Source organism: Streptomyces sp. NPDC029151 (assembly GCF_055564315.1).
The window spans coordinates 343,465-401,135 of sequence record NZ_JBVHWQ010000002.1 but is presented as its reverse complement, the minus strand read 5'-3'; the positions used below and the strand labels follow the sequence as shown (position 1 = coordinate 401,135).

Here is a 57,671-nt window from a genome sequence, read left to right as displayed (position 1 = left end):
CTCCTACGACCCCGCGTACGGCCAGCAGTACGGGCAGCAGCAGGGCTACGCCCAGGACCCGTACGCCACGGGCGGTTACGGCGAGACCCCGGCCGGCGGGGTGTGGGTGCCGCAGCAGCGCACCGACGAGACCTACGGCGGCGAACTCCCGCAGGAGCAGCCGTACCCGCACCAGCCGGACGGCCGGCAGCCGCAGCCCGGGGCCGGGTACGACGAGCAGTACCGCTTCTGAGTCACCGGGAGCCGCGGAACTCCGGGCCCTCCACGATCAGCCCGGCCACCAGCGCGCCCGACATCCCGGCGTGCGGGAGGCCGCCGCCGGGGTGGGACCAGCCGCCGGCCGTGAACAGGCCCGGAACCGCCGTGGTGTTGGCCGGATGCAGCACGCCCTCCGGCCCCGCCAGCGCGGGCGGCGGAACCGCGCCGCCCGTGGCGCCCGTCTCCCGCTCGGTGTCCAGCGGGGTGCGGACCTCGCGCCACAGCACCCGCTCGCGCAGCCCCGGCACGGCGCGCTCGGCGGCGGCGACCATCCGGTCGGCGAAGGCGTCGGCGGCCCCCGGCGCCGCCCAGTCGAACTCCGCGGCCGACGGCACGGTGGCCGTCAGCACCAGGGACTCGTGGTTCGCGTCGGGCCGCAGCGAAGGGTCGTCCGGGCGGTCCACGACGACCTGCGGGACGTCCGGCAGCTCCCCGTGCCGGAACAGGTCCAGATCCCCGTCGGCGTCGGCCGTGTGCACCACCGTGCGGTGCACGGCACCGGGCTCCCGCGCCCCGCGCAGCGCCAGGCACACGACCGCACGGCCCGGGTAGCGGTCCTCCGGGTCCAGGGGGACGTCCCGCGCGCCGTACACCTCGCTGCCCGGGACCATGCCGCGCAGCCGCCACGGCCCCGCGCCGACGACGAAGTCCGCCTCCGCCACCGTGCCCCCGGCCAGCTCCACCCCGGCCGCCCGGCCGTCCTCCACCAGGATCCGGGTGACGTCGGCGCCGAAGACGAACTCGACCCGGCGCTTCAGGCACCGCTCGTACACCGCGCGCGCCAGCTCCCGGACGCCGCCGCGCACGTACCAGGTGCCGAAGGCGTGCTCCATGTAGGGCAGCACGGCCGCGCTCGCCGGAGCGGTCCCGGGGTCGGCGCCGTACGCGAGCGCGTACCCGTCGAGCAGCTGGGCCAGCCGGTCGTCGCGCAGCTCCCGCCTGCCGATCTCGAACAGCGTGACCACGCGGCGGGTGCGCAGCAGCCGCTTGTACGAGGTGCCCGGATACGGCTCCTTCCCGGCCAGCACCTCCCAGTTGGGCCACAGCGGCTCCTCCAGCAGCGGCCGGCGGGTGCGGTCCCATGCCTCCCGGGCCCGCACCAGGAAGTCGCCCCAGCGCTCGCCCGCCCCCGCGCCCAGCGCCTCGTCCAGGGCCGCGACCACCCCCGCGCGGGAGGCGTTGGGCAGGGACACCTCGGTGCCGTCCGCGAAGACGTGCCGCGCGGACGGGTCGACCTGGACCAGCTCGACGCAGTCCTCCAGCGGCTCCTTGCCGGTCTTGACGAACAGATCGCGGTACACGGCGGGCAGCGTCAGCAGTCCCGGACCCGTGTCGAAACGGAAGCCCTCCCGCTCGAACCGGCGCACCGCACCGCCGTACGTCTCCGTACGCTCGTACACCACCACCCGGTGGCCCGCGACGGCCAGCCGGGCGGCAGCCGCCATCGCGCCCATCCCGGCGCCGATCACCGCAATCCGTGCCATGACCGCGACTTTATCGACCGCCACGGACACTCCGGCCGCCGGGCGGCCGCGGCGCAGGTCAGGCACCTCGTGAGGCCAGGCGTCGCTCCTCCCGGCGCTGGGCCCGGCGGCGCAGGAAGCGCCGGATGCGCGAGGCCAGGAACAGCAGCACCAGCAGCCCGCCGGCCAGCAGCACGGCCGCGACGACCGCCGCCGCCAGCGGATGGAACATCGCGAACGCGACGACACCGCCGGCCCCGAGATCCTCGGCGACGCTGAGCACGAGGTTGCTGAACGGCTCCGGCGAGGTGTTGACGGCCATCCGCGTCCCGGCCTTGACGGTGTGGCTGGCCAGCGCGGTGGACCCGCCGACCAGGGCGGCCGCCACATCGGAGAGCGAGCCGCTCTGCCCGGCGAGCAGCGCCCCCACCCACGCCCCGGCGAGCGGACGGACCACCGTGTGCACGGAGTCCCACAGCGAGTCGACGTACGGGATCTTGTCGGCGACCGCCTCGCACGCGAACAGCACCCCCGCCACGATCAGCACCTCGGGGCGCTGGAGGGTCTGCGGGATGTCGTCGCCGACTCCCGTCACGCCGAAGAGGCCGAGCAGCAGCACCACCGCGTAGGCGTTGACGCCGCTGGCCCAGCCGCTGGTGAAGACCAGGGGGAGTACGGACACGGACGCGATCGTAGCCAGCCGGCGGGCCGCCGTCGTGGGCACGCGCGCGTACGGCTGAGTACGCGTACTCAGACGGCGAGATGAGTAGGTACGCGGATGGGGCGGCGGGCGCCGGGACGAGAGAGTGGAGCCACGGCAAGGGGGCGTGGCCCGGCACCGCCGACACGGGGCGGCGGAACGGGGCCCGCCCGCGGGCCGCTCCTTCCGCCGATCCGTCGGCGGAAGCGAGACACGGGGGCCTCGGGGGAAGACCACCACGGGGGTCCGCACGGGGGAACCCGTACGGGGGAGTGCGGGGAGGAAGTACGGGGGAACCACGGGGGACACACCGGGAGGGACGGGGTTCACGGGGGATCACGGGGAAGCCCGGGACGTCCCGGTGTACGGGGGAAAGGGAAGGCGCCGGTCCGGCAGTGGACCGGCGCCTTCCGCGTGCGTCCCGCGGTCCCGTCTCAGACGGTGCCGCTGACCCGCCCCTGGAGCAGCCGCGACAGGGCCGCGTGGACGTCGTCCAGGGAGCGCTCGGGCTGGAAGGACTTCCAGTCCAGCGCGGCCACCAGGACCATGCCGACCAGCGCCGCCGCCGTCAGCTGGATGTCGATCTCGCCGCTGAACTCGCCGGCCGCCACGCCGTCCCGCAGCACCCCCTCGACCACCGCGACCGCCTCCTGCCGCACCACCATCAGCGTGGACTGCCAGGCCCGGTTGGTGCGCCACAGCTCGGCGACGTACAGCTGGGTGAAGGCCGGGTAGCGGTCGATGAAGACCAGGCCCGCGCGGATCATCGCGTCCAGTGCGTCGACCTTGCCGCGGCCCTCGCGTGCCGTCTCCTCGGCCGCCTCCCTCAGGGAGGCGGTGAGCAGGCCGACGCCGTGCCTCAGCAGCTCCTCGAAGAGAACGGACTTGCTCGCGAAGTTGTAGTAGACCGTGCCCTTCGCGACCCCGGCCCGCTCGGCGATCTCGTCCACCGTGGTCGCGGAGAAGCCCTGCTCGGCGATGAGCGTGACGGCCGCCTCGTAGAGCTTCTGCCGGGTGGCCTCGCGGCGCGTGCTGCCGCCGGCCTTGGCGCTGCTGCTTTCCATGGCCCCGATTCTCACAGGTACGCGCGCCTGCGGACGCGGCCCGGGGATCACAGGCTCAGCTCCGGGTGCAGCCGGTCCAATGTCCACACCTGGCGGCGGCGGGCCGCGAGGGCGGTCAGCGCGAGGGCGCCGGCGGTGAACGCGGCGAGCACCCCGCAGGCCTGCCACACGGGGCCGAGCCCACCGCCCGTGATCAGCCGGCGCAGCGCCTCCACGATGTAGCTCATCGGCAGGTACGGGTGGATCGCGTTGAAGAAGCCGGGGCTGGTCTGCACCGGATAGGTGCCGCCCGCCGAGGTCAGCTGGAGCATCAGCAGGGCGAGCACCAGGATCCGGCCGGCCGCGCCGAAGCGGGCGTTCAGCCACTGCACGATCGCCGCGAAACACGCCGTGACCAGGAACAGGAAGCCCACCGTGCCGGCCGCCCGCACCATCTGCAGCCCGATCGCCCAGTGCAGGACGGCCATCAGCGCGGTCACCTGGAGCACGCCCACGGCCACCACCGGCAGCCAGCCGGCGAACGCGATCCGCCAGGCCGGGGAGCCGGCCGCGAGGGCGCGCCGGTTGAGCGGCGGGATCAGCATGTAGGCCACCATCGCGCCCACCCAGAGCGACAGCGGGATGAAGTAGGGGGCGAACCCGGTGCCGTAGTTCGGCGCCTTGTGCAGGTCGTGGGAGGCCAGCTTGACCGGGTCGGCCATCACGCCGGTGCGCCGGTCGCGGTCCTGCTTGTCGTAGTCCGGGATCCTCTTCGCGCCGGAGTGCAGCCCGCCGGCCAGCTTCCCGGAGCCGTCGGAGAGCTTGTACAGGCCGCCGTTCAGGGTCTCGGCGCCCGACTTGGCGGTGCCGATGCCCTTGTCGAGCGTGACCGCGCCGGTGTGCGCGGTGCCGATCCCGGTGTGCAGCTTCTCGGCGCCGGCGGCGACCTCGTGCGCGCCGGTGTTCAGCTTGTTGATCTTCCTGACGGCGTCGTCGACGTCCTCGGAGAGGTGCGGTGCGCGCTCCGCCAGGGCGTCGGCCTGCTCCTGGAGCGTGCCGAGGTTGTCCCGCATCGTCTTCAGGTCGCCGTCCTGGTCGGCGATGAGCGTGTCGAGGTCGTCGGCGACCGCGGCGACCTCCCTGGCGGCGGTCCTGGCCCGCTTCAGGTCCGGGCAGACCGGGTCGGGGAGGGCCGCGGGCTCGCACCGCTTGCGGTACACCTCGTCCAGGACGGCGGCGGACGCGTGGGCGGTCCTGGCGGCGCCCGGCGCCACCTTCACCAGCACGTCGAGGTTGTCCTTGACCGCCTTGGCCGAGTCGGAGACCAGCCTGGCGGTGTCGCCGATGGTCTTCTCGTTGGTCCGGACGAACGGGCCGGCCTTGGCGTAGACGCCGTTGACCTTGTCGGCGAGCGCCTGGGTGCCGTCGGCGACCTGCCGCGAGCCGTCCTGGAGGTCACCGGAGCCGGTGTCGAGCTTCTTCAGGCCCTTGGCCAGCTTGCCGCTGCCGCCCTTGGCCTCCTTCAGCCCGTCCGCGAGGTCCTTGGACCCCTTCTCCGCCTTTCCGATGCCGCTGTTCAGCTTGTCGGCGCCCTGCGCGGCCGTGACGGTCTTGTCGTGGATGTCGGAGAAGGACACGAAGATCTTGTCCAGGAAGGTCCGGGAGGCCTTCGTGGACGCGGCCGTGCGCACCTCGCTGAAGACGGTGCGGGAGATCTGGCCGACGATGTAGTTGTTCGCGTCGTTGGTGCGCACGCGGAGGGCGCCGGTCTCGGGGGAGCCGCCCGAGCTGGACGCGACACGGCGGCTGAAGTCGGCCGGCATGGTCAGCGACAGGTAGTAGGTGCCGTCCTCGACACCCGCGCGGGCCTCCTCGTCGCTCACCTCGTGCCAGGCGAAGGTCCGGCTGTCGCGCAGCCCGTCCACGATGTCGTCCCCGGCGGTGATCTTCTTTCCGCCCGCCGTGGCGCCCTTGTCGTCGTTCACCAGGGCCACCGGGATCCGGTCCAGACGGCCGTACGGGTCCCAGAAGGACCACAGGTACAGGGCGCCGTACAGCAGGGGCAGCACGAGCAGGGCGACCAGAGCGGCGCGCGGCAGCCTGCCGCGCCCGAAGCGCCTCAGCTCAAGCGCGGCCAGCCTCGGTGAGCGCATCGCCGGTCTCCTCCTCCGTCTCTTCCCGCTTCGCTTCCTGCTTGTCCTGCCGCTTGTCCTGCTGTTTGTCCTGCTGCTTCGCGTGCCGCTCCTCCGGGTCCTGCTCCGGCTCGGTCGTCTGCGACGTCGTCGCCACGGCGACGCAGTCCCGGGGCGCGGTGCGGCAGACGGCCACGACCGTCGTCCCCGCGCGCGTGAGGGAGCGCAACACGTCCCACATCGCGGCGCGTTCGTCGTCCGAGAGCTTCATGTCGACGTCGTCGACACCGAGCAGCCGGGGCCGGCCGAGCAGGGCCAGCGCCAGGGACAGCCGCAGCTCCTGCGGCCGCTCCAGATCGCGCACCGCGGTCCGGGAGCCCTTCGGGAGGGTCTCCGGGTCCAGCCCCGCGGCGGCCAGCGCCGCGTCGACCCGCAGCCGTGCCTCGTGCACACGCTGGGCGCGGGGCCGCAGCAGCTCGCGCAGGGAGTCGCCGAACCGGCGCTGCAGCAGGGCCCGTTCGCGCAGGTGCTCGCCGACGGTCAGGGCCGGCTCCAGGTCGGTCACGCCGGCCACGTTGGCCACCGCGCTGACGCGGCGCAGGGCCGCCATGTGCCGGGGGAGTTTGAACCCGCCGATCGCGGCCACTCCTTCGGTGGGCTTCATCCGTCCCGTGAGCGCGAGCAGCAGACACGTGCGGCCGGAGCCGGACGGTCCCTCGATCGCGATCAGTGAGCCGGGCTCCGCGTCCACGGTCACCCCCCGGAAGGCCCACCCCCGTGGCCCCCGGAGCCCGAAGCCCTCGGCCCTGACGCCCGCGCCGACCGCGGCGTCCGCCCCGCCCGTGCCGTCCACTGAGCCCCCTGCGCACTATTTGAACTGACTGGTCAGTGCAAAAATACGCCCGAACCCCTGATCGAGGCAAAGGCCCAGGTCAGAACGGATTGTCAGTGGCATACCGCACGATGGGCACATACGGCATTCATGCCGTCACCCAGACGACAGGAGGTTCGTCATGGCCCACTCGTCCGCAGCCGCCGCCCGCCGGCGCCGCGCCACCGGCCCTGCCCCCTCACTGACCGGCCCGGCGAGCGACGTGCACCCCGTGCTCCGCCGGGCCACGGCCCCGCCCGCCGCCCTCGACCTGCTCGCCCAGGCGCGCACCGGACTGGAGGAGGCCACTGTCCTGGACACACCCAACGAGCGCTATGCGACGGCCCACCTGGCCGCCCTGCGCACCGCCGCCGCCGTCCTCGCCGCCCGCGGCCGGCCCGAGACCACCCCGCGTCGCAGGGCGCGGATCCGCAGCGCCTGGGAGGTGCTGCCCGAGATCGCCCCGGAGCTGACCGAGTGGAGTGCGCTGTTCGCCTCCGGCGCCGCCCGCCGCGCCCGCGCCGAGGCGGGCATCCAGGGCGCGGCCGGACAGCGGGACGCCGACGACCTGATACGGGACGCGGCGATGTTCCTGCGCATCGTGGAGCGGATGCTCGTCCTCCAGCCGGTCCTGCCCCAGCCCCGCCAGGACGGCGCCGCCGGCACCGGCACGGGCTCCGGCCCCGACACGGACGGTGCTCCTCCGGGGACGGGAGGCGACCTGCCGGACGCGGGCTGACCGGGCGGGGCACGCCGGCCGGCCGCGGAATCTCCCCGGTGCGCCGTCGCAGTGACCGGGCGGGGCACGGAGGCAATAGGGTGGGCTTCGCCTGACGTTCCACCCTGCCGAGGAGTCAACTACCGTGTCGGACCCGACGCGCCCACCCGTCTCCCCTCACCAGCCCCGACCGACGTCGCTGCGCTCCGACGCCCCTCGATCCCGCGCCTCCCTCCGCAACGCCGTGGTCTGGGAGGTCCTGCAGGACGCCCTCGACCGCCGGGTCAAGGCCACGGGCCGGGAATCGCTGGACGTCCTGGACACCGGAGGCGGCAGCGGCAACTTCGCCGTGCCCGTCGCCCGCCTCGGCCACCGGGTCACCGTGGTCGACCCCAGCCCCAACGCCCTGTTCGCGCTGGAGCGCCGCGCCGCCGAAGCCGGCGTCGCCGACCGGGTCAAGGGCGTCCAGGGCGACGCGCACGGCCTGTTCGACGTGGTCGAGCGCGGTGGCTACGACGCCGTGCTGTGCCACGGCGTCCTGGAGTACGTCGACGACCCGGCCGAGGGCATCCGCAACGCGGTCGCCGCACTGCGCTCCGAAGGCGTCCTGAGCCTGCTCGCCGCCGGCCTCGGCGGTGCCGTGCTCGCCCGCGCGCTCGCCGGCCACTTCACGGAGGCCCGGCAGGCGCTCCAGCACCCCGACGGCCGCTGGGGTGCCGGCGACCCGATGCCCCGCCGCTTCACCGCCGAGCAGCTCACCGCGCTCGTCGAGGGCGCCGGTCTGCGGGTCGGCGCGGTCCACGGCGTGCGGGTCTTCGCCGACCTGGTGCCCGGCGTCCTGGTGGACACCGAGCCCGGTGCCCTCGACGCCCTGCTGAGGCTGGAGGCCGCGGCGGCCGAGCTCCCCGCGTTCCACTCCGTCGCCACTCAGCTGCACGTGCTCGGTGAGACGGCCGGTGCCGCCGGGGCCTGAGCGCCTCACCGGCTCCCGGTGCACCACCGGGACAAGCCGCTGATCAGCGCCTCGGCCGCGGATGGAGTACGCCACAAGCCCCCCGATCGAGGGGTTTGCGCCGTATGATCGAGGTACACCACCCGGCATGACGGGTCGGCTGCCGGGGAATGGAAGCCTCAGCGAGCCGGGACGGCCATGACGGATTCCGGTTGGCCGATTGGCGTAGAGGGGCGGGTTTCACGGGGGCGATTCCCTGCCTATCCTGAAGGGACCCCCCGGGTCGCCCCCGGCGACTGCACGATGAGGAGGACTCCGTGCCGCTCTCTGAGCACGAGCAGCGAATGCTTGAGCAGATGGAGCGAGCGCTGTACGCCGAAGACCCCAAGTTCGCGTCGGCGCTTGAGGGAAACGGGCTGCGGACGTACACCCGGCGGCGGGTCTACCAGGCGGTCGCAGGCTTCCTCGCGGGTATCGCGCTCCTCATGGCCGGAATGGTCGCGCAGCTGATCTGGGTCAGCGTGGTCGGTTTCCTCGTCATGCTCGGCTGTGCCGTGCTCGCCGTCACCGGCTGGCGCAAGGCCCCGAAGCCGGGGGAGCAGGCCCCGGGCGCGCTGCGCCACCAGCCGCGTCCCAAGCGCTCCGTGATGGACCGCATCGAGCAGCGCTGGCAGCGCCGCCGGGACGAACAGGGACACTGAACAAGGGCACCGGCCAGGGGCGCCGCCCGCACGGCGTCTTCCCGGGCCGGGCCACGGCGGCGGATCTCCGCCGCGGCGGACATGCGTGAGGGGCGGCCACCGGATGGTGGCCGCCCCTCACGCATGTGCTCGGCCCGGTCGCCCCTACGCTCAGCCCTGCTGCCTCGACGGCCGGCGCAGCGTCGGGCGGGCCGCCGCGACCCGGGCCCGTAGAGCCGACCAGCGGGCCGACACCGCCCACAGCACCCGGACCGAGGAGCGGGGCAGGAACAGCGCCCGCAGCCGTGTCCCGGTGCCCACCGTGGCCCGCAGCCCCTCGGTCACCCGGCGCACGTCCTCGGCCGCTCCCGCCGCCGGGCGCGGCCGGGGCGCGTAGAGCACCTGCTCCACCGCGTCCGCCACCCGGTGCACGGCGCCGCCGGCGGCCGGATCGAGCCGGCCGAGCCGGACGATCCGGTCGGCGGCCTTGCGCGGGGTCAGCGACTCGTCCGGGGTGATGCCGTGGTCCCAGGCGCTGTCCGTCAGCTCCTGCCAGGCCGCCAGGGTGTGCGCCGCCACGCCCTCCGCCGTCCGGGCGTGCCCGCCCAGCCGCAGTGCGCGCACCCGCTGCCGCCACAGCAGCGGCGACAGGGGCACGGCCAGGACCACCAGCGCGCCCAGCCCGATCAGCAGCCAGCCCCACCAGTCCGTACCGCCGCCCTCGTGGTGCGGGACCGCCGCCGCGGACGGGCTGTCACAGGCCTCCAGCCGGCGCAGCCCCCCGGCGCAGCCCTCGCTCGGCGAGGCCGCCACCGAGGGCGCCGCGGACGCGCCCCTGGACGGCAGCGTCTGCTCCGGCAGCGAGCTGCCGGGCGTGTCCGGCTGCGTGTACGACGGGGTGGTGCCGCGGGTCGGGGTCGGCTCGAACCGGGTCCAGCCCACGCCCTCGAAGTACAGCTCGGGCCAGGCGTGGGCGTCCTTCTGGCTGACCGCGATCGTGCCGTCGGCCTGCGGGGTGCCGGGCGCGAAGCCCACCGCGACCCGGGCCGGGATGCCGAGGGTGCGGGCCATCGCCGCCATCGCGAAGGAGAAGTGGACGCAGAAGCCCTCCTTCTGCTTCAGGAAGTTCGCTATGGCGCCGGGACCGCGGCCCACCTTCACCGAGGTGTCGTACTGGAATCCCCCGGTGACGGCGAACCAGTCCTGGAGCTTGACGGCCTCCTCGTAGTGGTTGTCGGCGCCCGCGGTGATCTCCTCCGCGGTGCGCTCCACCACCTTCGGCAGCGAGGGCGGCACCTTGGTGTACTCGTTCTGCAGCGCGGCCGGCGGTTCGGGCGCGGCGGCCAGCTGTTGCGCGGTCGGCCGCACGTCCAGGCTGGTCACCCGGTAGGTCTCGCCGCGGGTGGTCTGGCCGCGGTCGCCGACCAGGGTCATCCCCACGGGTTCGTACCGCCACCGCCCGCTGACCTTCACCCCGCTCGGCGGGTAGGGCATCGGCAGCCAGTTCTGGGCGTACCAGTCCGAGGCCCGGACCGTGGTGCGCACGGTGCCGCGCTTGACGCCGTCGCCCAGGCCGACGGGCGTGGGCAGCCGGTCCGGCACGCCGACGATGTGCCGCTGGGCCGGGGTCCAGGTGGTGCCGTCGAACTCGTCCAGGGAGACGATCCGCAGGTACAGGTCGGAGAGGTCGCTCGTGTCGGTCCGCAGGGACAGCACCTGGCGGTCGTCGTTCGTGTTCAGGTTGTCGCGCAGCGACACCAGCGGGTTGACCGCGGAGACCGTGCCCCCGTGGCCGCCGCCCGCCCCCACACCGGTGCCGGCGGCGTCCAGCAGGCCGCCGTGCATCGCGGGCAGGGCGAGCGGCACCATCAGGGACACGCCGAGTGCGACCGCGCCGATCCGCCGTCCCGTGCGCACCGGTGCCACGGCGCCCGCCTCCGGGGCACCCGGGGCCCGCGGCGCGCCGCCGAAGACCCGGCCCCACTGGGCGAGCCGGTCCCGGCCCTCCGCCAGCAGCAGCATCAGGTATCCGCCCGCCGCCACCAGGAACCACAGCCAGTCGGCGCCGCCGTCGGAGAGCCCGGCGGCCACCGAGTACAGCGCGAGCAGCGGCAGCCCGGCCGGGGCGGCGCTGCGGAAGGTCACCGCGAGCGTGTCCACCAGCAGCCCGATGACGAGCACCCCGCCGATCAGCATCAGCTTGATGCCGTCGGTGACCGGCGCCGGTATCGCGTACCGGCTGACGTCGTCCGCGCCCTGCTGGAGCAGCGCGGCGAAGTACCGGAAGGTGTCCGGGCCGGGGACCAGCCCGGCGATCGCGTGCTGCCGTGCGAAGACCAGGGTCAGCAGCACCAGGGTCACCACGGCCTGCGCCGCCACGGTCAGCGGCCGGCCCAGCGGCACCCGGCGGGCCGCCGCACCCACCCCGGCCTGCACGGCCACCAGCGGCACCAGCTGCAGCAGCCAGGTCGGCTCGGCGACCAGGGGCAGCAGCGCGCAGGAGGCCATCAGGGTGGCCGCCGCCGCGCACAGCGCCAGTCGTGCCCGCCCGCTCATCCCCGTGCCTCCCCGTTCACCGCGGCCAGGCCCGAGCGCTCCCGGTCCGCCTGCCGCCACAGTTCGTCCAGCGAGGCGCCGCGCGGCACGCTCAGCGCCGTCCAGCCCGCCTCGCGCAGCATCCGCAGCCGCTCCGCGTGCCCGTCGCCCGGGCGGGGCACGTCGGTCGCCTCCCGCGTCCAGACGTCCGGGTCCAGCACGAAGGCGACGGCGCCGCCGCTGCGCCGGCTCATCTTGGCGACCGTCGTCGCCTGCTCCTCGGTCAGGTCGCCGAGGAAGGCGATCAGCAGCCCCTCGTTGCCGCCGCGCAGCACGTCGTAGGCCCGGGACAGCCCGGTGCCGTCGGAGTGGTCGATCACCGCGAGGGTGTCCAGCAGCAGGCCGGCCGCGTCCGCCGTCTCCTGGCCGCTGCCCGCGAAGCCGTCGCCGGCCTCGCCGGGCACCGCGCTGCCACCGTCGGTCAGCAGCCGCACCGAGAAGCCGCGTTCCAGCATGTGCACCAGCACCGAGGCGGCGCCGGAGACCGCCCACTCGAAGGCCGCGTCCGGGCCCGCGCCCTCGTAGGCACCGCCGCGGGTGTCGAGGAGGACCGTGCACCGGGACCGCCGGGGCTGCTCCTCGCGGCGCACCATCAGCTCGCCGTAGCGGGCGGTGGACCGCCAGTGCACCCGGCGCAGGTCGTCGCCGTAGCGGTATCCGCGCGGGATGACGTCGTCCTCGCCGGCCAGGGCCAGCGAGCGCTGCCGCCCGTCGCCGTACCCCCGGGCCTCGCCGGCGAAGCGGACCGGGGCCAGCGGCTCCACGCGCGGGATCACCGTCAGGGTGTCGTACGTCGAGAAGGAGCGGGTCAGCTCGCACATGCCGAAGGGGTCCGTCAGCCGCAGCTGGAGCGGGCCCAGCGGATAACGGCCCCGCAGGTCCGACCGGACCCGGTAGGAGACCTCGCGGCGGCCGCCCGGCTCGACCCGGTCCAGCACGAACCGGGGCCGGGGTCCGAGGACGTAGGGCACCCGGTCCTGGAGCATCAGCAGACCGGTCGGCAGCCGGGAGACGTTGTCCATGCGCAGGTGCACCCGGGCCTCGCTGCCGGCCGGGACGCGCGCGGGGGCGAGGCGGCGGCCGGCGGCCACCCGGTAGCGGGTGCGGTACAGCACGGCCGCGCAGATCAGGGGCAGCACGGCGAGCAGCAGGCCGACCCGCAGCAGTTCGCTCAGCCCCAGCACGAACGAACAGACCGCGGCGGCGATCCCGGCCGCGAGGAAGGAGCGGCCCCGGGTGGTGAGACCCGCCAGGGCCGTACGCACCCCGCTCGTCTCCCCGCGGTCGGCCTCGGCCGGCGCGGGCCCCCCGGAACTGCTCATCACAGACTCCGCGGCGGCTGCTGGGGATAGGCCGGGATGGTCCGGCCCAGGTCGCCGAAGCCTCCCTGCCGGCCCGGGGCCGCGGGCACCGGGGTGTGCTGCAGGATCTCCAGCACGACCTGTTCGGCCGTACGACGGTTGAGCTGGGCCTGGGCGGTCGGCAGCAGGCGGTGGGCGAGGACGGCGGCGGCGAGCGCCTGGACGTCGTCCGGCAGCGCGTACTCCCGGCCGGCCAGGGCCGCGGACGCCTTCGCCGCGCGCAGCAGGTGCAGCGTCGCGCGCGGGGAGGCACCGAGTCTGAGGTCGGGATGGGTGCGGGTGGCGGCGACCAGCTCGACCGCGTACCGCCGGACCGCCTCGGAGACGTGCACCTCGCGCACGGCCTCGATCAGCTTCACGATGTCGTGCGCGTGCGCCACCGGCTGGAGGTCCTCCAGCGGGCTGACCCCGCCGTGGATGTCCAGCATCTGCAGCTCGGCCTCGACGCTCGGGTAGCCGACGGAGACCCGGGCCATGAAGCGGTCGCGCTGGGCCTCGGGCAGCGGGTAGGTGCCCTCCATCTCGACCGGGTTCTGGGTGGCCACCACCATGAAGGGGCTGGGCAGTTCGTACGTCTGCCCGTCGATGGTGACCTGCCGTTCCTCCATGGACTCCAGCAGCGCGGACTGGGTCTTGGGCGAGGCGCGGTTGATCTCGTCGCCGATCACGATCTGCGCGAAGATGGCGCCCGGCTTGAACTCGAAGTCCCGGCGCTGCTGGTCCCAGATGGACACACCGGTGATGTCCGAGGGCAGCAGGTCCGGGGTGAACTGGATGCGCCGCACCGAGCAGTCGATGGACCGCGCCAGCGCCTTGGCGAGCATCGTCTTGCCCACCCCGGGGACGTCCTCGATCAACAGGTGGCCCTCGGCGAGCAGCACGGTCAGCGCGAGCCGTACGACCTCCGGCTTCCCCTCGATCACGCCTTCCACCGAACCGCGCACCCGCTCCACCGTGGCGGTCAGCTCTTCCCCCACCCTCGAATTCACTCGGGTGGGGGTGCCCCCATGGCTCGCCCGATCGTCATAGGTCGTCACCCGGCCCTCCTCGGCCCGTTCATTCCGGGCCGACGCTCTGTCGTCGCGAAACCGGCCCACCCCGAAACACGGACACCACACCGGAACGGTTCCGCGTGACGTCACACCCCGCATTCTTGCTGCCGTTACCGATTCGTGTCACTCGCCTGTGGACAACTGCCCGCGCGATGTCGGTCTTACGGAGTTTTCGGCCGTAATTCCGACACGGAAGGCGGGGCGGTTGGGGCGGGACACGAAGCGGCCGGTCACGGAGCAGGACGCGGGGCGGGGTGGCCGGCCGGTTCGCTCATGTGTCCGGGTCAGGCCGGGTCGACCTCGCGCAGCAGACCCGTGCGCACGTCGAAGACGAAGCCCCGGACGTCGTCCTTGTGCAGCAGGAAGGGCGAGGTGCGCACCCGCTGCATGGACTGGCGCACGTCCTGGTCCACGTCCCGGAAGGACTCCACCGCCCAGGCCGGACGCTGTCCGACCTCCATCTCCAGCTCGTTGCGGAAGTCCTCGGTGAGGGCCTCCAGGCCGCAGCCCGTGTGGTGGATCAGCACGATGCTGCGCGTGCCCAGCTTGCGCTGGCTGATGGTCAGGGACCGGATGACGTCGTCGGTGACCACACCGCCCGCGTTGCGGATGGTGTGGCAGTCGCCGAGCTGCAGGCCGAGGGCCTTGTGCAGGTCGAGGCGGGCGTCCATGCAGGCGACGACGGCGACGTGGAGCACCGGGCGGGCGTCCATGCCGGGGTCGGTGAAGGCCTCGGCGTAGCGCCGGTTGGCCTCCACGAGTCGGTCGGTCACGGCGTCGCCAGGAGTTATGGCGCCTTCGGATCCAGTGGGTGCTGCTGCAGAAGTCGTCATACCGACGACGTTACTGGTCACGTCACGTCCCGGCCTGCTGTGGGAGGGGACAAAGAACGCCATCGTGGCTTGTTGTGAGCTAATCCACAGGTGGGCAAAGCCGGTCCGAACGGGTGGATCGGCCCGAATCGCGGTTCCCGCTGTGTGGCGGTGCACGACGCGCAGGCCGGTTGATTGACCATGGGACAGCGTGGACTAAAGTGACGCGAAAGCGGGAGACGAGTCTCTTCCCGCCGACGAAACCCCCGGAGACCCCGGCCGCTACCCGGACTCGTCTCCCCGCGCGCGCGGCGCGTACGTACGGCTCGGGGGACCGACGGTGCGTACGGCCCGCCGGAACTGAGAGGCCCCCTTGAGCCAGAGTCGACACGTCCCGGTGATGCTCCAGCGGTGCCTGGACCTGCTGGCACCCGCCCTGGAGCGTCCCGGAGCGGTGGTCGTCGACTGCACCCTCGGCCTCGGCGGGCACAGCGAGGCCCTGCTCGGCCGGTTCCCCGAGGCCCGGCTGATCGGCCTCGACCGGGACAAGGAGGCGCTGCGCCTGTCCGGCGAGCGGCTGGCCCCGTACGGGGAGCGCGCCACCCTCGTGCACGCCGTCTACGACGAGCTGCCCGACGTACTGCGCCGGCTCGGCATCGCGCGCGTGCAGGGCGTGCTGTTCGACCTCGGGGTGTCCTCCATGCAGCTGGACGAGGCCGGCCGCGGCTTCGCCTATGCGCAGGACGCGCCGCTGGACATGCGCATGGACCAGACGACCGGGATCAGCGCCGCCGAGGTGCTCAACACCTACCCGGCCGGGGAACTGGTGCGGATCCTGCGCGCGTACGGTGAGGAGAAGCAGGCCAAGCGGATCGTCGCCGCGATCGTACGGGAGCGGGAGAAGGAGCCGTTCGACAACAGCGCGCGGCTCGTGGAACTCATCCGGGACGCGCTGCCGCAGGCCGCCAAGCGCACCGGCGGGAACCCGGCCAAGCGCACCTTCCAGGCGCTGCGCATCGAGGTCAACGGCGAACTGTCCGTCCTGGAGCGGGCGGTCCCGGCCGCCGTGAAGGCGCTGGACGTCGGCGGGCGGATCGCCGTGCTGTCGTACCACTCGCTCGAAGACCGTCTGGTCAAGCACGTGTTCGCGGCCGGCGCCGCCTCCACCGCGCCGCCCGGGCTGCCCGTCGTACCCGAGCGCTACCAGCCGAGGCTCAAGCTGCTCACCCGTGGTGCCGAACTTCCCACCGAGGAAGAGATCGCCGAGAACCGCCGGGCCGCGCCGGCCAGGCTGCGGGGTGCCGAGCGCATCAGGGAGGACGTGGAGTGAGCGAGACGGGTCGGAAGGTCTTCCCCGCGCACCGGGGAAGCGGCTGCCCGCTGGCACCGGGGGAGCAGTGAGCAGGAAACCCGCGCTGAAGGGGAGGGCCGCCCGGCTCGCCCGGCTCTTCCCGGCCGGCCGCGCCCGGGCGGCCCGTACCCCGTTCGTCCTGCTCGTCGTCGTGCTCCTCGGCGGCGGTCTGATCGGCCTGCTGGTGCTGAACTCCGCGCTCAGCGAGGGTTCCTTCGCACTCGACGACCTGCAGAAGCAGACGAAGAGCCTCACCGACCAGGAACAGGCGCTCCAGCGGGACATCGACGCCTACTCGTCGCCCGACGCCCTCCAGCGCCGCGCCCGCGAACTCGGCATGGTCCCCGGCGGAGACCCGGCCTTCCTCGGCCCCGACGGCACCGTCAAGGGCGTCCCCGGCGCCGCAGCCCCCGAGCCCGCGGCCCTCACCGCCCCCGCCCAGCTGCCCCCGGCCGCGCCCCTCGCCGCCCCCTCGCAGCCCTCCCCTCCGCCGTCCCCCCTCCTCCCGGGCGCCCCCGCACCCCCGGCCGCCGCCCCACCGGCCCCGCCCGCCTTCTCCCCGCCCATCCCGACCCCGACCCCCGGCAGGTGACGGAAGTGTCCGACAGGGAACCGCGCCGCCGCGTGCCCGGGCCCGCGTGCGCGCTCCGCCCGGCGGGGCGGGGTGACGGCCGGCCCGGGCGCGCCGTGCGACCGGCCTCGCGCGCGGGACGGCGATGCCCGGTCCCGCCCTGTGCGGCGGTCGGCGCGCTGCCGCCGCCCCTCGTCTCCCAGCCCGACCCGGCCCCGACCTTCTCCCCGCCCATCCCGACCCCGACCCCCGGCAGGTGACGGAAGTGTCCGACAGGGAACCGCGCCGCCGCGTGCCCGGGCCCGCCAAGCCTCCGCGGCCGCGGGGTGCCGTCCGGCGGCAGGCCGGGCCCGGTGCCCGGCCGGTGCGCCGACCCGGCGGGGCCCGGCCCCCGGTCGCGCCTCCCCTCCGGCTCGGCAGCCCCCGGCCCCGGCTGCGCCTGGTCAGCCTCGCCCTGACCCTGGTGCTGCTCGCCTTCGTCGTACGGCTGCTCCAAGTCCAGGCCGTCGACGCGAGCGCCTACACGGCCCGCGCCGAGCAGAACCGGTACGTGGTGCACACGCTGGCCGCCGAGCGCGGCGAGATCACCGACCGCAACGGGGTCGCCCTCGCCGTCAGCGAGGACGCCTACGACATCACGGCCGACCCGACCATGTTCGGCCCCAAGCAGCTGAAGATCGCCGACGGCCCGGAGCGGGCCGCCGCGCTGCTCGCCCCGATCCTCGGCCAGGACCAGGCGACGCTCGTCAGGAAGCTGCGGCCGGAGAACAGGAACGCCCGCTACACCCGGCTCGCCACCCGGCAGACCCCCCAGGTCTGGAAGCAGATCAAGGACCTGAAGACCGCGCTCGTCAACAAGGCCGAGACGGACCACGGCACCGTGAACGTGCTGGCCGGTGTCTTCGCCGACCCCAGCAGCCAGCGCGTGTACCCCAACGGCGACCTGGCCGCCGGGATACTGGGCTGGGTCAACGCCGACGGCCAGGGCGGCGGCGGCGTCGAGCAGCAGCTGGACAAGCAGCTCAGCGGGAAGGACGGCAAGGTCCGCTACGCCCAGGCCGGCGGGCGCGAGGTGCCGACGGTCGGGTCCACCGAGACACCCGCCGTCCCCGGCGCCGACGTGGAGCTGACCATCGACCGCGACATCCAGTGGGCGGCGCAGAACGCCATCACCGAGCAGGTGAAGAACTCCAAGGCGGACCGCGGCTACGTCATCGTCCAGGACACCCGCACCGGCCAGATCCTGGCCATGGCCAACTCGCCCGGCTTCGACCCGAACGACCTGGCGAAGGCCGACGGCGACGCCATGGGCAACGCGGCCCTCCAGGACGCCTACGAGCCCGGCTCCACCGCCAAGGTGATGTCGATGGCGGCCGTGCTGGAGCGGAACGTCGCGACCCCGCTCACGCACGTCGTCGTACCCAACCGGCTGCACCGCGGCGACCGCCTCTTCCAGGACGACATCGACCACCCCACCTGGAACCTCACGCTCAACGGCGTGCTCGCCAAGTCCAGCAACATCGGCACCATCCTGGCCACCGGCGAACTCGCCAAGAGCCAGCCCGAGGCCAACAAGGTCCTCTACACGTACCTGCGCAAGTTCGGCATCGGCGGCTACACCGGCCTCGGCTTCCCCGGCGAGACGCCCGGCATCCTCGCGCCGCCGCAGAAGTGGTCCACCTCCCAGCAGTACACGATCCCTTTCGGCCAGGGCTTCTCCATCAACGCCATGCAGGCCGCCTCCGTGTACTCGACCATCGCCAACGGCGGCGTCCGCGTGGAACCCACCCTGGTGCGCGGCACCAAGGGCGCCGACGGGCGCTTCACCCCGGCGCCGAAGCCCAAGCGGACCCGGGTCGTCAGCGAGAAGACGGCCAAGGGCGTCGCCCAGATGCTGGAGTCCGTCGTCGACGACGAGCAGGGCACCGGCGTGAAGGCCCGCATCCCCGGGTACCGGGTCGCGGGCAAGACCGGCACGGCCAACCGCGTGGATCCGGCCACCGGCCGCTACCGCGGCTACACCTCGTCGTTCGCCGGTTTCGCCCCCGCCGACAACCCGCGGATCACCGTCTACTGCGCCATCCAGAACGCCACGTCGGGCAGCTACTTCGGTGGCCAGATCTGCGGTCCCATCTACAAGCAGGTGATGGAGTTCGCCCTGAAGACCCTCCAGATCCCGCCGACCGGCGCGAAGGCAGCCAACCTGCCCGTCGAGTACAAGCCCTGATCAGCACCACGGAAACACCAGGAACCAGCTCGTGACAACGATCACCCCCGACGCCGGGAACCACGGCTCCGAGAGCCCCTCACTTCGCTCCGGAGCGGGTGCGCCCGGTACGCTCACCGCCGTGCCACACGCTGATCAGTCCCAAACCACCCAGAAGGGCCAACCCGTGACCTACCCGGGACTGCCCAGGCCGACGCGGCTCCCCGCCATCCCCCTCGCGGAGCTCGCCGACCAGCTGGGTGTCACCGCGCCGGAGGGCGCCGCCGAGATCACGGGGATCACCCACGACTCGCGCGCCGTCCGCCCCGGAGACCTGTACGCCGCCCTCCCGGGCGCCCGGCTGCACGGCGCCGACTTCGTCGCCCAGGCCGCGAGCCTGGGCGCCGCCGCCGTGCTCACCGACCCCACGGGCGCCGAGCGCGCCGCCGCGACCGGACTGCCCGTCCTGGTCCTCGCGGAGCCGCGCGCGCGGATGGGGGAGCTGGCGGCCACCATCTACGGCCACCCGGGCCGCGACCTGCTCCAGATCGGCATCACCGGCACCTCCGGCAAGACCACCACCGCCTATCTGGTCGAGGGCGGCCTGGGCGCGTCCCGCCGCACCGGACTCATCGGCACGGTGGAGATCCGCGTCGGCGACGAACGGATCAAGTCCGAGCGCACCACGCCCGAAGCCACCGACCTCCAGGCCCTGTTCGCCGTCATGCGCGAAGGCGGCGTCGAGGCGGTCGCCATGGAGGTCTCCAGCCACGCCCTGGTCCTCGGCCGGGTCGACGCCTGCGTCTTCGACGTCGCCGTCTTCACCAACCTCAGCCCGGAACACATGGAGTTCCACTCCGACATGGAGGACTACTTCCGGGCCAAGGCACAGCTCTTCACCCCGCAGCGCAGCAGACTCGGCGTGGTCAACGCCGACGACGACTACGGCCGCCGCCTCGCGCGCGAGGCGACCGTGCCGGTCGTCACCTTCTCCGCCGAGGGCCACCCCGACGCCGACTGGCGCGCCGAGGACGTCCAGGTCGGACCCATGGACTCGACGTTCACCGTGCTCGGCCCGGGCGGCGAGCGCGTGCACGCCAGGTCGCCGCTGCCGGGCCCCTTCAACGTGGCGAACACCCTCGCCGCCATCGTCGCCCTCGCCGTGGCCGGCCTCGACCCGCAGGCCGCCGCCGACGGCATCGCCGCCGTACCCGGCGTCCCGGGCCGCCTGGAGCGCGTCGACGCCGGGCAGCCCTACCTCGCGGTGGTCGACTACGCCCACAAGACCGACGCCGTCGAGTCGGTGCTCAAGGCACTGCGCAAGGTCACCAAGGGCCGGCTGCACATCGTCCTCGGCTGCGGCGGCGACCGCGACGAGACCAAGCGCGCCCCCATGGGCGCCGCCGCGGCCCGGCTCGCCGACACGGCCGTACTGACCTCCGACAACCCCCGCTCCGAGGACCCCCTCGCGATCCTCGCCACCATGCTCCAGGGCGCGGCCTCCGTGCCCGCGCACGAGCGCGGCGAGGTGCTCCTCTTCGAGGAACGGGCCGCCGCCATCGCCGCCGCCGTGGGCCGTGCCCAGGCCGGCGACACCGTGCTGGTCGCGGGCAAGGGCCACGAGCAGGGCCAGGACATCGCCGGCGTGGTCCGTCCCTTCGACGACCGCCAGGTGCTCCGCGAAGCCATCCAGAACACCCAGGGATGAAAATCCAGAAGACCCAGGGGATGAACTTGTGATCGCCCTCTCCCTCGCCGAGATCGCAGCAGTCGTCGGCGGGCAGACGCACGACATACCGGATCCGTCCGTCCAGGTCACGGGTCCGGTCGTCCGGGACTCCCGCGAGGTGGTGCCCGGCAGCCTGTTCGCCGCCTTCGTCGGCGAGCGCGTGGACGGCCACGACTACGCCGCACAGGTCGTCGCGGCCGGTGCGGCCGCCGTGCTGGCGTCCCGTCCGGTCGGCGTCCCCGCGATCGTCGTGGAGGACGTCCAGACGGCCCTCGGCGCCCTCGCCCGGCACGTCGTACGCCGGCTCGGCGCGACCCTCGTCGCCCTGACCGGCTCGGCCGGCAAGACCAGCACCAAGGACCTCATCGCGCAGGTGCTCCAGCGCAAGGCCCCGACGGTGTTCACGCCCGGCTCGCTCAACAACGAGATCGGGCTGCCGCTGACCGCCCTGTCCGCCACCGAGGAGACCAGGTTCCTCGTGCTGGAGATGGGCGCCCGCGGCATCGGGCACATCCGCTACCTCGCCGGCCTCACCCCGCCGAGGATCGGCCTGGTGCTCAACGTCGGCACCGCCCACATCGGCGAGTTCGGCGGACGCGAGCAGATCGCCCAGGCCAAGGGCGAACTCGTGGAGGCCCTCCCGGAGGACGGGGCGGCGGTCCTCAACGCCGACGACCCGCTGGTGCGCGCCATGGCCTCCCGTACCAAGGCGAAGGTGGTCCTTTTCGGAGAGTCGGCCGAAGCGGACGTACGCGCCGAGAACGTACGACTCACGGACAGCGGACAGCCCGCCTTCAGGCTTCACACACCCTCCGGTGCAGCCGATGTGACCATGCGCCTGTACGGTGAGCACCACGTGTCGAACGCGCTCGCCGCGGCCGCCGTCGCCCATGAGCTGGGCATGTCCGCGGAAGAGATCGCCCTCGCGCTCTCCGAGGCGGGCTCCCTCTCCCGCTGGCGCATGGAGGTCACCGAGCGCCCGGACGGCGTGACCATCGTCAACGACGCCTACAACGCCAACCCCGAGTCCATGCGGGCCGCCCTCAGGGCGCTCGCGGCCATGGGCAAGGGGCGCCGTACGTGGGCGGTGCTCGGCAAGATGGCCGAGCTGGGGGACGAGGCGCTCGCCGAGCACGACGCCGTCGGACGGCTCGCCGTCCGGCTCAACGTCAGCAAGCTCGTCGCCGTCGGGGGGATTGAGGCCTCCTGGCTGCAACTGGGCGCATATAACGAGGGTTCGTGGGGTGAGGAGTCGGTGCACGTGTCCGACGCACAGGCGGCGATCGACCTGTTGCGCAGCGAGTTGCGCCCGGGGGACGTCGTACTCGTGAAGGCGTCCCGTTCGGTGGGTCTGGAGAGTGTCGCCCAGGCGCTCACCGAGACCGGTGCCGAGGGTGAGGTTGCCGCCCGATGATGAAGCAGATCCTGTTCTCGGGAGTCATTGGCCTCTTCCTGACGCTGGTCGGCACCCCGCTGCTGATCAAGCTTCTCGCCCGCAAGGGCTACGGCCAGTACATCCGTGACGACGGCCCGCGCGAGCACGCCAGCAAGCGCGGTACGCCGACCATGGGCGGTATCGCCTTCATCCTGGCGACGATCGCCGCGTACTTCCTGAGCAAGCTCATCACCGGATACCCGCCCACCTACTCCGGGCTGCTGGTCCTCGGCCTGATGTTCGGCATGGGCCTCGTCGGCTTCCTCGACGACTACATCAAGATCGTCAAGCGGCGTTCGCTGGGCCTGCGGGCCAAGGCGAAGATGGCCGGCCAGCTGATCGTCGGCATCGCCTTCGCGGTGCTGTCGCTGCAGTTCGCCGACGCCCGCGGCAACACCCCCGCCTCCACCAAGCTGTCGTTCATCACCGACTTCGGCTGGTCGATCGGCCCGGTGCTGTTCGTGGTCTGGGCGCTGTTCATGATCCTCGCGATGTCGAACGGCGTGAACCTCACCGACGGTCTGGACGGCCTCGCCACCGGCGCCTCCGTCCTCGTCTTCGGCGCCTACACGTTCATCGGCGTCTGGCAGTTCCAGGAGTCCTGCGCCAACGCGGGCACCCTGACCAACCCGGGCGCCTGCTACGAGGTGCGCGACCCGCTGGACCTCGCGGTCGTCGCCTCCGCGCTGATGGGCGCCTGCCTCGGCTTCCTGTGGTGGAACACCTCGCCCGCCAAGATCTTCATGGGCGACACCGGTTCGCTCGCCCTCGGCGGTGTGCTGACGGGTCTGGCCATCCTCTCCCGCACGGAGCTGCTGGTGGCCATCATGGGCGGCCTGTTCGTCCTCATCACCATGTCGGTCGTCATCCAGGTCGGTTCCTTCCGGCTCACCGGCAAGCGCGTCTTCCGGATGGCACCGCTCCAGCACCACTTCGAACTCAAGGGCTGGTCCGAGGTCCTTGTGGTGGTCCGCTTCTGGATCATCCAGGGCATCTGTGTGATCGTCGGACTGGGCCTCTTCTACGCGGGATGGGCAGCGGACAAGTGACCTCCTCGGTGCCTTCTGGGCCTTCCGACTTCCAGGGCAAGCACATCACCGTCGCCGGACTCGGTGTCTCCGGCATCCCGGCGGCCAAGGCGCTGCACGCGCGCGGGGCGATCGTCACGGTCGTCAACGACGGCGACGACGCACGCGCGCGCGAGCAGGCCGCGGAACTGCGGGCGCTCGGCATCACCGTGCGCCTCGGCGACGGGGCCACCCTGCCGGAGGGCACCGAGCTGATCGTCACCGCGCCCGGCTGGCAGCCCGACAAGCCGCTGTTCCTGGCGGCCGAGGAGGCGGGTGTGCCCGTCTGGGGCGACGTGGAGCTGGCCTGGCGGCTGCGCGGCCCCGACGCGGCCCCCTGGCTGGCGGTCACGGGCACCAACGGCAAGACCACGACCGTCCAGATGCTCGCCTCCATCCTGAAGGCGGCGGGCCTGCGCACGGCCGCGGTGGGCAACATCGGCGTCTCCCTGCTGGACGCGGTCCTCGGCGAGGAGCGCCACGACGTTCTCGCCGTGGAGCTGTCCAGTTACCAGCTCCACTGGGCGCCCTCCCTGCGGGCGCACTCCGCGGTGGTCCTCAACATCGCGCCGGACCACCTGGACTGGCACGGCTCCATGGACGCGTACGCGCGTGACAAGGGCCGTGTGTACGAGGGCAACCAGGTGGCCTGCGTCTACAACACCGCCGACAAGGCCACCGAGGACCTGGTGCGCGAGGCCGACGTCGAGGAGGGCTGCCGGGCCATCGGGTTCACCCTGGGCACGCCCGGGCCCTCCCAACTCGGCGTGGTCGAGGGCATCCTCGTCGACCGGGCCTTCGTGGCGGACCGGCACAAGAACGCCCAGGAGCTGGCCGAGGTCTCCGACGTCCACCCGCCGGCCCCGCACAACATCGCCAACGCGCTTGCCGCCGCGGCCCTCGCGCGCGCCTTCGGGGTGCCCGCCACGGCCGTACGGGACGGTCTGCGGGCCTTCCGCCCGGACGCCCACCGCATCGCGCTCGTCGCCGGCATCGACGGCGTCGCGTACGTGGACGACTCCAAGGCGACCAACACCCACGCCGCGGAAGCCTCGTTGGCGGCGTACGAGTCGATCGTGTGGATCGCGGGCGGCCTGGCGAAGGGCGCGACCTTCGACGAACTGGTCGCCAAGTCGGCGAAGCGGCTGCGCGGAGCCGTCCTGATCGGCGCCGATCGTGCCCTGATCCGTGACGCCCTCGCGCGACACGCGCCGGAAGTACCCGTGGTCGACCTCGACCGGACCGACACTGGGGCGATGCTCCAGGCGGTGACGGAAGCGAAACGGCTGGCTCAGCCCGGCGACACGGTGCTGCTGGCCCCGGCCTGCGCCTCCATGGACATGTTCACCAACTACAACCAGCGCGGTGACGCGTTCGCGGCGGCGGTCCGCGAACTCGAAGCCGGAGCCTGACCCGGCCGCCCGCCGGGCGGATCTTGGGAGGGACGCGTGGGACGGTCGACGTTCAGTGGAGGCGCCGATGCCCAGTAGCCGTACCGGGAAGCCGCCCGTGCAGCGGGCGTCCCGGCGCCCCCGTCCCGCCGTTGCCCGGCCCCCGCGGGAGAACCCCGTGCAACGGCTCTACACGCGTGCGCGCAGGGCCTGGGACCGGCCGCTGACCGCCTACTATCTGATCGTGGGCGGCAGCGTGCTGATCACGGTGCTGGGCCTGGTGATGGTCTACTCGGCCTCCCAGATCACCGCGCTCCAGCTCTCGCTGCCCGGGTCGTACTTCTTCCGCAAGCAGGCCCTCGCCGCGCTCATCGGCGGCGCACTGCTGTTCGTCGCCTCGCGCATGCCGGTGAAACTGCACCGGGCGCTGGCCTACCCGATCCTCATCGGCGCCGTCTTCCTGATGGCCCTGGTGCAGGTCCCCGGGATAGGGATGGCGGTCAACGGCAACCAGAACTGGATCTCCCTCGGCGGCTCCTTCCAGATCCAGCCCAGCGAGTTCGGCAAGCTCGCCCTGGTGCTGTGGGGCGCGGACCTGATCGCCCGCAAGCAGGAGCGGAAGCTGCTGACCCAGTGGAAGCACATGCTGGTGCCGCTGGTCCCGGTCGCCTTCCTGCTGCTCGGGCTGATCATGCTCGGCGGCGACATGGGTACCGCGATCATCCTCACGGCGATCCTGTTCGGCCTGCTGTGGCTCGCGGGTGCGCCGACCCGGCTGTTCGCGGGCGTGCTGTCCGTCGCCGGCCTGATCGGTGTGACCCTCATCAAGACCAGCCCCAACCGCATGGCCCGGCTCGCCTGCATCGGCGCCACCGAGCCGAAGACCGGGGTCGCCGACTGCTGGCAGGCCGTGCACGGGATCTACGCCCTCGCCTCCGGCGGACTCTTCGGCTCCGGACTCGGCGCGAGTGTGGAAAAATGGGGCCAACTCCCTGAAGCCCACACCGACTTCATCTTCGCCGTCACCGGTGAGGAACTGGGTCTCGCGGGGACGCTGTCGGTGCTCGCCCTGTTCGCGGCTCTAGGCTATGCGGGTATCCGCGTGGCCGGACGCACGGAGGACCCCTTCGTGAGGTACGCCGCGGGAGGCGTGACCACCTGGATCACCGCCCAGGCGGTGATCAACATCGGTGCGGTGCTCGGCCTGCTGCCGATCGCCGGCGTCCCGCTCCCGCTGTTCTCCTACGGAGGGTCAGCCCTGCTGCCGACCATGTTCGCCATCGGGCTGCTGATCGCCTTCGCGCGCGACGAGCCCGCTGCGCGGGCAGCGCTTGCGATGCGGCAACCTCGCTTTGGTAGAAAGCGGGCGGGAGGCTCCGGTGCCGAGCGGGGGCCTCGGAGATGGAACACGATGCGACGGCGTGCCTCGGCGGCGCGTTCGTCCGGAGAGCGGTGAATTTCGGTGCATGTCGTACTCGCCGGTGGGGGGACCGCCGGCCACATCGAGCCCGCGCTCGCCCTCGCGGACGCCCTGCGCAGGCAGGACCCGAGCGTGGGGATCACGGCCCTGGGCACGGAGCGCGGCCTGGAGACCCGGCTCGTCCCGGAGCGCGGCTACGAGCTGGCGCTGATCCCGGCGGTTCCGCTGCCGCGCAAGCCCACCCCCGAGCTGATCACCGTCCCGGGCCGGCTGCGCGGCACGATCAAGGCCGCCGAGCAGATCCTGGAGCGCACGAAGGCGGACTGCGTGGTCGGCTTCGGCGGTTACGTCGCCCTGCCCGGCTACCTGGCCGCCAAGCGCCTCGGTGTACCCATCGTGATCCACGAGGCCAACGCCCGCCCGGGCCTGGCCAACAAGATCGGTTCGCGGTACGCGGCCCGGGTCGCCGTCTCCACCCCGGACAGCAAGCTGCGTGACGCCCGCTACATCGGCATCCCGCTGCGCCGCTCCATCGCCACGCTGGACCGCGCCGCCGTCCGGCCCGAGGCCCGCCACCGCTTCGGCCTCGACCCGAACCTGCCGACACTGCTGGTCTCCGGCGGCTCGCAGGGCGCCCGCCGGCTGAACGAGGTGACGCAGGCCGTCGCCCCCTGGCTGCAGCAGGCCGGCATCCAGATCCTGCACGCGGTCGGCCCGAAGAACGAACTGCCGCAGGTGCAGCAGATGCCGGGGATGCCCCCCTACATCCCGGTAAGTTACCTGGACCGGATGGACCTCGCGTACGCCGCGGCCGACATGATGCTCTGCCGCGCCGGCGCGATGACCGTCGCCGAACTCTCCGCCGTCGGACTCCCGGCCGCCTACGTCCCGCTGCCCATCGGCAACGGCGAACAGCGGCTCAACGCCCAGCCGGTGGTCAAGGCCGGCGGCGGACTCCTCGTGGACGACGCCGAGCTGACGCCCGAGTGGGTCCAGCAGAACGTGCTGCCCGTGCTCGCCGACCCGCACCGGCTGTACGAGATGTCCCGCGCGGCAAGCGAGTTCGGCCGCAGGGACGCCGACGACCTGCTCGTCGGCATGGTGTACGAGGCGATCGCCTCGCGCCGATAGGACCGTATGACGAAAGGGCAGTGAGCAGCGTGGCCGGACCCTCCACCGCCGAGCGCGGTGAACGCCAGCAGGAGTCGTCCGGCCCGCCGCCCGCTCGCGGGCTCAGGCGGCTCCGCCTTCGTACGATTGTCGTTCTGGCCGCCGTTCTGGTGCTCCTCGCGGCCGGTACCGGCTGGGCGTTGTACGGCTCGCGGTGGCTGCGCGTCACCCACGTCTCGGTGTCGGGCACGCACGTGCTGACCCCCGCGCAGGTGCGCGCGGCGGCGGCCGTGCCCGTCGGGAAGCCGATGATCTCCCTCGACACGGAGGCCGTCGAAGCCCGGCTTCGCCGGAAATTGCCCCGAATTGACACCGTGGACGTGGTTCGTTCCTGGCCTCATGGAATCGGCCTGAAAGTGATCGAACGCACTCCGGTTCTGCTGATCCGAAAGGGCCGGAACTTCGTCGAAGTCGATGACGAAGGTGTCCGGTTCGCTACGGTTCCGCAGGCGCCGAACGGCGTTCCGATGCTGGAATTGTCCGCTTCCCGGACCGGTCCGGGCGCGGCGAGCTTCCGGCGCTTCGGCGAGGGCCGTCTGGTGCGCGAGGCCGTCCGGGTCGCCGGTGACCTGCCCCGCCCCGTGTCGCGGGCCACCCGGACCGTCCGCGTCCGCTCCTTCGACGCCATCGCGCTGGAGTTGGGCGACGGCCGCACGGTGGCCTGGGGCAGCGGCGAGAACGGCCGCGCGAAGGCACGGGCCCTCACGGCTCTCATGAAAGCAGTACCCGGCGCGCGGCACTTCGATGTCAGCGTCCCCACCGCCCCGGCGTCATCGGGGAGTTGACGCACATCAGCGCAGGCCAGCACCCTGGTTGGGCACTGCTACGGCTGATCACATAGGGTGAAAAGAAAAACGGGAGGTTCGGCGTGTTCGTTGAACGGGCGCCACTTGTCGACTTAGTGTCCTGTTCAGAAGACTCCAGGGAACAGACACACTGGTAACCCTAAACTTCAAGGTTAGGGTTCGGGTCGGCGCTACGGACCGTCCCATTCGGCATCCGTCGTCCCGGCGCGGGGCACCGCCCGGCGGCGACAACGTAATTCGAGGCGAGAGGCCTTCGACGTGGCAGCACCGCAGAACTACCTCGCAGTCATCAAGGTCATCGGTGTCGGCGGCGGTGGTGTCAATGCCATCAACCGGATGATCGAGGTCGGTCTCAAGGGCGTCGAGTTCATCGCCATCAACACCGACGCACAGGCGCTGTTGATGAGCGACGCCGACGTCAAGCTCGACGTCGGCCGCGAACTCACCCGCGGACTCGGCGCCGGAGCCAACCCGGCCGTCGGCCGCAAGGCCGCCGAGGACCACCGCGAGGAGATCGAGGAGGTCCTCAAGGGGGCCGACATGGTCTTCGTGACGGCCGGTGAAGGCGGCGGCACCGGCACCGGCGGGGCTCCCGTCGTGGCCAACATCGCGCGCTCGCTCGGCGCCCTCACCATCGGCGTGGTCACCCGCCCGTTCACCTTCGAGGGGCGGCGGCGCGCGAACCAGGCCGAGGACGGCATCGCAGAACTGCGCGAAGAGGTCGACACCCTCATCGTGATCCCGAACGACCGGCTGCTGTCCATCTCCGACCGCCAGGTCTCGGTCCTGGACGCCTTCAAGTCCGCCGACCAGGTCCTGCTCTCCGGTGTCCAGGGCATCACCGACCTCATCACCACGCCCGGCCTGATCAACCTGGACTTCGCCGACGTCAAGTCGGTCATGTCCGAGGCGGGCTCGGCCCTCATGGGCATCGGTTCGGCCCGCGGCGACGACCGCGCGGTGGCCGCGGCCGAGATGGCGATCTCCTCGCCGCTGCTGGAGGCGTCCATCGACGGCGCCCGGGGCGTGCTGCTCTCCATCTCCGGCGGCTCCGACCTCGGCCTCTTCGAGATCAACGAGGCCGCCCAGCTGGTCAGCGAGGCCGCCCACCCCGAGGCCAACATCATCTTCGGCGCGGTCATCGACGACGCCCTCGGCGACGAGGTCCGGGTCACCGTGATCGCGGCCGGCTTCGACGGCGGCCAGCCGCCGGCCCGCCGGGACAACGTGCTCGGCTCGGCGTCCTCCGGCTCGGGCTCCGCCCGCCGCGAGGAGCCCGCCCCGGCCCGGCCGAGCGAGCCCAGCCGTCCGTCCTTCGGCTCGCTGGGCAGCGTCAAGCCGAAGGAGGAGCCGGAGCCGGCGCCCGAGCCGGTGGCCGACATCCCGGTCACCCCGCCGATCACCCCGGCCCCGCGTCCCGCCTACTCGGACAGCGCGGCCGAGGAGCTGGACGTCCCGGACTTCCTCAAGTGATAGGACAGCACGAGAGCGTGAGCGGCGCGCACTTCGCCTTCACCGACCGGTGGGGCGGGGTGAGCGCCGCTCCGTATGAGGAGCTGAACCTCGGCGGCGCGGTCGGCGACGCGGCCGAGGCGGTGCGGGGCAACCGGGAACTGGCGGCCAAGTCGCTGGGCCTGGACCCCGCCCGGGTGGTGTGGATGAACCAGGTGCACGGCGCGGACGTGGCCGTGGTGGACGAGCCGTGGGGTGAGCGCGCGGTGCCGGAGGTCGACGCGATCGTCACCGCCCGCCGCGGACTCGCCCTCGCCGTCCTCACCGCCGACTGCGTGCCGGTGCTGCTGGCGGACCCCGTCGCCGGGGTCGCCGCCGCGGTCCACGCGGGCCGGCCCGGCATGGTGAAGGGAGTCGTCCCCGCCGCCGTACGGGCCATGGCGGAACTCGGCGCCGAGCCGGGCCGGATCGTCGCCCGCACCGGACCGGCCGTCTGCGGCCGGTGCTACGAGGTGCCGGAGGCGATGCGCGCCGAGGTGGCCGCCGTCGAGCCGGCGGCGCGCGCCGAAACGAGCTGGGGCACGCCGGCGCTCGACGTGAGCGCCGGGGTGCACGCGCAGCTCGACCGGCTCGGGGTGTGCGACCGGGCGCAGACGCCGGTGTGCACGCTGGAGTCGGACGACCACTTCTCGTACCGCCGCGACCGCACCACCGGTCGGCTCGCGGGCTACGTCTGGCTGGACTGATGGGGCATGACGGACCGTAAGACCGAACTCGCCGCGAACCTGGCGAAGGTGGAGGAGCGCATCGCCGCCGCGTGCGCGGCGGCCGGTCGCGCGCGGGAGGAGGTGACCCTCATCGTGGTCACCAAGACCTACCCGGCGAGCGATGTGCGGATCCTGTCGGATCTCGGTGTGCGCCATGTCGCCGAGAACCGCGACCAGGACGCGGCCCCGAAGGCCGCCGCCTGCGCGGATCTGCCCCTCGCGTGGCACTTCGTCGGGCAGTTGCAGACCAACAAGGTGCGTTCCGTGGTCGGTTACGCCGATGTCGTGCAGTCCGTCGACCGGGCCCGGCTCGTCTCCGCGCTGTCGAAGGAGGCGGTGCGGGCGGAGCGCGAGGTGGGCTGCCTCGTCCAGGTGGCCCTCGACGCCGATGCGAGCGGCCGGGGCGAGCGCGGTGGCGTGGCCCCCGGCGGAATCGAAGAGTTGGCCGACCTCGTCGCCGGGGCGCCCGGGCTGCGGCTCGACGGGCTGATGACCGTCGCTCCGCTCACCGGGGAGTACGCGGGGCGCGAACAGGCGGCGTTCGAGCGGCTCATGGATTTGTCGACTGACCTGCGCCGAACTCATCCGGCTGCAACCATGGTGTCGGCAGGGATGAGCGCGGACCTCGAACAGGCCGTGGCAGCCGGGGCGACACATGTGCGCGTCGGCACCGCGGTACTCGGAGTCCGCCCCAGGCTCGGGTAACGTCGCCAGGAAGTCGGACCACAGCAGAAAATATGGTCAATGCGCGCCAAGGCGGGCGCAAGGACCACGTGGATCGCGGGCACTTGGCAGTCGTCAGTCGATCCACCACAGAGCGGAGGACTCAGAGCATGGCCGGCGCGATGCGCAAGATGGCGGTCTACCTCGGCCTCGTGGAGGACGATGGGTACGACGGCCGCGGATTCGACCCCGACGACGACTTCGAGCCCGAACTGGACCCGGAGCCGGAGCGGGACCACCGACGGCACGAACCGTCACACCAGTCGCACGGCGCACATCAGTCCCAAAGGGACGAAGAGGTGCGAATCGTGCAACCGCCCGCGCCTCGCGAGCCGGTGGCCCGTTCGGCTTCGCTCGCCGCGGAATCCGGACGTCCGGCGCGGATCGCGCCCGTGGCATCCATCACACAAGAACGCCAGTCCCTGGAGAAGAACGCACCGGTGATCATGCCCAAGGTCGTGTCCGAACGAGAGCCTTACCGGATCACCACGCTGCACCCGCGGACCTACAACGAGGCCCGTACCATCGGGGAACACTTCCGTGAGGGCACCCCGGTGATCATGAATCTGACTGAGATGGACGACACAGACGCGAAGCGACTTGTCGACTTTGCGGCCGGTTTGGTGTTTGGTCTTCACGGCAGCATCGAGCGGGTGACGCAGAAGGTGTTCCTGTTGTCTCCTGCTAACGTCGATGTCACGGCGGAGGACAAGGCCCGCATCGCAGAGGGCGGGTTCTTCAACCAGAGCTGAGACGTACGACCGGACCGAAGCACGGAAGAACATGGACAGGGGAGAGGGAACCACAGGCCATGAGCGTGTTCGCGCAGGTGATCTACATCGCGCTGATGGTGTTCCTCGTCGTGCTCATCTTCCGGCTGGTCATGGACTACGTCTTCCAGTTCGCCCGCTCGTGGCAACCCGGCAAGGCGATGGTGGTCGTACTGGAGGCCACCTACACTGTCACCGATCCACCGCTGAAGCTTCTGCGGCGGTTCATCCCGCCGCTGCGTCTCGGGGGCGTGGCGCTCGACCTGTCCTTCTTCGTACTGATGATCATCGTCTACATTCTCATCTCCATCGCGCAGAACTTCGTGAGATGAGGGTGGAGACGATCCGGTCTTGCCGACTGCCGATGACTACGTTGAGGTGAAGAGATGCCGTTGACCCCCGAGGACGTGCGGAACAAGCAGTTCACGACCGTCCGCCTCCGAGAAGGCTATGACGAGGACGAGGTCGATGCCTTCCTCGACGAGGTCGAAGCCGAACTGACCCGTCTGCTCCGCGAGAACGAGGACCTGCGCGCCAAACTGGCCGCGGCCACGAGGGCTGCCGCGCAGAACCAGCAGAACGCGCGCAAGCCCCCGGAGCAGGACCAGCAACAGCACCAGCAGCACCAGCAGCAGGGCATGCGAGGTCCCGGCGCTCCGGTACCCGCCGGCATATCGGGCCCGCCGCAGCAGCAGATGGGCGGCCCCATGGGTGGTCCGCCCCAGCTGCCGAGCGGTGCCCCGCAGCTGCCCGCCGGCCCCGGCGGTCAGGGCGGCCCGCAGGGTCCCGGCCCGATGGGCCAGGGTCCGATGGGTCAGGGCCCGATGGGCGGCCAGCCGCCCATGCAGCAGCAGATGGGCGGCCCGATGGGCGGTCCCATGGGTGGCCCCATGGGCGGTCCGATGGGCGGCCCCGGTCAGGGCCCCGGTGGCGACAGCGCCGCCCGTGTCCTCTCGCTGGCCCAGCAGACCGCCGACCAGGCGATCGCCGAGGCCCGTTCCGAGGCCAACAAGATCGTCGGCGAGGCCCGCAGCCGCGCCGAGGGTCTGGAGCGTGACGCCCGTGCCAAGGCCGACGCCCTGGAGCGGGACGCGCAGGAGAAGCACCGCGTCGCCATGGGTTCCCTGGAGTCCGCGCGCGCCACGCTGGAGCGCAAGGTCGAGGACCTGCGCGGCTTCGAGCGCGAGTACCGCACCCGCCTGAAGTCGTACCTGGAGTCGCAGCTGCGCCAGCTGGAGACCCAGGCCGACGACTCGCTGGCCCCGCCGCGCACCCCGGCCACCGCGTCCCTGCCGCCGTCCCCGTCGCCCTCCATGGCTCCGGCCGGCGCGAGCGCCCCGTCCTACGGCGGCAACCAGACGATGGGCGGCTCGCCCGCCCCGTCCGCGCCGTCCTACGGCGGTCAGCAGCAGATGACCCCGGCCATGACCCAGCCGATGGCTCCGGTCCGTCCGCAGGGTCCGTCCCCGATGGGCCAGGCCCCCTCGCCGATGCGTGGGTTCCTGATCGACGAGGACGACAACTGACGGGTCACTCAAGACCGGTACGACAACGGCGTCGGCAGCGTCTGATAGGGCGGGCCCCCCGGACTTCGGTCCCGGGGGCCCGCCCTTTTTACGCGGGTTGCGTCAGGTGGCTCGGGAACGCGGCGAGCCCCGCACGGCGACCGGACCGACCGTCACGCATGCCGTCACGCAGTCCGTCCCGCATGCGTCACGCAGGGAAGCAGGGCCCGGCCTCCTCGACGGAGACCGGGCCCTGCTCTTCGTGTACCGCTCGGCGCCTACGCCTTGCGCAGCCGGAACGTCAGCGACAGCCCCTCGTCGGTGAACGCGGCACCGTAGCCGTCGTCGGCCTCACCCTGGCCGAAGTCGGTGGCCAGCACCTCGTCGGCGATCAGCTCGCCGTGCTCGGCGAGCGCGGCGACCACGGCCGGGTCGGTGGACGTCCACCGCAGGGCGATCCGGTCGGCCACGTCCAACCCGCTGTTCTTGCGGGCCTCCTGGATCAGCCGGATCGCGTCCCGGGCCAGGCCCGCCTGCCGCAGCTCCTCGGTGATCTCCAGGTCCAGCGCCACCGTGGCACCGGAGTCGGAGGCCACCGACCAGCCCTCGCGCGGGGTCTCCGTGATGATCACCTCGTCCGGGGCGAGGGTGACCGTCTCACCGTCGACGTCCACCGAGGCCGTGCCGTCGCGCAGGGCCAGGGACAGCGCGGCCGCGTCCGCGGCGGCGATCGCCTTCGCCACGTCCTGAACCCGCTTGCCGAACCGCTTGCCGAGCGCCCGGAAGTTCGCCTTCGCCGTCGTGTCGACCAGGCTGCCGCCGACCTCCGACAGGGAGGCGAGGGACGAGACGTTCAGCTCCTCGGTGATCTGCGCGTGCAGCTCCGGGTTCAGCGCGTCGAACCCGGTGGCCGCGATGAGCGCACGGGACAGCGGCTGGCGGGTCTTGACGCCCGACTCCGCGCGCGTGGCGCGGCCCAGTTCCACGAGCCGCCGGACCAGGACCATCTGCTTCGACAGCTGCGGGTCGATCGCCGACAGGTCCGCCTCCGGCCAGGCGGCCAGGTGCACGGACTCGGGCGCGCCCGGGGTGACCGGAACGACCAGGTCCTGCCACACCCGCTCGGTGATGAACGGGGTGATCGGCGCCATCAGCCTGGTGACCGTCTCCAGCACCTCGTGCAGTGTGCGCAGCGCGGCCTTGTCGCCCTGCCAGAAGCGGCGGCGGGACCGGCGGACGTACCAGTTCGAGAGGTCGTCGACGAACGCGGACAGCAGCTTGCCGGCGCGCTGGGTGTCGTACGCCTCCAGCGCCTGGGTGACCTGGTCGGTCAGCGCGTGCAGCTCGGAGAGCAGCCAGCGGTCCAGCACCGGGCGCTCGGCCGGGGCCGGGTCCGCCGCGGACGGGGCCCAGTCCGACGTACGGGCGTACAGGGCCTGGAAGGCGACCGTGTTCCAGTACGTCAGCAGGGTCTTGCGGACGACCTCCTGGATCGTGCCGTGACCCACCCGGCGCGCGGCCCACGGGGAGCCGCCGGCCGCCATGAACCAGCGCACCGCGTCCGCGCCGTGCTGGTCCATGAGGGGGATCGGCTGCAGGATGTTGCCCAGGTGCTTGGACATCTTGCGGCCGTCCTCGGCCAGGATGTGGCCGAGGCAGACGACGTTCTCGTACGACGACCTGTCGAAGACGAGGGTGCCGACGGCCATCAGCGTGTAGAACCAGCCACGGGTCTGGTCGATCGCCTCGGAGATGAACTGCGCCGGGTAGCGGCTCTCGAACAGCTCCTTGTTCTTGTACGGGTAGCCCCACTGCGCGAACGGCATCGAGCCCGAGTCGTACCAGGCGTCGATGACCTCGGGCACGCGCGTGGCCGTCCGGCCGCAGCCCTCGTGCGGGCAGGCGAAGGTGACCTCGTCGATGTACGGGCGGTGCGGGTCCAGGTCCGACTGGTCGGTGCCGGTCAGCTCGGTCAGCTCCGCGCGGGAGCCGACGCAGGTGAGGTGGTCGTCCTCGCAGCGCCAGATCGGCAGCGGGGTGCCCCAGTAGCGGTTGCGGGACAGCGCCCAGTCGATGTTGTTGTTGAGCCAGTCGCCGAAGCGGCCGTGCTTGACCGTCTCCGGGAACCAGTTGGTCTTCTCGTTCTCCTGGATCAGCCGGTCCTTGACGGCCGTCGTGCGGATGTACCAGGAGGGCTGCGCGTAGTAGAGCAGCGCGGTGTGGCAGCGCCAGCAGTGCGGGTAGCTGTGTTCGTACGGCAGGTGCTTGAAGAGGAGGCCGCGCTGCTGGAGGTCCGCGGTGAGCTTTTCGTCCGCCTTCTTGAAGAAGACGCCCCCGACCAGCGGGACGTCCTCCTCGAAGGTGCCGTCCGGGCGGACCGGGTTCACCACGGGCAGGCCGTAGGAGCGGCAGACCTTGAGGTCGTCCTCACCGAAGGCGGGGGACTGGTGGACCAGACCCGTGCCGTCCTCGGTGGTCACGTACTCGGCGTTGACCACGAAGTGGGCGGGCTCCGGGAACTCCACCAGCTCGAACGGCCGCTGGTACGTCCAGCGCTCCATCTCGGCGCCGGTGAAGGTCTGGCCCGTGGTCTCCCAGCCCTCGCCGAGCGCCTTGGCGACGAGCGGTTCGGCGACGACGAGTTTCTCCTCGCCGTCGGTCGCGACGACGTAGGTGACGTCGGGGTGCGCGGCGACCGCCGTGTTGGACACCAGGGTCCAGGGGGTCGTCGTCCACACCAGGAGCGCGGCCTCGCCGGCGAGTGGACCGGAGGTGAGCGGGAAACGGACGTACACGGACGGGTCGACGACCGTCTCGTAGCCCTGGGCCAGCTCGTGGTCGGACAGGCCGGTGCCGCAGCGCGGGCACCAGGGGGCGACGCGGTGGTCCTGGACCAGCAGGCCCTTGGTGAAGATCTCCTTCAGCGACCACCAGACCGACTCGATGTACTCGGGGTCCATCGTGACGTAGGCGTCGTCCAGGTCGACCCAGTAGCCCATCCGGGTCGTCAGGTCGGAGAAGGCGTCGGTGTGGCGGAGGACGGACTCCCGGCACCTGGCGTTGAACTCGGCGATGCCGTACGCCTCGATGTCCTTCTTGCCGGAGAAGCCCAGCTCCTTCTCGACGGCCAGTTCGACGGGGAGGCCGTGGCAGTCCCAGCCGGCCTTGCGGGCCACGTGGTAGCCGCGCATGGTGCGGAAGCGGGGGAAGACGTCCTTGAAGACGCGGGCCTCGATGTGGTGGGCGCCGGGCATGCCGTTGGCGGTGGGCGGGCCCTCGTAGAACACCCACTCGGGGCGGCCCTCGGACTGCTCCAGGCTCTTGGCGAAGATCTTCTGCTCGCGCCAGAAGTCGAGCACGGCGTGCTCAAGAGCGGGCAGGTCGACCTGTGCGGGCACCTGGCGGTACGTCGGCGCTGTCATCTGCGAGCATCCTCCAACGGACTTGCTGCCTTCCGTCGGAGGGACGAGAGCCTTCGTTCCTGTCTACGCCGTGTGCGGCGCGCTCCCGCGGTACCACCCTCCTTGGCCCTCCGCCGTGCCGTACACGCCGGTGAGCCCCCTCATTGGGGTCGCGAAGCCGGTTCTACTCGCCGTCGCCCTGGGGCTGCGGCTTTCTTCCGGCGGCTCCGGGGTGATCTTCACGTCGCGCTCGCCCCCGGGCTCACACCGTCCCCGGGTCGCTCTGGGCTGCGTACGCCGCTACTCGTCCCCATCCACGCTTCTCGCTCCGCCCAGTGTACGGCGCCCCGCGGACAGCGGCGGACCGGTTTTCCGCGCGGCGCCGGCGGATGCCGGACGACGGGGCGGATGACCCGAATGGCGAGGGGTGGGCGCCCGCGGCCGGGAGGGGTCCGGCCCGGCGGATTACCCGGCGGGGAGCTGGGCACAACGGATGCAGGCCCGTGGCCCCGGGGGTGCGGGCGGGCGAATCGGGCGGTGTGCCCCGTTGCCGCGGGACTCAAGTCGATTTATCGTCCCAGCACGATTCGCGAGCAAGATCACAATATGTGAAGGGGCCGCGGCCATGGTGGCGAAGAAGACCGCCGTACAGCAGCCGGCGACCGGGAAGACCGGCGCGAGGCCTGCCACCAAGAAGACGGCTCCCGGCAGGACGGCCGCCGAGAGGAAGGCCGCCGGCACGAAGGCCGCCGGCACGAAGGCCGCCGGCACGAAGGCCGCCGAAGCGAAGGCCGACGGGAAGGCGGCGGCCGGGAAGACGGCCGTGACCAAGGTGACGAGGGCGGCGGCCGGGAAGGCGGGGGAGACGAAGGCGGCGGGCACGAAGACGGTGGCCAAGAAGGCGGTGGCCAAGAAGGCGGCGGGCACGAAGACGGTGGCCAAGAAGGCGGCCGAGCAGGTGGCCAGGAAGGCTGTCGCCGGGAAGGCGGCCCCGAAGAAGACGGCCGCAGCCGTGAAGACCGGAGGGAAGAAGACGGCCGCGCAGCGGGCGGGCACGAAGGACGCGGATACCAGGCGTGCGGCGACGAAGCACGCGGACACCGGGCACGCGGACACCGGGCACGCGGGCACGAAACCGGCGGTCGTGAAGAAGACGGCCGTGAAGGAGGCGGCCCCGAAGAGGACGGCCGCCACCGGGGCGACCGCCGAAAAGGCGGCTGCCGGCGAGGCGGCGGCCGTGGACACGGCCGTCAGGGAAGCGGTCGGGAAGAAGACGGTCATCGAGGAAGCGGTCGGCGAGAAGACCGTCACCGAGAAGAGCACGGCCAAGAAAGCGGGCGCGGCGCGGGCCGCGAAGCAGACGGGAGCCACGACGGTGGTTGCGAAGAAGACTCCTGGCACGGCCACGGCGGCACAGACCGCCGTCCCCAAGGCACGCGTCGCCGCGGCGGAGCCCGGCGAGCTGGCGGTGCGCCCCGGCGAGGACCCGTGGACCCCGGACGAGGTCGACGAGGCCCGCGCGGAGCTGCAGTCCGAGGTGGAGCGGCTACAGCAGGAGATCAGCTCGTCCGAGGCGTCCCTGGCCGGCCTGATGCGGGACTCGGGGGACGGCGCCGGCGACGACCAGGCCGACACCGGCACCAAGAACATCACGCGTGAGCACGAGCTGGCGCTGGCCGCCAACGCGCGCGAGATGCTGATCCAGACCGAGCGCGCCCTGGAACGGCTGGACGCGGGCACCTACGGCCTGTGCGAGAACTGCGGCCGGCCCATCGGCAAGGCCCGGATGCAGGCGTTCCCGAGGGCCACCCTGTGCGTGGAGTGCAAACAGAAGCAGGAACGCCGCTCCTGAGCGCGAGGGGCCCCTGGGGCGTGCCGTAGTCTCGTCCTCAGTCAGGCACCTAGGTTGAGGGACTCACGTGGCAGAGGCGGAGCGCATCATCGGTACGCCGGACACCCCGGACGACGGCGGCGGACGGACGGCGGCGGCCGGAGCACCCGCCGGCTCCGGCGCGTCCGGCGAGGAGGCCCCGGCGCGGCGGCCCGGCCGCGGGCGCCGGATCGCCGTGCTGTTCGCGGTGGCCGCGTTCGCGTACGCCGTCGACCTGATCAGCAAGATGCTCGTGGTGTCCCGGCTGGAGGGCCGCGCGCCGATCCGGGTCGTCGGGGACCTGCTGGAACTGCACGCGATCCGCAACCCCGGCGCCGCCTTCGGGTTCGGCGCGGCCTTCACGGTGATCTTCACGCTGATCGCCGCCGCCGTGATCGTGGTGATCATCCGGCTGGCCCGCAAGCTGTACAGCTTCCCCTGGGCCGTCGCGCTCGGCCTGCTGCTCGGCGGCGCGCTCGGCAACCTCACCGACCGGATCTTCCGGGCGCCGGGCGTCTTCGAGGGCGAGGTCGTGGACTTCATCGCGCCCAAGGGCTTCGCGGTGTTCAACCTCGCCGACTCGGCGATCGTGTGCGGCGGTGTCCTGATCGTGCTGCTGTCCTTCCGCGGCCTGGACCCCGACGGCTCCGTCCACAAGGACTGAGCCCGGGTTTTCCACAGGCCCGTTCGGGGGTGTCCGGCCCGTCCGGCATACTCGACGGGTGAGCACGATTCCCGAGATCCGTACCCTGCCCGTGCCCGACGGCCTGGAGGGCGAGCGCGTCGACGCCGCCATCTCGCGCATGTTCGGCTTCTCCCGCACGAAGGCGGCCGAGCTGGCCGCGGCCGGCAAGGTCCAGGTCGACGGCGCGGTGGTCGGCAAGTCCGAGCGGGTGCACGGCGGCGCCTGGCTGGAGGTCGAGATGCCGCAGGCCCCCGCGCCGGTGCAGGTGGTCGCCGAACCGGTCGAGGGCATGGAGATCGTGCACGACGACGATGACGTGGTCGTGATCGTCAAGCCGGTCGGCGTGGCCGCGCACCCGTCGCCGGGCTGGTCAGGACCCACCGTCATCGGCGGTCTCGCCGCCGCCGGGTACCGGATCTCCACCTCGGGCGCCGCCGAGCGCCAGGGCATCGTGCACCGCCTGGACGTCGGCACCTCGGGCCTGATGGTGGTCGCCAAGTCCGAGCGGGCGTACACGTCGCTCAAGCGCCAGTTCAAGGAGCGCACGGTCGACAAGCGCTACCACACGCTGGTCCAGGGCCACCCGGACCCGACGAGCGGCACCATCGACGCCCCGATCGGCCGCCACCCCCAGCACGACTACAAGTGGGCGGTCACCGCCGAGGGCAAGCCCTCGGTGACCCACTACGACCTCATCGAGGCCTTCCGCGCCGCCTCCCTGCTGGACGTGAAGCTGGAGACGGGGCGCACCCACCAGATCCGCGTCCACATGGCCGCCCACCGTCACCCCTGCGTGGGCGACCTCACCTACGGCGCCGACCCGACCCTCGCCAAGCGGCTGCGCCTGACCCGTCAGTGGCTGCACGCCGTACGCCTCGGGTTCGAGCACCCGGGGGACGGCAGCTGGGTGGAGTTCGCGAGCGACTACCCCGAGGACCTCCAGCAGGCCCTCGACCAGGTCAGGGAGGAGACGTACGCGTGAGCCGGCCGTACGCCGTCCGGGTCGCCGAGGACCCCGCCGACCGCGAGGCCTGCTTCGCGGTCCGCAAGGAGGTCTTCGTGGTCGAACAGGGCGTCGCCGAGGACATCGAGTACGACGCCCACGACGCCGTGGCCGTGCATGTGCTGGCGATGCGCGCGGACGGGGTGCCGCTGGGCACCGGACGGCTGCTGTACGGCGAGGCGGCGGCCTCCAGAACCGGCGGGGACCCGGCGGTGGGCTCCCTGGGGCGGCTCGCCGTCTCCCGCGAGGCGCGCGGGCTCGGCGTCGGCGCGGCCCTGGTGCGCGCCATCGAGGACGCGGCACGCGCGCGTGGTCTGACGGCCGTGGACCTGCACGCCCAGACCCACGCCCTGGGTTTCTACGAACGGCTCGGTTACGAGGCGTACGGCCCGGAATTTCCGGACGCGGGGTTTCCGCACCGGGCGATGCGCCGCTCGCTGTAGCGGCCCGGCCCGCCCGGGGAGGCATCGGTACGCGGCCGGGGGGCAGGCGTCATGGCAGGCTGGGGACCTGCCGTGTGATCGTCGACCCCCGGAGCGCCGTCCGTGGATCAGCTGGCTCTGTTGTTCGTACTGCTGCTCGGGGCCTTGGTGAGCGTCCCGCTGGGGGACCGGTTCGGAGTGCCGGCGCCGGTCCTGATGACCCTGTTCGGCGGGGCCCTGGCGGTGGCCGAGTTCGTGCCCAACGTGGACATCCCGCCCGAGCTCATCCTGCCCGGGCTGCTGCCGCCGCTGCTCTACGCCGCGGTGCGCCGCACGTCCTGGCGGCAGTTCGCGGCCAACGTCCGCCCGATCCTGCTGCTGGCCGTCGCCCTGGTCTTCGTGACGACGGTGTGCGTGGCCTTCGTCGCCAACGCGATCGTGCCCGGGCTGCCGATCGCCGCCGCCGTCGCGCTGGGCGCCCTCGTGGCGCCGCCCGACCCGGTCGCCGCGACCAGCGTCGCGGGACAGCTGGGGCTGCCGCGCCGCCTGGTGTCGATCCTGGAGGGCGAGGGACTCTTCAACGACGTGACCGCCATCGTGCTGTACCACGTGGCGATCGCGGCCGCCGTGAGCGGCGCGTTCTCCCCCTGGCAGGCCGGCCTCGACCTGGTGCTGTCCGCCGTCGTCGCGTTGGCCGTCGGCCTGGTGCTGGGGTGGGGCGCGAACAGGCTGATGGACCTGCTGGGCGACCCGACCCTGCAGATCGGCATGACCCTGCTGGTGCCGTACGCCTCCTACGTGCTCGCGGAGAAGCTGCACGGCTCCGGGGTGCTCGCCGTGCTCACCACCGCCCTCTTCCTCGCCGAGTACGCCACCGACGCCGACGACGTGATGACCCGGCTCGCCGGGCACACCTTCTGGGACATCATCGACACCCTCGTCACGGGCGTCGCCTTCGGACTCATCGGGCTCGAACTGCACAACGCCATCCGCACGGCCCAGGGGCACTGGGGCGAGATGCTCGGCTGGGCCGCCGCCGTCGTGGGCGTGGTGGTCGTCGTGCGGCTGCTGTGGCTGCTGCCGGCGACCTGGCTGACCAAGCGGCTGCACGCCCGCCGGGACTACGAGGAGGAGATCCCCGTCAGCTGGCGGGAGACCGTCGTGATGTGGTGGTCCGGGATGCGCGGGGTGGCCTCGGTGGCGCTGGCGCTGGCCGTGCCGCTCAGGACGGACAACGGCTCTCCCTTCCCCGACCGGGACAAGATCATCTTCATCGCCTTCGGGGTGATCATCGTCACCCTGGTGGTGCAGGGGCTGACCCTGCCGTGGCTGGTGAAGCGGCTCGGGGTGCGGGCCGACTCGGAGCGGGAGAAGGAGTTCGAGAAGGAGCTGGCGGTGCGGGCCGCGAAGGCGGCGAAGCGCCGGCTGCGGGAGATCGAGCAGGTGGAGGAGCTGCCCGAGGAGCTCTCCGAGCAGATGCTGCGGCGCGCCTTCGACATCGGCATCCGGATCAGCCCGGACATGGGGGAGGAGGAGCGGCGCGAGGCGCAGCACCAGCGGGTCAAGCGGATCAGGCGGGTGCGGCGCATCCAGAACGAGATGCTGAGCGCCGCGCGCCACGAGGTGCTGGCGGCGCGGAGCGAGCCCGGCGCGGACCCGGAGATCGTGGACCGGGTGCTGCGCCACCTCGACGTCCGCAGCCTGCGCTGAGCGGAACGGCGCGATGTGCCCACCGGTCATACGAATGTGACGATCCTGTGGACAACTCCCCGCACCGCCGGGGCTTCGCTCGTACGCTCGGATCATGACTCGCAACATCGTGATCAGCGGCGGGGGTACGGGCATCGGCCTGGCGGCGGCGCACGCCTTCGCGGCGGACGGGGACCGTGTGCTGTTGCTCGGGCGGCGCGCCGAGGTGCTGGAGAAGGCCGGGGTGGCCGGGGCGCTCAGCTACGCCGCGGACCTCTCCGAGCCCGCCCAGGTGCGCGACGCCGCCCGCTTCGTCGCCGAGCAGCTGGGCACCGTCGACGTGCTGGTGAACAGCGCCGGAGGCGCCGGATACCTGGAGCCCCCGGCCGGCAGCGACGACCCCCTCGACCGGGTCGCCCATGACTGGACCCTCAACTTCCGGCAGAACACCCTGACCGCCGCCCTCCTCACCGAGGCACTGAAGCCCCGGCTCGCCGAGCCCGGCGGGCGGGTGCTGTTCCTGAGTTCCATCGCCGCCTACCGGGGCTCGGGCACCGGCGCCTACGCGGCGGCCAAGGCCGGGCTGCACCCCTACGCCCACGACCTGGCCCGGCAGCTGGGCCCGCGCGGCATCACCGTGAACGTGGTCGCCCCCGGATTCGTGGAGGACACCGAGTTCTTCGGGGACACCATGGACGAGGACCGGCGCAGCAGGCTCGTCGCCGACACCTCGACCGGCCGGGCCGGCATACCGGGGGACGTGGCCGAGACCCTGCGCTGGCTGGCCTCGCCCGCCGCCGGTCACATCACCTCGCAGGTGATCCAGGTGAACGGCGGGGCCGAGCGCGGCCACTGAACCCCGGCCGTCAGCCCCGGCCGGTGCGCGGGAAGTCGTAGGCCCTGCGGAGCGAGGCGCGGTCGGGGGACGGCACGCGGTACGGCGGGAGCACCGCGTCGGCGGTGTTCACCCGGGGCAGCGCGTAGGGGTGCTCCGCGGACAGCCAGGTGATCATCTGCTCGCGGACCGCGACCCGGACCGTCCAGATGTCGTCCGCGTCCTTCGCCGTCACCAGGGCGCGCACCTGGATGGTGTTCGGTGTGGTGTCCGTCACCACCAGGCCGTAGGCGCGGCCGTCCCAGGCCGGGCAGTGGCGCAGGATGTCGCGGAGCTTCTCGCGCATGGCCTCGACGGGTGCGCTGTGGTCCAGGTGCCAGTAGACGATGCCCGTCATCTGCGGGGTGCCGCGGGACCAGTTCTCGAAGGGCTTGGAGGTGAAGTACGACACGGGCATGGTGATCCGGCGCTCGTCCCAGGTCCGGACCGTCAGGAAGGTGAGGGTGATCTCCTCGACGGTGCCCCACTCGCCGTCGACCACGACGGTGTCGCCTATGCGCACCATGTCGCCGAAGGCGATCTGCAGCCCGGCGAACATGTTCGACAGCGTCGACTGGGCGGCGACACCGGCGATGGCGGCGATGATGCCCGCCGAGGCCAGCAGGGAGGCGCCCGCGGCGCGCATCGCCGGGAACGTCAGCAGCATCGAGGACGCGGCCACGACGATGACGATCGCGGACACCACCCGCATGATCAGCTCCACCTGCGTGCGCACCCTGCGCACCCGGGCCACGTCGCGGTGGGCACGGGCATAGCGGGAGTAGGTGGTCTCGACGATCGCCGCGGCGATCCGGATCACCAGCCAGGCGGCCGATCCGATCAGCACCAGCGTCAGTGTCCGGCCGATGCCGACCTGGTGGCGCTCCAGCAGCTTCGTCTGGTCGTACGATCCGCGCAGCATGGCGGTGCACAGCACGAGCTGGTAGGGGATGCGCGCCCGGCGCAGCAGCCCCCACAAGGGGGTGTCGTGTTCGCGTTCGTCGGCCTTGCGCAGCAGCCGGTCGGTGACCCAGCCGATGGCCAGGGTCAGCAGCACCGTGCCGCCGAGCACGATCAGGGGGCGGAGTACGTTCTCCATGCCTCCGCTCCTAACCGGCCCGCACAGAGCATGAACATGTGAGTTCGGTGCGTTCCTGGGTAGGCGGGACCGCCACCGTCGTCCCAGGCTGGCACCATGGCCTCATGAACATCATGCTCTTTCACTCGACCTACGGGCTCAGGCCCGCGGTGCGGGAGGCCGCGGACCGGCTGCGCGCGGCGGGCCACGAGGTGTGGACGCCGGACCTCTTCGAGGGACGCACGTTCGACACCGTCGAGGAGGGCATGGAGTTCAACGAGGGCATCGGCAAGGAGGAGCTGCTGAAGCGGGCCGTGCTGGCGGCGGCGCCGTACTCGGACCGGGGGCTGGTGTACGCCGGGTTCTCGCTCGGTGCCTCCGTCGCGCAGACCCTGGCCCTCGGCGACGACAACGCGCGCGGGCTGCTGCTCCTGCACGGCACGTCGGACATCGCGCCGAACGCGGACGTGGACGGGCTGCCGGTGCAGCTGCACGTCGCCGAGCCGGACCCGTTCGAGACGGACGACTGGCTGAGCGCCTGGTACCTGCAGATGGGCCGGGTGGGCGCCGACGTGGAGATCTACCGGTACGCCGGGGCCGGGCACCTCTACACCGACCCCGGCCTGCCGGACTACGACGCCGAGGCCGCCGAGGCCACCTGGCGGGTGGCGCTCGGCTTCCTCGAGTCGCTCGGCTGAGCGGTCACTTCGGGACGGTCACACCGGGTCGTAGGTCCGCTCGACCTTCTGCGTCCCGCTGCGGGTGCGGTAGGAGCGCGCCCAGCCGGCGGTGGCGTCCGGGTCGGTGCGGTCGGACAGGACGTAGTAGTCCATCTGCGCCCGCTCGGCCGTGATGTCCAGCACGCCGTAGCCGTGCCGGTCGGTGTCCACCCAGTGGACGTGCCGGTTGGCGGCCCTGATGACCGGCGCGGCGACCGCGGAGACCGTGCCCTCGGGCACCTTCACGATGTCGTCCAGGTTGTCGGAGGTCACCGAGGTCACCACGAACTCGGTGGCCGCCGACGCCGACAGCGGGTAGGTGCCCGCGTCCACCGGCACGTCGTTGGCCCACGCCATGTGGATGTCACCGGTCAGGAAGACGGTGTTGCCGATGGCGTTGGAGCGCAGGTGCGCGAGGAGTTCGCGGCGGTCGTCGGTGTAGCCGTCCCACTGGTCGGTGTTCGCGGCGATGCCCTCCTGCGGCAGCCCGAGCAGCTTGGCGAGGGGCTTGAGCAGGTCGGCGGAGAGGGAGCCGAAGGAGAACGGCGAGATCATCACCGAGTTCCCGACCAGCCGCCACCTGGTGTCGGAGGCCTTCAGCCCGGCCTTGAGCCAGTCGAGCTGGGCGCGCCCGGTGAGCGTGCGGTCCGGGTCGTCCACGGCACCGCTCGCCGTGGACGCCTGCTGGGAGCGGAAGGAGCGCAGGTCCAGCAGGGACAGGTCGGCGAGCTTGCCGAAGCGCAGCCGGCGGTAGGTGGTGCCGGAGATGGCCGGGCGGACCGGCATCCACTCGAAGTAGGCCTGCTTGGCGGCGGCCTGACGGGCCGACCAGGTGCCCTCGGCGCCCTCGGTGTGGTTGACCGCGCCGCCCGACCAGGCGTTGTCGGCGAATTCGTGGTCGTCCCAGATCGCGACGACCGGCGCCTTCAGGTGCAGGGCCTGGAGGTCGGGGTCGGTCTTGTACTTCGCGTGCCGGATCCGGTAGTCGGCGAGCGTGAGGATCTCGTTGGCCGGTGCGTGCGGGCGGACGACCTTGCCCCGGGCCGCGTACTCGCCTGACTTGTACTCGTATATGTAGTCGCCGAGGTGCAGCCAGGCGTCGAGGTCGTTGCGGGCGGCGAGGTGGCGGTAGGCGGAGAAGTGGCCCGCCTCCCAGTTGGCGCAGGAGACCACGCCGAACCGCAGACCCGGGACGTCCGCGTCCGCCGCCGGCGCGGTGCGGGTGCGCGCCACCGGGGAGTCGGTGCCGCCGGCCGAGAACCGGAACCAGTAGTCGGTGGCCGGCTCCAGGCCGCGGATGTCGGCCTTCACGGTGTGGTCGGCGGCGGCCGTCGCGGTGGTGGAGCCCTTGGCGACGATGCTGGTGAACGCCTTGTCCCTGGCGACGACCCAGCCGACCTCGGTGTCCGGGCCGACGCCGGAGCCCGGTACGGCCTCCGGCGTCGGGGTCACGCGGGTCCACAGCAGGATGCCGTCGGGCAGCGGGTCACCGGAGGCGACGCCGTGCAGGAAGGCGGGGGCGTCCGTGGCGGCGCGGGCCGGCAGGGCGGCGGCCAGCGGGCCGGCCAGGACAGCGGTCGCCGCCGCGGCCTTGACGACCGTACGGCGGCGGGGCGAGAAGGAGCCGAGGCCCTGGGAGGCCTCGGACGATCTGTATCGACTGGTCACGGTCGATCAGGTTACTGATCGGTACGCGCACAGGCGGGCGAACTCGCAAAAGTTCGCCCGCCCTTTGACCGGGCGTCGGTCAGGACGCCCCCGCGGCGGGGCGGCTCAGCCCTTGAGGACCCCGTTCAGCGCGGTGGTGAAGTCGGCGGCCGTCATGGGCGCGGTCTTGCCGTCGGGGCCCGTCAGCGTCTTGCCGTCCATCTTCAGGGTCGGGGTGCCCGAGATGCCGTCCTTGTCGAAGATCTTCGACTCCTCCAGCGCCCACCGGTCGTAGGTGCCTTCCTTCACGGCCTTCCGGAAGGCCGCGTTGCCCTTCAGGGCGGGGACCGTGTCGGCGATCTTGAGGAGGTAGGCGTCGTCCTTGAACTCGTCGGTGGTCTCCGCCGGGTGCCACTTCTTCGAGTACATCGCGGACTTGTACTCGAGGAACGCCTCCGGGCTGACGTCGAGCGCGGCGCCCAGGGCGCTGAGCGCGTTCTTGGAGCCCTCGCCGGTCAGGTTCCTGTCGAGGAAGGTGGCGCCGACGTACCGGACCTTGAACTTGCCGGATTCGAGGTCCTTCTCGACGGTCGGGCCGACCGCCTGCTCGAAGTCGGCGCAGACCGGGCAGCGCGGGTCCTCGTACATCACCAGGGTCTTCTCGGCGCTGCTCTTGCCGAGGACGATCGTCGTGCCGTCCTTGCCCGTGGTGTGGGCCGGCTTGACGAGCCTGTCCTTCTTCGCGGCCTCCCAGTAGGCGGGCTTGTTGGCCTGGACGACCGCCCAGCCTATGCCGCCGGCCGCGGCCAGGACGCCGACCACGGAGGCGGCCACGATCAGCTGGCGCCTGACCTTGTCGCGCTTGGCCTGCCGCTCGCGCTCCTGGCGCAGCCGCTCCCGGGCCGCCGTCTTCGCCGCCTGGCTGTTCCGCTTGCTCATGTTGGTGATCTCCATGTGGGACGCGCACACGTCGTACGCGGGATACGTAGGGGGGACTGATCGTGCTCAGGCGAAGGCCGGAGAGCACGGCGGTCCACGCCGTCCCAGGGAGTGCACGAGGAGCCGGTCGCGGGCCGCGGCCCGGCGCGGGGCCGGGCGGGGCAGCCGGCGCGCCGGGAGCGGCCGTACGGCGACCGCGGCCACCGCCAGCAGCAGCGGCCGGAAGGTGGTCGCGGCGACCGCCCGCAGCAGCTGGGTCAGCGCCCGCTCGCCCCGGCGCAGCCAGGCGGCGGCGAGCAGGCCCACGCCGACGTGCGCGGCGAGCAGCAGCCAGGCGGCGGCCGGGCCGACGTGCGCCAGCAGCGCTCCGGGCCCGTCGGCGCCGCCGGTCATCCGGGCCAGCGGGCTGCCCACCGGGCCCTGGCACAGCACGTCCAGGCCGACCGCCCGCAGCGGGCCCGCGACCGGGCCGCCCGCCGGGCCGTAGCAGGTGTGCTGGCCGGTGGTGAACACCGTGTCGGCGGCCAGCTCCAGCGGGACCAGCAGGGCCGCGATCCGGCCGAAGCCGCGTTCGCGGCCCGCCAGCGCGTACGCGGTGACGAACACCCCGGCGGTGACCGCGGCCACGGTCGCCAGCGGCAGCGGAGCACGGGACAGCAGCACGTGCGACGCGGTGCTGAGCGTCACGACGAAGGCCGTGAACAGCGCCGCGCGCACGGCTCTGAGCGAGGTCCCGGACATGTCCATAGCGAAAGGAGAGTCTGTCACGTACGCGAGTAAGGGACCCCTAAAGGGTGCCTGTGAATCGGCGGGACTACAGCCCCGGGATCCGGCCGTTGCGGAACAGGTCGACGAAGATCTGGTGGTCGGCACGCGCGCGTGCGCCGTACGCGTGCGCGAAGTCCACCAGCAGGGGCGCGAAGCCCTCCTCGTCGGCCGCGATCGCCGCGTCGATGGCCCGCTCGGTGGAGAACGGCACCAGGGACTCGCCGGAGGTGTCGTCCGCCGCCGCGTGCATCGTGGCGGTGGCCCGGCCCAGGTCGGCGACGACGGCGGCGATCTCCTCCAGGTCGTCGATGTCGTCCCAGTCCAGGTCGACGGCGTACGGCGAGACCTCGGCGACCAGCTGGCCGGCCCCGTCCAGCTCGGTCCAGCCGAGCCACGGGTCGGCGTGCGCCTGCAGGGCACGCTGGGAGATCACGGTGCGGTGGCCCTCGTGCCGGAAGTACTCCGCGATGGCCGGATCCGTGATGTGGCGGGAGACGGCCGGGGTCTGGGCCTGCTTGATGTAGATCACGACATCGTTCTCCAGGGCGTCGCTGTGGCCCTCCAGGAGGATGTTGTACGACGGCAGGCCCGCCGAGCCGATGCCGATGCCCCGGCGGCCCACGACGTCCTTCACCCGGTAGGAGTCCGGGCGGGCCAGGGAGGAGTCCGGCAGGGTCTCCAGGTAGCCGTCGAAGGCCGCCAGGACCTTGTAGCGGGTCGCCGCGTCCAGCTCGACGGAGCCGCCGCCGGCGGCGAAGCGGCGTTCGAAGTCACGGATCTCGGTCATCGACTCCAGCAGCCCGAACCGGGTCAGCGAGCGGGCGTCACGCAGCGCGTCCAGCAGCGGACCCTGCGCGGTGTCCAGCGTGAACGGCGGCACCTCGTCCCGCTTCGCGCCCGTGGTCAGGGCGTGGATGCGCTCGCGGTAGGCGGCGGCGTAGACCGTCACCAGCTCGGTGATCTGCGCGTCGCTGAGCGCCTTCGCGTACCCGATGAGCGCCATGGACGCCGCGAACCGCTTCAGGTCCCAGGTGAACGGGCCGACGTAGGCCTCGTCGAAGTCGTTGACGTTGAAGACCAGGCGGCCGTTGGAGTCCATGTACGTGCCGAAGTTCTCCGCGTGCAGATCGCCGTGGATCCACACGCGCGAGGTGCGGTCGTCCAGGTACGGACCGCCGCGCTTCTCGGTGTCGAGGTCGTGGTAGAAGAGGGCCGCCGTGCCCCGGTAGAAGGCGAAGGCCGAGGCCGCCATCTTCCGGAACTTCACCCGGAACGCTGCCGGGTCGGCGGCCAGGAGCCGGCCGAAGGCGGTGTCGAAGACGGCGAGGATCTCCTCGCCGCGCTGCTCCTCGTCGAGCTGGGGGACCGACATCGCTGGGTGCCTCCTGGTGCAGTGCCTGTACGACAGCGTTTCTGTCGTTTCCAACGCACGAAGGTACGCGGAGGTGCCCGCCCGCCGCCCGGCCGCCACCCCTCGCCGAGGCGCTTCGCGCCAAGTCTTCATCCCGGTGTCAGTCGCGGGGCATAGACTTCGACGCTGTCCCCCAGAGTGTCCGCCCACCCGTCGCCGAGTGTTTCCGTTGGAGGCCAAACCGTGTCGAAGCCGCCCTTCACGCACCTGCACGTCCATACCCAGTACTCGCTGCTGGACGGTGCCGCGCGGCTGAAGGACATGTTCAACGCGTGCAACGAGATGGGCATGACGCACATCGCCATGTCCGACCACGGCAACCTCCACGGGGCGTACGACTTCTTCCATTCCGCGAAGAAGGCCGGAATCACCCCGATCATCGGGATCGAGGCCTATGTCGCCCCCGAGTCCCGGCGCAACAAGCGCAAGATCCTCTGGGGCCAGCCGCACCAGAAGCGGGACGACATCTCCGGCTCCGGCGGTTACACCCACAAGACGATGTGGGCGGTGAACCGGACCGGGCTGCACAACCTCTTCCGGCTGTCCTCCGACGCCTACGCCGAGGGCTGGCTGCAGAAGTGGCCCCGGATGGACAAGGAGACCATCGCGAAGTGGTCCGAGGGCATCGTCGCCTCCACCGGCTGCCCCTCCGGCGAGGTGCAGACCCGGCTGCGCCTCGGCCACTTCGACGAGGCCCTGAAGGCCGCCGCCGAGTACCAGGACATCTTCGGCAAGGACAAGTACTTCCTGGAGCTGATGGACCACGGCATCGAGATCGAGCGCCGGGTCCGCGACGGCCTGCTGGAGATCGGCAAGAAGCTCGGCATCCCCCCGCTGGTCACCAACGACTCGCACTACACGTACGCGCACGAGGCGGGCGCCCACGACGCCCTGCTGTGCATCCAGACCGGCAAGAACCTCTCCGACCCCGACCGCTTCAAGTTCGACGGCACCGGCTACTACCTGAAGTCCACGGACGAGATGTACGCCATCGACTCCTCGGACGCCTGGCAGGAGGGGTGCGCCAACACCCTCCTGGTCGCCGAGATGGTGGACACCACCGGCATGTTCGAGAAGCGCGACCTCATGCCCAAGTTCGACATCCCCGAGGGCTACACCGAGGTCACCTGGTTCAAGGAGGAGGTCCGCCGCGGCATGGAGCGCCGCTTCCCGGGCGGCATCCCCGAGGACCGCCAGAAGCAGGCCGAGTACGAGATGGACACGATCATCTCGATGGGCTTCCCGGGCTACTTCCTCGTGGTCGCCGACTTCATCATGTGGGCCAAGAAGCAGGGCATCGCGGTCGGCCCCGGCCGAGGCTCCGCGGCCGGCTCGATCGTGGCCTACGCCCTCGGCATCACCGACCTCGACCCCATCCCGCACGGCCTGATCTTCGAGCGGTTCCTCAACCCCGAGCGCATCTCGATGCCCGATGTCGACATCGACTTCGACGAGCGCCGGCGCGTCGAGGTGATCCGGTACGTGACCGAGAAGTACGGCGCCGACAAGGTCGCCATGATCGGCACCTACGGCACCATCAAGGCCAAGAACGCGATCAAGGACTCCGCGCGCGTGCTGGGCTACCCGTACGCGATGGGCGACCGCATCACCAAGGCCATGCCCGCCGACGTCCTCGGCAAGGGCATCCCGCTGTCCGGCATCACCGACCCCAGCCACCCCCGCTACTCGGAGGCCGGCGAGGTCCGCTCGATGTACGAGAACGAGCCGGACGTGAAGAAGGTCATCGACACCGCGCGCGGCGTGGAGGGCCTGGTCCGGCAGATGGGCGTGCACGCCGCCGGCGTGATCATGTCCAGCGAGACCATCACCGAGCACGTCCCGGTGTGGGTGAGGCACACCGACGGCGTGACCATCACCCAGTGGGACTACCCGAGCTGTGAGTCGCTCGGCCTGCTGAAGATGGACTTCCTCGGCCTGCGCAACCTCACGATCATGGACGACGCGGTCAAGATGGTGAAGGCCAACAAGGGCCTCGACATCGACCTGCTCTCCCTGCCGCTCGACGACCCCACGACCTTCGAGCTGCTCCAGCGCGGCGACACCCTCGGCGTCTTCCAGTTCGACGGCGGCCCCATGCGGTCCCTGCTCCGGCTGATGAAGCCGGACAACTTCGAGGACATCTCCGCCGTGTCGGCCCTGTACCGGCCGGGCCCGATGGGCATGAACTCCCACACGAACTACGCGCTGCGCAAGAACGGGCAGCAGGAGATCACGCCGATCCACCCCGAGCTGGAGGAGCCGCTCAAGGAGGTCCTGGACGTCACCTACGGCCTGATCGTCTACCAGGAGCAGGTGCAGAAGGCCGCCCAGATCATCGCGGGCTACTCGCTCGGCGAGGCCGACATCCTCCGCCGCGTGATGGGCAAGAAGAAGCCGGAGGAGCTGGAGAAGAACTTCGTCATCTTCCAGGCCGGCGCCCGCAAGAACGGCTACAGCGACGAAGCCATCCAGGCGCTGTGGGACGTGCTGGTCCCGTTCGCCGGCTACGCCTTCAACAAGGCGCACTCGGCCGCGTACGGACTGGTGTCGTACTGGACGGCGTACCTGAAGGCGAACCACCCCGCCGAGTACATGGCCGCCCTGCTCACCTCCGTCAAGGACGACAAGGACAAGTCGGCGGTCTACCTCAACGAGTGCCGCCGCATGGGCATCCGCGTGCTCCCGCCGAACGTCAACGAGTCCGAGGCGAACTTCGCCGCCCAGGGCGACGAGGTGATCCTCTTCGGCCTGTCCGCCGTCCGCAACGTCGGCACCAACGTGGTCGAGTCGATCATCAAATGCCGCAAGGCGAAGGGGAAGTACACCTCCTTCCCCGACTACCTCGACAAGGTCGAGGCGGTGGTCTGCAACAAGCGCACCACCGAGTCGCTGATCAAGGCCGGCGCCTTCGACTCGATGGGCCACACCCGCAAGGGCCTCATGGCGCAGTACGAGCCGATGATCGACAACGTGGTCGCGGTCAAGCGCAAGGAGGCCGAGGGGCAGTTCGACCTCTTCGGCGGCATGGGCGAGGAGACCAGCAGCGAGCCCGGCTTCGGCCTGGACGTGGAGTTCTCCACCGACGAGTGGGACAAGACCTATCTGCTCGCCCAGGAGCGGGAGATGCTCGGTCTGTACGTCTCCGACCATCCCCTGTTCGGTCTGGAGCACGTGCTCGCCGACAAGGCCGACGCGGGCATCTCCCAGCTCACCGGCGGCGAGCACGCCGACGGCGCGGTCGTCACCATCGGCGGCATCATCTCCGGCCTCCAGCGCAAGATGACCAAGCAGGGCAACGCCTGGGCGATCGCCACGGTGGAGGACCTGGCGGGCTCCATCGAGTGCATGTTCTTCCCGGCCACCTACCAGCTGGTGTCGACCCAACTGGTCGAGGACGCCGTGGTGTTCGTCAAGGGCCGGCTCGACAAGCGCGAGGACGTGCCCCGGCTCGTCGCCATGGAGCTGATGGTCCCCGACCTGTCCAACGCGGGCACCAACGCGCCGGTGATCCTCACCATCCCCGCGGTGAAGGTGACCCCGCCGATGGTCAGCCGCCTCGGGGAGATCCTCAGTCACCACAAGGGCGACAGCGAGGTCCGGATCAAGCTCCAGGGCCCGCGCAAGACCACCGTGCTCCGCCTGGACCGGCACCGGGTCAAGCCCGACCCGGCCCTGTTCGGCGACCTCAAGGTGCTCCTCGGCCCGTCCTGCCTGGCCGGCTGAGGCCCGCGGCGGTACGCGCGGCGGCGAACAGCGCGAAGGGGCGCACCCGTGAGGAGTGCGCCCCTTCCCTGTGTCTGGGCTTCAACCCGTGTGCAGGGGCTTCAACTGCCCTTTAGTTGTGGCCGAAGCTCTTCTGCCGCTTGCGCGCGCCCTCCGACGGGTCGCCCTGTATGTGCGACACCGGCGACTCGTGTTCCTCCGCCGGAGGGCGCTGTGCGTGCTCGTTCCGCCGGTCGCGGTTCTGCGGGCCGGCCTGCTTGCGGTTCTTGTTCTTGGCCATGGTGATCTGCCTCCTGTGGGGAATCTAGGGGCCAGGGCCGGGACCAGATTCACATAGGCTGACATCAGGCGCATGTCGGATAATTACCGTCTGTGACAGGGAAGCTGGGCGCACGGGAACCGGAAACGCCACGCCGAAGATCGAGTTCGGGCCGTTAACCCCCGCGCGGTCGGGCAGACTCGAAGGAAGTCCGAAGCAAAACCTCCCGGGAAGAGGGTGAGTCGCGTGGACCGCTGCATCGTCCTGGTGGACGCCGGGTATCTGCTGGGCGCCGCCGCCAGCCTCCTCGCCGGTGAGCCCTCGCGATCCCGGATCACCGTCGACCACACCGCGCTGATCCAGGCCCTGCGGGAGCGCGCGGAGTCCGACACCGAGCGCCCCCTGCTGCGCATCTACTGGTTCGACGGCGCCCCCGACCGGGTCCCCCAGCCGGAGCACCGCCGGCTGCGCGTGATGCCCCGGGTGACCGTCCGGCTGGGCGCCCTCACCCGCAGCGACGGACGCTGGGCCCAGAAGGGGGTGGACGCCGCCATGCACGCCGAGCTGACCGAGCTGGCCCGCAACCGTGCCTGCTCCGACGTGGTCCTGGTCACCGGCGACGGCGATCTGCTGCCCGGCATGATGGCCGCCAAGGAACACGGCGTCGCCGTCCACCTGTGGGCCGTCCAGGCCGCCGACGGCGACTACAACCAGTCCGAGGACCTGGTCGCCGAGGCCGACGAACGGCGCGTGCTGGACCGGGCCTGGATCACCCAGGCCGTCCGCGCCAAGGAGCTGACCGGCGTCTGCGCCCCGCCGCCCGCGCCCCGCCCCGAGATCGCCGCGATCCTCTCCGCGCCGCTGCCCGAGTCCGCGCTGGCCGGGGCCGAGCGGGCCGCGGAACAGCCCGCGCACCCGCCCGCTCCGGCGGCCACGGAGAACGGCGCCTCGGAGCGGGTCCCGGCCCCCAAGGGCGTCCCCACCCCGAAGGACCTGGCCGCGCTGCGCGCGCACGGCGCGCAGCCCGCGCAGCACCCGGCGACCGCGACCCTGCGCTGGTCCTCCGACAAGGGCTGGGTCGACCGGCCGGGCGCGGTCACCGAGCCGCCCGAGGTGGCCTCCATGCCGACGCTGGCCCAGCTCACCACCGCCGAGCAGCGCTGGGCCGACCGGGAGGAGGACATCACCACCGTCGGCGGCGACCCCTACGAGGTGGGGCAGGTCTTCGCCCGCCGCTGGATCTCCCGCCTCGGCGACCAGGGCCATCTGCAGCGGCTGTCGCAGATGTACCCGCGCATCCCGCACCGGATCGACGGGGAGCTGCTGCGGTACGCGGCCCGGTTCGGACTGCTCGCGCACAAGGACGACCAGATCGACGAGCACGACCGTTACGCCATCCGGGCGGGTTTCTGGCGCGAGATCGACGTGCCGGCGGCGGCCGAGCAGCAGGCGCCCACCGCCGACTGAGTCCGCTAAGCCGCCCCCGGAAGGCGGGTGAGCCGCCCCCAAAGGCGAGTAAAGTCCCCCGACCCCGTACCCTCGTCCCTTGTGAGTACGCGCGCGGGAGAGGCACTTCGGTACGACGAGGTCGTACGCGTGCGTGGGCTCGGCAAGACCTACCCGGCCGTCAAGGGCCGGCGGGGCACGCCGGGCACCCCCGAGGTGCGGGCCACGGACGGCGTGGAGCTGGACGTGCGGCGCGGCGAGGTCTTCGGGCTGCTCGGACCGAACGGCGCCGGCAAGTCCACCCTCGTACGACAGCTCACCGGCCTGCTGCGGCCGGACACGGGCAGCGTCGAGATCCTCGGCCACGACATCGTGCGCCACCCCGAGCGGGCCGCCCGGCTCCTCGCCTACCTCGGCCAGGAGTCCACCGCCCTGGACGAGCTGACCGTCTCCCTCGCCGCCGAGACCACCGGACGCCTGCGCGGGCTGGACGTACGGCGGGCGCGGGCCGAACGGGACTCCGTCCTGGAGGAGCTGGGGCTGGCCCCGATCGCCGGGCGGGCGCTGAAGAAGCTGTCCGGCGGACAGCGGCGGCTCGCCTGTTTCGCCGCCGCCCTCGTCGGCGAGCGGCCGCTGCTCGTGCTGGACGAGCCGACCACCGGCATGGACCCGGTGGCCCGGCGCGCCGTGTGGGCGGCCGTGGACCGGCGGCGGGCCGAGCACGGGACGACCGTGCTGCTGGTCACCCACAACGTCATCGAGGCCGAGACGGTCCTGGACCGGGTCGCCGTCCTCGACCAGGGCCGGGTCATCGCCTGCGACACCCCCGCCGGACTCAAGGCCGAGGTCGCCGGGGAGGTGCGGGTCGAGCTGGTGTGGCGGGAGCGGGCGCCGTTGGACGTGCCCGAGGTCGCCGTGCTGCGTGAGCGGGCCGTGGCCTCCGGCCGGCGCTGGACGCTGCGGCTCGCGCCCGAGGAGGCCCGCGCCGTCGTCGCCACGGTGACCGGCGGGGCCGCGTTCGCCGCCCTGGACGACTTCACGCTCGCCACGCCCAGTCTGGAGGACGTTTACCTGGCGCTGGGCGGCGCGGCCCGGCAGGGGCTGGTGAAGGCGTGAGCGCACCGGCCGCGGAATGCGTAAGGGTCTGTGCGAGTGCCGCAGGAAAGAGGAGCAGCTCGTCGTGAGTGTCGTACCCGCCGAGGTTCTGCCGGGCGGCGCCCGGGCCGTGCCGGAGACGGCGCCCGGCGCGGCCGAGCTGGGGCCGCCCGCGCGGCTGTGGCCGTCGCTGGCGGCCGTGTACCGGGCGCAGCTGTCCCGGGCCCGGGTCGCGCGGATCCCGCTGCTGTTCGTGGCGACCTTCCAGTCCGTCGGCATCGCCGTGATGATGCGCGGCGTCGTCGACAGCGGCCATGAGGCGCAGTCCGTCGTGGCCGGCTCCTCCGTGCTGGTCGTCGCCTACGTCGCGCTGAACCTGCTCTCGCAGTACTTCGGACAGCTGCGGGCCAGCGGCGGACTCGACCACTACGCCACGCTGCCGGTGCCGCCGGCGGCCGTGGTGCTGGGCGCGGCCGCGGCGTACGCCTCCTTCACCGTGCCGGGCACCCTGGTGACCGCCGTCTTCGGCTGTGCGCTGTTCGGGCTGCCGTTGTCCAACCTGTGGATCCTGGTGGCCGTCGTCCCGCTCGCCGGGGCGGCGCTGGCCGGGCTCGGCGCCGCCTGCGGACTGCTCGCGCCCCGGCCGGAGCTGGCGACGCTCCTCGGCCAGCTGGGCATGTCGGCGGCGCTGCTGCTGGGGGTGCTGCCGGCCGACCGGATGCCGGAGGTCGTACGGCTGGCCCGCGATCTGCTGCCGTCGACGTACGGCGTGGAGGCGTACGCGCGGACCTTCGGGCCCCGCCCCGACTGGGCCGTCGTCCTCGCTGACCTGGGGGTGTGCGCGGGTGTCGGAGTGGTCTCGCTGGCGGTGGCGACCTGGGCGTACCGCAGGGCCGCCGTCCGGTGACGCGGCCCACAGCGCGACCTGGCACGATGTTCAGGTGACCGCACCGTTGACTCCGCCTCCGCCGCCGCACGACAACTCCCCGCACCAGGTCTGGCAGGCGCCGCCGCCCGCCGGGGCGCCGGGCTCGGGCGCGTACGGACAGGACGGCCCCGGGATGAAGACGGAACTGCGAGAGGCCGCCGTGGTCACGGTCGCGGTGGCGCTGGGCGGGGTGCTGCTGGGGCTGCTGTGGTGGTGGCTGGCGCCGCACGTGCCGCTGGTCGGTGACGAGATCGACAAGAACTGGGTCGTCTACCTCAAGGACACCGAGGGGGAGCAGGCGGTCGGGGTGGACGGAACGTTCATCCTGCTGGGGCTCGCCTTCGGGCTGGTCAGCGCGGTGGCGGTGTTCCTGCTGCGGCGGCGCGGGGGTGTGCCGCTCGTCGTGGCCCTGGGCCTCGGCGGGCTGCTGGGCTCCCTGCTGGCCTGGCGGCTCGGGGTGTGGCTGGGCCCCGGGTCCGACGTGCTCGCCCACGCGCGGGCCGTCGGCAAGGGCGTGACGTTCTCGGCCCCGCTGAAGCTGTCGGCCAAGGGGGCGCTCCTGGCGTGGCCGCTCGCCGGACTGCTGGTGCACCTCGGCCTGACCGCGCTGTTCGGTCCCCGGGACCCCGAGGAGCGGACCGACTGACGGCCCAGCCGCCGGGACACCGCGTCAGCCCCGCCCGGCCGCGTCTGCTGCGGCCCCGCACCGGACGT

General features: G+C 72.2%; 48 protein-coding genes (1 of these 48 running past the window's edge). 32 read left to right on the top strand and 16 right to left on the bottom strand.

The genetic code is table 11. The annotated features are described in order from the left end of the window. On the top strand, positions 1-232 hold the final stretch of the coding sequence (locus tag ACZ4VF_RS09550) for an SCO2102 family sporulation regulator (protein WP_467924383.1). It extends 728 nt beyond the left edge of the window; 232 of the gene's 960 nt are visible here — the last part of the coding sequence; its start codon lies off the left edge, out of view; it ends in the stop codon at positions 230-232. A 1-nt stretch (position 233) separates the two neighbouring features. Here the strand turns inward: ACZ4VF_RS09550 and ACZ4VF_RS09545 are convergent, their stop codons facing one another. The 5 genes from ACZ4VF_RS09545 to ACZ4VF_RS09525 all read right to left on the bottom strand — a co-directional run bounded on the left by ACZ4VF_RS09545 (position 234) and on the right by ACZ4VF_RS09525 (position 6,449). Then, complete coding sequence (locus tag ACZ4VF_RS09545) at positions 234-1,742, bottom strand: phytoene desaturase family protein (RefSeq protein ID WP_467924381.1); 1,509 nt, start codon at positions 1,740-1,742, stop codon at positions 234-236. Positions 1,743-1,800: 58 nt separating this feature from the next. After that, a complete protein-coding gene (locus tag ACZ4VF_RS09540) occupies positions 1,801-2,403 on the bottom strand; it encodes a DUF4126 domain-containing protein (protein WP_467924379.1) in 603 nt (200 codons plus the stop codon). A 452-nt stretch (positions 2,404-2,855) separates the two neighbouring features. Further along, a complete protein-coding gene (locus ACZ4VF_RS09535; RefSeq protein ID WP_467924377.1) occupies positions 2,856-3,485 on the bottom strand; it encodes a TetR/AcrR family transcriptional regulator in 630 nt (209 codons plus the stop codon). 47 nt (positions 3,486-3,532) lie between these two features. Beyond that, positions 3,533-5,617, bottom strand: coding sequence for a YhgE/Pip family protein (locus ACZ4VF_RS09530; RefSeq protein ID WP_467924375.1), 2,085 nt, complete (start codon positions 5,615-5,617; stop codon positions 3,533-3,535). Then, positions 5,589-6,449 carry an ATP-binding cassette domain-containing protein gene (locus tag ACZ4VF_RS09525; protein ID WP_467924373.1) on the bottom strand — a complete coding sequence of 287 codons (861 nt, stop codon included), beginning with the start codon at positions 6,447-6,449 and terminating at the stop codon, positions 5,589-5,591. The genes ACZ4VF_RS09530 and ACZ4VF_RS09525 overlap by 29 nt, the downstream gene beginning before the upstream one ends. Before the next feature lie 160 nt (positions 6,450-6,609). On the opposite strand from ACZ4VF_RS09525, the gene ACZ4VF_RS09520 reads away from it, so the two are divergent. From ACZ4VF_RS09520 to ACZ4VF_RS09510, 3 genes are all read left to right on the top strand, one after another. Continuing rightward, positions 6,610-7,206: an SAV_6107 family HEPN domain-containing protein gene (locus ACZ4VF_RS09520; RefSeq protein WP_467924371.1), complete on the top strand. Its 597-nt coding sequence runs from the start codon at positions 6,610-6,612 to the stop codon at positions 7,204-7,206. Between the two features lie 124 nt (positions 7,207-7,330). Continuing rightward, positions 7,331-8,158 (top strand): methyltransferase, encoded by an 828-nt coding sequence (locus ACZ4VF_RS09515; RefSeq protein WP_467924369.1) that lies wholly within the window; start codon positions 7,331-7,333, stop codon positions 8,156-8,158. Positions 8,159-8,454: 296 nt separating this feature from the next. After that, a complete protein-coding gene (locus ACZ4VF_RS09510) occupies positions 8,455-8,838 on the top strand; it encodes a DUF3040 domain-containing protein (protein ID WP_467924367.1) in 384 nt (127 codons plus the stop codon). Between the two features lie 150 nt (positions 8,839-8,988). On the opposite strand, the gene ACZ4VF_RS09505 is transcribed toward ACZ4VF_RS09510, so the two are convergent. The 4 genes from ACZ4VF_RS09505 to ACZ4VF_RS09490 form a co-directional block, all read right to left on the bottom strand. Continuing rightward, positions 8,989-11,373, bottom strand: coding sequence for a transglutaminase TgpA family protein (locus ACZ4VF_RS09505; RefSeq protein WP_467924365.1), 2,385 nt, complete (start codon positions 11,371-11,373; stop codon positions 8,989-8,991). Then, on the bottom strand, positions 11,370-12,734 hold the full coding sequence (locus ACZ4VF_RS09500; protein ID WP_467924363.1) for a DUF58 domain-containing protein: 1,365 nt from the start codon (positions 12,732-12,734) through the stop codon (positions 11,370-11,372). Before ACZ4VF_RS09500 ends, ACZ4VF_RS09505 begins: the two co-directional genes overlap by 4 nt. Next, on the bottom strand, positions 12,734-13,810 hold the full coding sequence (locus ACZ4VF_RS09495; protein WP_467924361.1) for an AAA family ATPase: 1,077 nt from the start codon (positions 13,808-13,810) through the stop codon (positions 12,734-12,736). Before ACZ4VF_RS09495 ends, ACZ4VF_RS09500 begins: the two co-directional genes overlap by 1 nt. Before the next feature lie 299 nt (positions 13,811-14,109). Further along, complete coding sequence (locus tag ACZ4VF_RS09490; RefSeq protein WP_467924359.1) at positions 14,110-14,721, bottom strand: beta-class carbonic anhydrase; 612 nt, start codon at positions 14,719-14,721, stop codon at positions 14,110-14,112. Positions 14,722-15,010: 289 nt separating this feature from the next. Here ACZ4VF_RS09490 and rsmH point away from each other — a divergent pair, with 289 nt between their 5' ends. From rsmH to ACZ4VF_RS09410, 16 genes are all read left to right on the top strand, one after another. Next, the gene (gene rsmH, locus ACZ4VF_RS09485; protein ID WP_467924357.1) at positions 15,011-15,967 is read left to right on the top strand and encodes a 16S rRNA (cytosine(1402)-N(4))-methyltransferase RsmH; all 957 of its coding nucleotides are present in this window, start codon (positions 15,011-15,013) and stop codon (positions 15,965-15,967) included. A gap of 67 nt (positions 15,968-16,034) precedes the next feature. Beyond that, complete coding sequence (ftsL, locus tag ACZ4VF_RS09480; protein WP_467924355.1) at positions 16,035-16,580, top strand: cell division protein FtsL; 546 nt, start codon at positions 16,035-16,037, stop codon at positions 16,578-16,580. A gap of 244 nt (positions 16,581-16,824) precedes the next feature. Continuing rightward, positions 16,825-18,786, top strand: a complete 1,962-nt coding sequence (locus ACZ4VF_RS09475; RefSeq protein WP_467924353.1) for a peptidoglycan D,D-transpeptidase FtsI family protein — start codon at positions 16,825-16,827, stop codon at positions 18,784-18,786. Positions 18,787-18,817: 31 nt separating this feature from the next. Next, complete coding sequence (locus ACZ4VF_RS09470; protein WP_467924351.1) at positions 18,818-20,473, top strand: UDP-N-acetylmuramoyl-L-alanyl-D-glutamate--2,6-diaminopimelate ligase; 1,656 nt, start codon at positions 18,818-18,820, stop codon at positions 20,471-20,473. Positions 20,474-20,501: 28 nt separating this feature from the next. Next, positions 20,502-21,908 carry a UDP-N-acetylmuramoyl-tripeptide--D-alanyl-D-alanine ligase gene (locus ACZ4VF_RS09465; RefSeq protein ID WP_467924349.1) on the top strand — a complete coding sequence of 469 codons (1,407 nt, stop codon included), beginning with the start codon at positions 20,502-20,504 and terminating at the stop codon, positions 21,906-21,908. Then, on the top strand, positions 21,908-22,978 hold the full coding sequence (gene mraY / locus ACZ4VF_RS09460) for a phospho-N-acetylmuramoyl-pentapeptide-transferase (protein ID WP_208887054.1): 1,071 nt from the start codon (positions 21,908-21,910) through the stop codon (positions 22,976-22,978). Before ACZ4VF_RS09465 ends, mraY begins: the two co-directional genes overlap by 1 nt. Then, on the top strand, positions 22,960-24,408 hold the full coding sequence (gene murD / locus ACZ4VF_RS09455; RefSeq protein ID WP_467924347.1) for a UDP-N-acetylmuramoyl-L-alanine--D-glutamate ligase: 1,449 nt from the start codon (positions 22,960-22,962) through the stop codon (positions 24,406-24,408). The genes mraY and murD overlap by 19 nt, the downstream gene beginning before the upstream one ends. Positions 24,409-24,475: 67 nt before the next feature. Continuing rightward, positions 24,476-25,843, top strand: coding sequence for a putative lipid II flippase FtsW (ftsW, locus tag ACZ4VF_RS09450; protein WP_467924345.1), 1,368 nt, complete (start codon positions 24,476-24,478; stop codon positions 25,841-25,843). A 6-nt stretch (positions 25,844-25,849) separates the two neighbouring features. Next, entirely contained in the window at positions 25,850-26,938 is a 1,089-nt protein-coding gene (murG, locus tag ACZ4VF_RS09445) for an undecaprenyldiphospho-muramoylpentapeptide beta-N-acetylglucosaminyltransferase (RefSeq protein ID WP_467924343.1), read from the top strand. Positions 26,939-26,967: 29 nt separating this feature from the next. Further along, positions 26,968-27,762 (top strand): cell division protein FtsQ/DivIB, encoded by a 795-nt coding sequence (locus ACZ4VF_RS09440; RefSeq protein WP_467925584.1) that lies wholly within the window; start codon positions 26,968-26,970, stop codon positions 27,760-27,762. Between the two features lie 279 nt (positions 27,763-28,041). Beyond that, entirely contained in the window at positions 28,042-29,256 is a 1,215-nt protein-coding gene (gene ftsZ / locus ACZ4VF_RS09435; RefSeq protein WP_467924341.1) for a cell division protein FtsZ, read from the top strand. Then, the gene (gene pgeF, locus ACZ4VF_RS09430) at positions 29,253-29,981 is read left to right on the top strand and encodes a peptidoglycan editing factor PgeF (RefSeq protein WP_467924339.1); all 729 of its coding nucleotides are present in this window, start codon (positions 29,253-29,255) and stop codon (positions 29,979-29,981) included. Before ftsZ ends, pgeF begins: the two co-directional genes overlap by 4 nt. Before the next feature lie 6 nt (positions 29,982-29,987). After that, positions 29,988-30,707, top strand: a complete 720-nt coding sequence (locus tag ACZ4VF_RS09425; protein ID WP_467924337.1) for a YggS family pyridoxal phosphate-dependent enzyme — start codon at positions 29,988-29,990, stop codon at positions 30,705-30,707. A 128-nt stretch (positions 30,708-30,835) separates the two neighbouring features. After that, positions 30,836-31,477: a cell division protein SepF gene (locus ACZ4VF_RS09420; protein WP_055633826.1), complete on the top strand. Its 642-nt coding sequence runs from the start codon at positions 30,836-30,838 to the stop codon at positions 31,475-31,477. Between the two features lie 59 nt (positions 31,478-31,536). Beyond that, positions 31,537-31,827, top strand: coding sequence for a YggT family protein (locus ACZ4VF_RS09415; protein ID WP_161298001.1), 291 nt, complete (start codon positions 31,537-31,539; stop codon positions 31,825-31,827). A gap of 54 nt (positions 31,828-31,881) precedes the next feature. Further along, positions 31,882-33,021: a DivIVA domain-containing protein gene (locus ACZ4VF_RS09410; protein WP_467924334.1), complete on the top strand. Its 1,140-nt coding sequence runs from the start codon at positions 31,882-31,884 to the stop codon at positions 33,019-33,021. Between the two features lie 257 nt (positions 33,022-33,278). On the opposite strand, the gene ileS is transcribed toward ACZ4VF_RS09410, so the two are convergent. Next, a complete protein-coding gene (ileS, locus tag ACZ4VF_RS09405) occupies positions 33,279-36,422 on the bottom strand; it encodes an isoleucine--tRNA ligase (RefSeq protein WP_467924332.1) in 3,144 nt (1,047 codons plus the stop codon). A 604-nt stretch (positions 36,423-37,026) separates the two neighbouring features. Between ileS and ACZ4VF_RS09400 the strand changes: the two genes are divergently transcribed. From ACZ4VF_RS09400 to ACZ4VF_RS09375, 6 genes are all read left to right on the top strand, one after another. Further along, entirely contained in the window at positions 37,027-38,253 is a 1,227-nt protein-coding gene (locus ACZ4VF_RS09400; protein ID WP_467924330.1) for a TraR/DksA family transcriptional regulator, read from the top strand. Between the two features lie 67 nt (positions 38,254-38,320). Then, on the top strand, positions 38,321-38,935 hold the full coding sequence (lspA, locus tag ACZ4VF_RS09395) for a signal peptidase II (RefSeq protein ID WP_467924328.1): 615 nt from the start codon (positions 38,321-38,323) through the stop codon (positions 38,933-38,935). Positions 38,936-38,993: 58 nt separating this feature from the next. Next, complete coding sequence (locus ACZ4VF_RS09390) at positions 38,994-39,938, top strand: RluA family pseudouridine synthase (protein WP_467924326.1); 945 nt, start codon at positions 38,994-38,996, stop codon at positions 39,936-39,938. Next, on the top strand, positions 39,935-40,402 hold the full coding sequence (locus ACZ4VF_RS09385; RefSeq protein WP_467924324.1) for a GNAT family N-acetyltransferase: 468 nt from the start codon (positions 39,935-39,937) through the stop codon (positions 40,400-40,402). Before ACZ4VF_RS09390 ends, ACZ4VF_RS09385 begins: the two co-directional genes overlap by 4 nt. 102 nt (positions 40,403-40,504) lie before the next feature. Then, positions 40,505-42,091 (top strand): Na+/H+ antiporter, encoded by a 1,587-nt coding sequence (locus ACZ4VF_RS09380; protein ID WP_467924322.1) that lies wholly within the window; start codon positions 40,505-40,507, stop codon positions 42,089-42,091. A gap of 94 nt (positions 42,092-42,185) precedes the next feature. Then, entirely contained in the window at positions 42,186-42,926 is a 741-nt protein-coding gene (locus ACZ4VF_RS09375; RefSeq protein WP_467924320.1) for an SDR family NAD(P)-dependent oxidoreductase, read from the top strand. Between the two features lie 10 nt (positions 42,927-42,936). Here the strand turns inward: ACZ4VF_RS09375 and ACZ4VF_RS09370 are convergent, their stop codons facing one another. Then, positions 42,937-44,043 (bottom strand): mechanosensitive ion channel family protein, encoded by a 1,107-nt coding sequence (locus tag ACZ4VF_RS09370; protein WP_467924318.1) that lies wholly within the window; start codon positions 44,041-44,043, stop codon positions 42,937-42,939. Between the two features lie 104 nt (positions 44,044-44,147). On the opposite strand from ACZ4VF_RS09370, the gene ACZ4VF_RS09365 reads away from it, so the two are divergent. Beyond that, positions 44,148-44,720 (top strand): dienelactone hydrolase family protein, encoded by a 573-nt coding sequence (locus ACZ4VF_RS09365; protein WP_467924316.1) that lies wholly within the window; start codon positions 44,148-44,150, stop codon positions 44,718-44,720. Positions 44,721-44,738: 18 nt separating this feature from the next. Here ACZ4VF_RS09365 and ACZ4VF_RS09360 read toward each other — a convergent pair whose 3' ends face one another. The 4 genes from ACZ4VF_RS09360 to ACZ4VF_RS09345 form a co-directional block, all read right to left on the bottom strand. Beyond that, complete coding sequence (locus ACZ4VF_RS09360; RefSeq protein ID WP_467924314.1) at positions 44,739-46,409, bottom strand: alkaline phosphatase D family protein; 1,671 nt, start codon at positions 46,407-46,409, stop codon at positions 44,739-44,741. Between the two features lie 105 nt (positions 46,410-46,514). Then, positions 46,515-47,327 (bottom strand): thioredoxin domain-containing protein, encoded by an 813-nt coding sequence (locus ACZ4VF_RS09355; protein ID WP_467924312.1) that lies wholly within the window; start codon positions 47,325-47,327, stop codon positions 46,515-46,517. 66 nt (positions 47,328-47,393) lie between these two features. Continuing rightward, complete coding sequence (locus ACZ4VF_RS09350; protein WP_467924310.1) at positions 47,394-48,074, bottom strand: hypothetical protein; 681 nt, start codon at positions 48,072-48,074, stop codon at positions 47,394-47,396. A 67-nt stretch (positions 48,075-48,141) separates the two neighbouring features. Continuing rightward, positions 48,142-49,467, bottom strand: coding sequence for a DUF2252 domain-containing protein (locus ACZ4VF_RS09345; protein WP_467924308.1), 1,326 nt, complete (start codon positions 49,465-49,467; stop codon positions 48,142-48,144). 222 nt (positions 49,468-49,689) lie between these two features. Here ACZ4VF_RS09345 and dnaE point away from each other — a divergent pair, with 222 nt between their 5' ends. Beyond that, a complete protein-coding gene (dnaE, locus tag ACZ4VF_RS09340) occupies positions 49,690-53,229 on the top strand; it encodes a DNA polymerase III subunit alpha (protein WP_467924306.1) in 3,540 nt (1,179 codons plus the stop codon). Positions 53,230-53,341: 112 nt separating this feature from the next. On the opposite strand, the gene ACZ4VF_RS09335 is transcribed toward dnaE, so the two are convergent. Continuing rightward, the gene (locus tag ACZ4VF_RS09335) at positions 53,342-53,509 is read right to left on the bottom strand and encodes a hypothetical protein (RefSeq protein WP_467924304.1); all 168 of its coding nucleotides are present in this window, start codon (positions 53,507-53,509) and stop codon (positions 53,342-53,344) included. A 225-nt stretch (positions 53,510-53,734) separates the two neighbouring features. Between ACZ4VF_RS09335 and ACZ4VF_RS09330 the strand changes: the two genes are divergently transcribed. From ACZ4VF_RS09330 to ACZ4VF_RS09315, 4 genes are all read left to right on the top strand, one after another. After that, the gene (locus tag ACZ4VF_RS09330) at positions 53,735-54,955 is read left to right on the top strand and encodes an NYN domain-containing protein (RefSeq protein ID WP_467924302.1); all 1,221 of its coding nucleotides are present in this window, start codon (positions 53,735-53,737) and stop codon (positions 54,953-54,955) included. An 81-nt stretch (positions 54,956-55,036) separates the two neighbouring features. Further along, positions 55,037-56,050 carry an ABC transporter ATP-binding protein gene (locus tag ACZ4VF_RS09325; RefSeq protein ID WP_467924300.1) on the top strand — a complete coding sequence of 338 codons (1,014 nt, stop codon included), beginning with the start codon at positions 55,037-55,039 and terminating at the stop codon, positions 56,048-56,050. Positions 56,051-56,114: 64 nt separating this feature from the next. Next, a complete protein-coding gene (locus ACZ4VF_RS09320) occupies positions 56,115-56,936 on the top strand; it encodes an ABC transporter permease (RefSeq protein WP_467924298.1) in 822 nt (273 codons plus the stop codon). A gap of 34 nt (positions 56,937-56,970) precedes the next feature. Continuing rightward, positions 56,971-57,603 carry an AAA family ATPase gene (locus ACZ4VF_RS09315; protein ID WP_467924296.1) on the top strand — a complete coding sequence of 211 codons (633 nt, stop codon included), beginning with the start codon at positions 56,971-56,973 and terminating at the stop codon, positions 57,601-57,603. Positions 57,604-57,671 lie beyond the last annotated feature (68 nt).

Coding starts and splice junctions, on each gene's coding strand:
- ACZ4VF_RS09355 (WP_467924312.1), bottom strand. CDS start 47,327: ATGAGCAAGCGGAACAGCCAGGCGGCGAAGACGGCGGCCCGGGAGCGG.
- ACZ4VF_RS09345 (WP_467924308.1), bottom strand. CDS start 49,467: ATGTCGGTCCCCCAGCTCGACGAGGAGCAGCGCGGCGAGGAGATCCTC.
- ACZ4VF_RS09370 (WP_467924318.1), bottom strand. CDS start 44,043: ATGGAGAACGTACTCCGCCCCCTGATCGTGCTCGGCGGCACGGTGCTG.
- ACZ4VF_RS09350 (WP_467924310.1), bottom strand. CDS start 48,074: ATGGACATGTCCGGGACCTCGCTCAGAGCCGTGCGCGCGGCGCTGTTC.
- ACZ4VF_RS09500 (WP_467924363.1), bottom strand. CDS start 12,734: ATGAGCAGTTCCGGGGGGCCCGCGCCGGCCGAGGCCGACCGCGGGGAG.
- murD (WP_467924347.1), top strand. CDS start 22,960: ATGGGCAGCGGACAAGTGACCTCCTCGGTGCCTTCTGGGCCTTCCGAC.
- ACZ4VF_RS09415 (WP_161298001.1), top strand. CDS start 31,537: ATGAGCGTGTTCGCGCAGGTGATCTACATCGCGCTGATGGTGTTCCTC.
- ileS (WP_467924332.1), bottom strand. CDS start 36,422: ATGACAGCGCCGACGTACCGCCAGGTGCCCGCACAGGTCGACCTGCCC.
- ACZ4VF_RS09520 (WP_467924371.1), top strand. CDS start 6,610: ATGGCCCACTCGTCCGCAGCCGCCGCCCGCCGGCGCCGCGCCACCGGC.
- ftsW (WP_467924345.1), top strand. CDS start 24,476: ATGCCCAGTAGCCGTACCGGGAAGCCGCCCGTGCAGCGGGCGTCCCGG.
- ACZ4VF_RS09335 (WP_467924304.1), bottom strand. CDS start 53,509: ATGGCCAAGAACAAGAACCGCAAGCAGGCCGGCCCGCAGAACCGCGAC.
- ACZ4VF_RS09505 (WP_467924365.1), bottom strand. CDS start 11,373: ATGAGCGGGCGGGCACGACTGGCGCTGTGCGCGGCGGCGGCCACCCTG.
- ACZ4VF_RS09490 (WP_467924359.1), bottom strand. CDS start 14,721: ATGGCGTTCTTTGTCCCCTCCCACAGCAGGCCGGGACGTGACGTGACC.
- ACZ4VF_RS09420 (WP_055633826.1), top strand. CDS start 30,836: ATGGCCGGCGCGATGCGCAAGATGGCGGTCTACCTCGGCCTCGTGGAG.
- ACZ4VF_RS09400 (WP_467924330.1), top strand. CDS start 37,027: ATGGTGGCGAAGAAGACCGCCGTACAGCAGCCGGCGACCGGGAAGACC.
- ACZ4VF_RS09410 (WP_467924334.1), top strand. CDS start 31,882: ATGCCGTTGACCCCCGAGGACGTGCGGAACAAGCAGTTCACGACCGTC.
- ACZ4VF_RS09375 (WP_467924320.1), top strand. CDS start 42,186: ATGACTCGCAACATCGTGATCAGCGGCGGGGGTACGGGCATCGGCCTG.
- ACZ4VF_RS09530 (WP_467924375.1), bottom strand. CDS start 5,617: ATGCGCTCACCGAGGCTGGCCGCGCTTGAGCTGAGGCGCTTCGGGCGC.
- ACZ4VF_RS09425 (WP_467924337.1), top strand. CDS start 29,988: ATGACGGACCGTAAGACCGAACTCGCCGCGAACCTGGCGAAGGTGGAG.
- ACZ4VF_RS09545 (WP_467924381.1), bottom strand. CDS start 1,742: ATGGCACGGATTGCGGTGATCGGCGCCGGGATGGGCGCGATGGCGGCT.
- ACZ4VF_RS09535 (WP_467924377.1), bottom strand. CDS start 3,485: ATGGAAAGCAGCAGCGCCAAGGCCGGCGGCAGCACGCGCCGCGAGGCC.
- mraY (WP_208887054.1), top strand. CDS start 21,908: ATGAAGCAGATCCTGTTCTCGGGAGTCATTGGCCTCTTCCTGACGCTG.
- ACZ4VF_RS09365 (WP_467924316.1), top strand. CDS start 44,148: ATGAACATCATGCTCTTTCACTCGACCTACGGGCTCAGGCCCGCGGTG.